Origin of the sequence: Enterobacter sp. 03-F-07-AD-ECC, from assembly GCF_047530935.1 — a bacterium.
Classification (GTDB): Bacteria; Pseudomonadota; Gammaproteobacteria; order Enterobacterales; family Enterobacteriaceae; genus Enterobacter; species Enterobacter cloacae.
In genome coordinates, this window is the sequence record NZ_JBLKBZ010000002.1 from 344,384 (window position 1) to 402,054 (window position 57,671).

Sequence of the window (57,671 nt, forward strand, 5' to 3'; positions counted from 1 at the left end):
TTAGCCGGTTTGTCGGGGCTTTGAACAACAAAATGATCGTGTTTCATGGCGGTCTCCTTAATTGATGACCTGGATTCTACGCCTTGCGGAGGGAATGACCATGCCACTTTACTGAAGAAGTCATTGAAAAAATTGCCATTGCAAAATGTCACTTTTGAGCTGCTGACTGCGTGCTTTATCAAGACATTCAAGGGCCTGCGCCGTTTCAGCGCGTAATCTTGCCAGCACCGCTTTTCGCCCGGTGAGCGACAGTTCATCACTGAGCGCAGCGTCCTCTCTTCGTGCCTCAATTTTACCGCGCAGGGCCGGAAGCGGCAGATCGACGGCGAGCAGCAAACGCGTCAATGCGGCAACGGACGTAGCAAAGGGCCGGTGTGCAAAGGCAAAGCCTGCCAGCTCCAGCCAGTCGTCACTATTAAGGGTAGCTTCCCACTCATCTGCCACCGGGATCTTTTCGCCATTCCACAATGATAAGACGCGCGCATCGCGATGCAGGCGCAGCCGGGCCTGTTCACACAGACGATGCCCCGCCTCACTTTGCGGCAATAATGCCATTGCGGTATAGCAGCCGCTGCTGGCTTCGCGGTGGCTGCCTATCCGTACCAGCTCAAAGCCGCACTGCTGCCAGAAATGCCACAGCGCGTTGGTAAAGCCAAAGCTCACCGAGAGATAATCCTCCCCGCAGGCCTCGCGGATGAGCGCCCGGCCGATCCCTTCCCGTTGCCGGTGAGGGTGAACAGCGATGCGCGTGATCCGTCGACCTTTCAGCGTTGCTGCCAGAGGCGTGCCGCCATGCGCGGCCAGAGACTGCGCGACAAGGTTGCCGCGAGGTCGACGAAAACCCGCCCATACTGCGCGACTTAGCACCGGGCTTAACCCGCCTTCGTCTACCAGCCACAGCGCGCCCGCAATGACCGGGTCCGTTTGCGCGACGGCAACGTGCTGACCGGGGGCGTCCATCATACGGCGCAGATCCAGCGGCGAGGTACGGTAATGGGCCGCACAAAGCAGCTCGTAGACACTCGCGGCGAGTGCAGGCGTGTGCTCCCATGCGTCGGGGGCCAGAGAGGTCAGTTGCACCTCTCCTTTCGGCTGCTGGTCGATGAGCGTGTCGTCAAACAGCAGTGCGCTGGCGACAACCCGCTCAAGCGGACATCCCGCAGCCCAGCGAACGGGGGTGGATAAGGTATAACGCTGCAGGGCGCTGAACTGCGCGCAGAATTTAAGCAAAAACCCTCTTCCGGTTCCTTCATACCCTTGTACCGTCGTGGTTAACAGTACCCGTGGAAAGCGCGCAACCAGCTTCTCCAGCACAGGGCCGGGTATGGCCGCCGCCTCATCGACAATCAGCCAGTCGGCATGGTGTGAGAAGGCCAGCAGCGCATCCGGTGCCATAAAGTGAAAATGTTCACCCGCAAACCGTGCGATGACCTCCGTTGCTCCCTTTGCCGGTGCGGTGACAACTGCTCTGCCCTCAATGCTGTTCAGCAGCATGCCGGCAAGCGCCGACTTTCCCCGCCCGCGCGGGGCGGTAACGGCCGCAACGCCTTTCGGCATTGCACGAAGTGCCTGCAGGATCTCCGCCTGCTCGCGCTGGGGTGCACCGTTAGCGGGTTGCCAGTCAGGGGCATCAGGAAATGGAGGAAGGGTTAACGGCTGGTTTTGCTGCCAGACGATTGCATCGGGGTCGCGGGTAATCGTCTGACAAAAGTGGCGAATGAAATTCGGCGTGGGTATGGGTTCCGCGCTGTCGCTCCAGCGCAGGGAATCACTGTCGGGCGTGTCTGCCCACACCGCAAGCGGGGGGGCCAACAGTACCAGCAGGCTCCCGGCACGCAGCGTTCCGCTCAGGGCGGCAAAGGCTGAGACATCAAACCCGACGCGGGCATCAAAAACAGCATGCCGGAACTCGCGCCCCAGCAGCCCGCTTATCTCCCGGGAAGGGTTTTCATCCAGCCACACCCAATCCCCGGAAAGCGTATCACGCAGCGCCCCGGCCTGCGCCAGGGACCACTGCGCATCACCGCTGAGCACCACCAGCCGACGCTGGCCGGTGCGCTCAAGCTGGCTAATCAGTTGGTCAAACGCCAGCATTACATGGCTTTACCGAAGGTATTGCACTGCGCCGGGTCACCGCTGTCAAAACCGCGTTTAAACCAGGTGTAACGTTGTTCTGACGTCCCGTGAGTGAAGCTGTCCGGCACAACCCGGCCCTGGCTCTGCTGCTGGAGACGGTCGTCACCAATGGCCTCTGCGGCATTTAACGCCTCTTCCAGGTCGCCAGATTCCAGCACGCCCTGCTTCTGCATGCTGTTACCCCAGACGCCCGCGAAGCAGTCCGCCTGCAGCTCCATACGCACGGAAAGGCGATTGACCTCTGCCTGCGAGGCGTTTTGCTGAAGCTGGCGAACCTTAGGCTCAATGCCCAGCAATTTTTGCACGTGATGCCCCACTTCATGCGCAATCACGTAGCCCTGAGCAAAATCACCGTCGGCACCGAGTTTGCGTTTCATGTCATCATAAAAAGAGAGATCGATATAGACGGTGCTGTCTGCCGGGCAGTAGAACGGCCCCATCACCGACTGTCCGGTGCCGCAGCCAGTGCGGGTCGCACCACGGTACATCACCAGCTTCGGCTGTTGGTAGCTGCGCCCCATTTTCTCAAACTGCTGGCTCCACGTGTCTTCAGTGGTCGCGAGAATAACGGAGGTAAATTTGGCCGCTTCATCTTCATTTGGGTTGATGGAGCGCTGAGATTGCTGCTGTTGCTGCAGCGGCTGACCGGTCATTAACCCGGTGAGATCGACCCCGTAGTAACCCGCAACCAGCACCACAATCAGCAGAATGATTCCGCCTTTTCCGCTGGGTAAACGGAAACCGGGGCCACCCATGGAAGGGCCGCCACCGCTATCACCACGTCTGTCTTCTACATTGTCACTTTCACGACGCCCTTGCCAGCGCATAACTACCTCGAACTATTCCATTAATAATAGCTATGATCGTAGGCGGTTAACGGCAAGATTACCATAGGAAACAAAGGTAAGACGCCAAAGGATATGAACATCCTTTGGCGATGAGGGAGTTAGTCGAGCTTAACGCCTAAACGGTGAGCCACTGCTTCGTACGCTTCAATCAGGCCACCCAGGCTCTGACGGAAACGGTCTTTATCCATTTTATCCAGCGTTTCTTTGTCCCAAAGACGGCTGCCGTCCGGTGAGAACTCGTCGCCGAGTACCACTTCGCCTTTGAACAGACCGAACTCCAGCTTGAAGTCGACGAGGATCAGGCCAGCATCATCAAACAGTTTTTTCAGCACGTCGTTGGCTTTGTAGGTCAGCTCTTTCATGCGCGCCAGGTTCTCTTTGTTCACCCAGCCGAAGGTTTCGCAGTAGGAGTCATTGACCATCGGATCGTGCATGGCGTCGTTTTTCAGGAACAGATCGAACAGCGGTGGATTCAGCTCGATGCCTTCCTCAATGCCCAGACGCTTCACCAGGGAGCCCGCGGCACGGTTACGAATGACGCACTCAACCGGAACCATATCCAGTTTTTTCACCAGACATTCCGTATCGGACAGCAACGCTTCCATCTGAGTCGGGATACCCGCTTCGGCCAGTTTGGTCATAATGAAGTGGTTGAACTTATTGTTCACCATGCCTTTACGATCGAACTGCTCAATGCGTGCGCCATCCCCTGCTGACGTATCATTGCGGAACTCGAGCACCAACAGATCCGGGTTTTCCGTGCTGTATACGGTCTTCGCTTTGCCACGATACAACTCAGCTTGCTTCTGCATCTTGATTACTCCTGGTGTGATGATTTGTGTTCAAAACTGGGCATATTATGCCACGCACACGTTTGCGTAGCACGAAAATAAAAAGGGCTGGATTCACCAGCCCTCGTATTTATTTGCTGAATGCAGCCTGGAAGACCGCGACCAGCGCATCGTTCTGCGACTGGGTCAGCGTGTGACCTTTCGGATCGATAAACTGCAGGCTACTGCGGTTATCAAGGTCGCCTACCTGAATCTTGTAGTCGCCGGAAGCGAGTTGTGGATCGCGTGCACCCAGCTCCTGCCATGCGCTGTCGGACAGCGGCTTATACGTTGCGGTTATGCTACCGGTTGAACGCGTGCTGTCGGTCACCTTCATGCCCACTTTCTCCAGCGTCGCTGGCAGGCGCTGCCAGGTCTGGTTGAATGGCGCACGAACAACCAGCATTGGCAGGCCGGTATCATCCGCGCCGCTCTGGACATCAAACGTCATGCCGTTGCGGTTCTGTGAGGCGTTAGCCGCGTCTGTGGCGTTCTTATCCAGACCCGCCGCAATCACGTTCAGCATTTCAGTGCTGTAACGCTGCATAGAGGCAGCATCCGCCACCGGTTTACCCGCCTGCTCCAGGTTCAACAGCTTAACGGTAACTGCCTGCTGATAGCCCTGCGGTTTAACGGAGACTTGATAACGACCACGGTACTGCTGGTCTTCATCCAGACGGTTCCACTCGATCCAGTCGGTGGTTAACGTCTGGCTGGCGTCATCGCGCTTGTCAATCGTGTAGTTCTTCGACTGAATGACGCTCACCACCTGTGGCCACAGCGTGCTGCCACGTGCGCTTTCCACCATCAGAGACGCGGTATCACCGGTAAACTGGGTACGCGCCCCGCTCACCAGCGCCAGAGGCTGTGCTGGCGGACGAATATCAAGCGCTTTGCCCACCGGGCCGCTGCCGTTGGTCACGGGGATATTATAATCGCCGTTCTGAATCGGCAGGATCATGCCAGCCGGTGCATGAAGTTCAGCAAGCGGGGTCGCATCCAGATAGGATTCATCACCGCTCACCTGGCGCTTGTAGCGCGAGTCTGAACTACAGGCAGCGAGCAGCATAACAAGCGAAACACTCGCAACCTTCGCCAGGCGCGACTTCTGTACTGAATAAGCCATCAAATCTCCCTAAACTTTACAGCAAACCGGCATGCTTCAGCGCTGCAGTGACGATTTCACGACCGTGGTCGGTAATCGGTGTCATTGGCAGACGCAGCGTATCGGTTGCTACAAGTCCCAACTCCTTACATGCCCATTTCACCGGGATCGGATTGGGTTCGACAAATAATTTATTGTGCAACGGCATCAGACGTTTATTAATGAGACGGGCTTCATCAAAGTGACCTGCCGCCGCCAGCTTGCACATTTCCGCCATATCGCGGGCCGCAACGTTCGACGTTACGGAGATCACGCCATGACCACCGAGCTGCATGAAGTCCAGCGCGGTCGCATCGTCACCGCTCAACAGGATAAAGTCGTCTGAAACCAGCTCTTTGATCTGATGAACGCGGCTTAAGTTCCCTGTCGCCTCTTTAATCCCGATAATATTTTTTACTTTCGAGAGACGACCAACGGTTTCCGGCAGCATATCGCAGCCAGTACGGGACGGCACATTATACAGAATTTGTGGCAAGTCAGTATGTTCAGCGATGGCTTTGAAATGCTGGAACAAACCTTCCTGAGTAGGACGGTTGTAGTAAGGGGTGACCGTCAGACAGCCAACAACGCCGCTGTCGTTAAAACGTTGGGTCAGGCTGATCGCTTCTGCGGTTGCATTCGCGCCCGTTCCCGCGATGACCGGAATACGTCCGTCAGCCAGTTCGAGGGTCAACATCACCACATCGCCGTGCTCTTCGTGGCTCAGCGTTGCAGATTCACCGGTAGTCCCTACCGAAACGATCGCCGAGGTTCCATTGGCGACATGGTAATCAATCAGCTTCTTCATGCTTGACCGGCAGACATTACCTTTTTCATCCATCGGTGTTACAAGCGCGACAATACTTCCCGTGAACATGAGCCATCCTCTGTGCGAACAAGAGCCTCAATGGTACGTTTGGAACTGTAATAAAAGCAAGCGACCTGAGGCCCTCAGGCGGTTGTATGCATGTTTTTTTTATGCTTTCCTTAGGAAGACTTAACCAAGCAAAGGAAGAACAGGTTTGACAACCTCATCACAACATTACCTGGTTATCACTGCGCTGGGTGCTGACAGGCCGGGTATCGTGAACACCATTACCCGCCACGTGAGCAGCTGCGGCTGTAATATCGAGGACAGCCGTCTGGCGATGCTGGGCGAAGAGTTCACGTTTATTATGCTGCTGTCCGGGACATGGAACGCCATCACGCTTATCGAATCTACCCTGCCGCTGAAAGGCGCGGAGCTGGATTTGCTGATCGTGATGAAACGCACCAATGCGCGTCCGCGTCCGGCCATGCCTGCCACCGTCTGGGTACAGGTTGAAGTTCCTGATTCCCCTCATCTGATCGAGCGTTTTACCGCGCTGTTTGACAGCCATCAGATGAACATTGCCGAGCTGGTTTCCCGCACACAACCGGCTGATGAGAGTGCCGTTCCTACCCTCTTTATTCAAATCACCGCCCACAGTCCTGCATCACAGGATGCGTCAAATATCGAGCAAGCGTTCAAAGCCCTCTGTACAGAATTACACGCGCAAGGCAGTATAAGCGTCGTAAATTATTCGCAGCATGAACAGGATGGAGTTGAGTAATGAACCCACTGAAAGCCGGTGACATCGCACCGAAATTTAGCTTACCGGATCAGGATGGTGAGCAAGTAAATTTGACCGACTTCCAGGGACAGCGTGTTCTGGTCTATTTCTACCCGAAAGCCATGACCCCGGGCTGCACTGTGCAGGCCTGCGGCTTACGCGACAACATGGACGAGTTGAAAAAAGCCGGCGTGGAAGTGCTGGGCATCAGCACCGATAAGCCAGAAAAGCTGTCACGATTTGCTGAAAAAGAGCTGCTGAACTTCACGCTGCTTTCCGACGAAGATCATCAGGTCTGTGAGCAGTTCGGCGTCTGGGGCGAGAAGACGTTTATGGGCAAAACCTATGACGGCATTCACCGCATCAGCTTCCTGATTGACGCTGACGGTAAAGTGGAACATGTCTTTGACGACTTCAAAACCAGCAACCACCACGACGTGGTGCTGAACTGGCTGAAACAAAGTGCCTGAAAGTGAGTGTCGGGTGGCGGCTTCGCCTTACCCGACCTACAAGATAAATGCAAAACGGCAACCTGGTTGCCGTTTTTAGTGTTTTCCCCCTCTCCCCGTGGGAGAAGGGCATCAGGCCGCACAAAAACTACTTCTCCTCCACCGCTGGCACATCCGGCCATGCATGGACGACGGCTTTAATCAGCGTCGCCAGCGGAATGGCAAAGAACACGCCCCAGAATCCCCACAGCCCGCCAAAAATCACCACCGATAAGATAATCACCAGCGGATGCAGATTTACCGCCTCTGAGAACAGCACTGGCACCAGCAGGTTGCCATCCAGGGCCTGAATAATCAGGTACACCGCGAAGCAACTCCAGAACTCGGTGCCCAGGCCAAACTGGAACAGCGCGACCCCAACAACCGGAATGGTGACCACAAAAGCGCCAATATACGGAATAAGGACCGACAGCCCCACCAGCACCGCCAGCAGCAGCGAGTAGTTAAGCCCGAAGATCAGGAAGCCAATCCAGGTCGCGACCCCAACCACAATCATCTCCAGCACCTTGCCGCGAATGTAGTTGGTGATCTGCTGGTTCATCTCTTCCCACACCTGCCCGGCCAGCCCGCGATTACGCGGCAGAATACGCCGCACGGCGTTGAGCATCTGATCTTTGTCCTTCACCAGGAAGAACACCATCAACGGTACCAGCACCAGGTAGACGGCGAGCGTAAGGAGCCCAACCAGCGACGCCAGGGAGTATTTCACCACCGAATCGCCCATGGTCATGATGCGGGCGCGCATGTTTTCGGCCATCGCATCGATGATCCCCGCGTCCATCAGCGCCGGATAACGACGCGGCAGCGTGGCGGCAAAATCAGAAAGCTTATTTAACATGCCGGGCATATCGCGGATCAGGTTGATCCCCTGCTGCCAGGCGACGGGCATGACCACAAACGCCATCAACAACAGAATGCCAACAAACAGCACCAGCACGATGCTGGTCGCCCAGCGTCGGGAGCAACCGATATTTTCCAGCCGCGCGGTTGGCCACTCCAGCAGATAGGCCAGCACAATAGCCACCAGCAGTGGCGCCAGAAGGCCGCTGAAGAAGAACAGAATACCAAACCCGGCAACCAGAATAACCAGCAAAGCAATGGCTTCCGGGTCGCTAAACCGGCGCCGGTACCACTGCATTAACATTTCGAGCATACAACCCTTCCCTGAATCGAATGACGGGAGTCAGAAGGTGAATTGTATCTAACTGTCACAAAAAAGACTTTCGCTTTTTGTATCGCTGTCACAATCCGCAAAAGCCTGATGAATGGGATTTTCTTCATGCCACAACACGGCTACACTCGCAGGGCAGTGGAGATGAACGATATGCGGGTTCATCGGTCAAATTAGCACATCCAAAATACAGGACAGTGGTTATGTTCAGGCAGTTGAAAAAAACAGTGGTTGCGACACTGATTGCCGCCGTAACGGTCGGTCAGGTGTTGCCAGCTTTTGCTGATTCGTCCGATTCATTGCCGGACATGGGCACCACAGCAGGAAGCACGCTCTCCATTGGTCAGGAGATGCAGATGGGTGATTACTATGTTCGCCAGCTGCGCGGCAGTGCTCCGCTGATCAATGACCCATTGCTGGTGCAGTACATTAATGGTCTGGGGATGCGCCTGGTCGTGCACGCCAACTCGGTAAAAACCCCCTTCCACTTCTATTTAATTAATAACGACGAAATCAACGCCTTCGCCTTCTTTGGCGGTAACGTGGTGCTGCATTCGGCGTTATTCCGTTATTCCGATAACGAAAGCCAGCTGGCGTCGGTCATGGCGCACGAAATTTCCCACGTGACCCAGCGCCATCTGGCCCGTGCGATGGAAGACCAGAAACGCAACGCGCCCCTGACCTGGGTGGGTGCGCTGGGCTCTATTTTGCTGGCTATGGCCAGCCCGCAGGCCGGGATGGCCGCATTAACCGGCACGCTGGCAGGCACGCGCCAGGGGATGATCAGTTTCACCCAGCAAAACGAACAGGAAGCGGACCGCATTGGCATCCAGGTGTTGCAGCGCTCGGGCTTTGACCCTCAGGCCATGCCCAGCTTCCTGGAAAAACTGCTCGATCAGGCACGCTACTCGTCACGTCCACCCGAAATTCTGCTCACCCACCCGTTACCGGAAAGCCGTCTGTCCGATGCGCGTAACCGTGCCAATCAGATGCGTCCGGTGGTGGTGCAATCCTCACAGGATTTCTACATGGCGAAAGTGAGAACGCTGGGCATGTACAATTCCGGGCGCAACCAGCTCACCAGCGACCTGCTGGATGCCCTGGCAAAAGGCAACGTGCGCGAGAAGAACGCGGCGCAATACGGCCGTGCCCTGCAGGCGATGGAAGCCAGCAAATACGACGAAGCGCGAAAAACGCTGCAACCGCTGCTGGCCGCCGACCCGAATAACCCGTGGTATCTCGACCTCTCCACGGATATCGATCTGGGGCAGAAGAGACCTGCCGATGCGATTAATCGCCTGAAAGGTGCCAAAGAGGTGCGGACCAACCCGGTGCTGCAGCTTAACCTGGCGAACGCTTATCTGCAGGGCGGCCAGCCGGGTGAAGCGGCCACCATTCTGAACCGCTACACCTTCGACAATAAAGACGATCAAAACGGCTGGGATCTGCTCGCTCAGGCAGAAGCCCAGCTGGGCAACCGCGATCAGGAACTGGCGGCACGCGCCGAAGGATTTGCCCTGGTGGGGCGTCTGGATCAGGCCATTTCGATGCTCAGCAGCGCCAGTTCACAGGTCAAACTTGGCAGCCTGCAACAGGCCCGTTACGATGCGCGTATCGATCAGCTGCGCGCGCTACAGCAGCGCTTCAAGCCGTACGAAAAGATGTAAAAAGGAAGAAAATATGACTGACGCGGTAAAAATCTACCATAACCCTCGCTGCTCCAAGAGCCGCGACACCCTCAGCCTGCTGAAATCCAACGGCGTAGAGCCTGAGGTGGTGCTGTATCTGGAGACACCACCAGACGCGCAGACGATCCGCCAGCTCCTGCATATGCTGGGCATAGGCAGTGCACGTGAGTTGATGCGCCAGAAAGAGGATCTCTATAAGTCACTTAACCTGGACGACACGCGTCTCACTGAAGCTGAGCTCGTGCAGGCGATGGTTGACAACCCGAAGCTCATTGAACGCCCAATTGTGGTGGCAAACGGCAAGGCGCGCATCGGGCGTCCGCCGGAAGATGTGCTCGACATTCTTTAAGCCTCGCGCCGCAGCCCTTCCAGAAAGGCCTGCGGCGTACTTTCCCCCAGTTTTTTCTGCGCTTTACCCCGGTTGTAAAACTCGCACAAGGTCATCAATAGCACACCTGCCGGTTCAACATTCACCCGCGGAATAATATCGCGTAAGGGCACCATCACCTGAAGTGCACTGCAGGTACGTTGATGTGCCTTCACCGCAATGTCGTTAACAGCCAGCGTCGCCTCAAAACCAAAAGTCTCAATAGATTGTATAGCAGCCGGACACGCCGCCAGCACCTCCTGCGTCCAGGTATTCAGTCGTTGAGGCGACAGCCCCGCATAAAGCCGGGCATAGCACCAGCCGCTCACCGGCTCTCGCGCCCAAAGCAGATGCTGCTCCCCGCCGTCGTCCATATGCAGCGACAAAGGCAAATGGTGCAGTTCCAGTGCATGGGGCGTAATACCCGCTTTCAGCGCCTTTTTCCCCTGCAAGGGGATCCCTTTTTGCTTTGCAGCGGCCGGTTTGAGATAGCGGTTCAGGGTGGCGCGGGAAACGGCAATGCCCAGGACGTCGTTAACCATAAGCAGCAGGTCATCCAACGGCGCGCCCAGGATGTCACGCAGGGCATTCACCAGCGCAACCTGCTCTTGTCTCATCGCTTTGTGTATCACTTTAGGCGTCGTATGGTTATCCGACACCTGGTCGCGATTGCGCCAGCGTCTGACGGTGGTGACCGAAATACCCAGCTCGACGGCCAGCTCTCTGTCGCTCTTCTCAGACTGTTGAAGATAACGGCGGATGCGCGGCGTCGTGGTCGCATTGGCGTGCAGTTTGATTTCCATCGCAACAAACTCCATAACTAATCTTATGAGATTTATAATACACCAGCGATTGCTTTGTGACCGATTTCACCTTTCGCTCGCCGCGCTTCACTGATAATCCCCAGAGATAACATAAACAACACCTCTCAATCTTGTACGGAGTTCACAATGAACAATGTTCTGGGATTTCTTGAAGCAAAACTGATGCCGCTGGCGGCCAAAACGGCCCAGCAGCGTCATCTTGGTGCCATTCGCGGTGCCTACGTTTCATTCATGCCGTTTATCATCGTCGGCTCCATCCTGCTGGTGATCTCCTCCTTTCCCAATCAAACCTATCAGCAGTTTATGTCTCAGGCGTTTGGGGAAAGCTGGAGCGCGATTATCGAAATCCCGTTCAACGCGGTGTTCTCGACCATGTCGCTGTTTATCAGCTTCCTGGTCGCCTATCGCCTGGCTGAACACTATGGCGAAGACCGTATCTCCTGCGGCATTCTGGCGCTGGTCGCCTTTCTGATCCTGACCCCTTTTATCAAAGTGGCGGAACAGGGTGGCATCACCGTCATGCCGGTAGAGTGGATTGGCAGTAAAGGGTTATTCGTGGCGATGATTGGCTCTCTGCTTTGGACGGAGCTGTTCTGCTGGCTGAAGCGCAAAAAACTGGTTATCAGAATGCCGGATGGCGTGCCGCCTGCGGTGCAGGAGTCGTTCGCGGCGCTGATCCCTGCCCTCTTGGTGATGATCCTGGTGCTGATGATCCGCATCGGCTTTGAAAACACCCATTACAACACCATCCATCAGTTTATTTACGAGGTAGTAGCAACCCCGGTTCGCCACTACGGCACTTCCTATTTTGGCGCGCTGATGACGGTCTTCAGCATCACCATTCTGTGGTCAGTGGGCATTAACTCCGGTTCGATGATCAACGGCATTATTCGCCCGCTGTGGATGGAGAACCAGACCGATAACATCGCCGCCATTCAGGCCGGCGCTACCCCACCGCACATTATCACCGAACAGTTTTTTGACATGATCTGGATGGGCGGCGCAGGGGCCACGCTGTCGCTGGTGATTGCGATGCTGATTTTCGCCCGCAGTAAAAACATGCGCGAAGTGGCACGCCTGGGCGCGGGGGCCTCGGTGTTTAACATCAACGAACCGATTCTGTTCGGCCTGCCGGTGATCATGAACCCGATCATGCTCATTCCGTTCAATCTGGTGCCGCTGGTGCTGGTCACCGTGCAGTACGTGGCAATGAAAATTGGTGCGGTCGCCGTCACCACCGGGGTGTTTATCCCCTGGACGCTGCCGCCTGTTATCAGCGGTTTTATCGTCACCGGGCATCTCAGCGGCAGCATCATGCAGCTTATCAACCTGCTGATTGGCGCCATGCTGTATCTGCCATTCATGCGTATCGTGGATAAACAGTACCGCGCCGCGGAGATTGCCACCGTGACGCAAACCGACACCACCCTTGCAAAACAGGAGTAAAGCATGTGGGGAATTATCGCCACCTGGCGAATGGCGCTTGAAGGCGTCACCGAGTCGGCCTCTGCGCTGGCAGCAGGGAAACCGGTGGCTGCCGCGGTCGTGGATGCCGTTGCCGCCGTCGAGGACTTCCCGTTCTATAAATCGGTCGGCTACGGCGGGCTACCAACCGAAAATGGCGAGGTGGAACTGGACGCCGCCTACATGGACGGCGACACGCTGGCGTTTGGCGCCGTGGGAAATCTGGTGGATATCGCCAACCCGGTACGCGTGGCGCAGGCGTTAAGCCGCCAGCGCTATAACAGCCTGCTGGTCGGCAAGGGCGCACGCGAGTGGGCATTGAGCCAGGGTTTTGCCGACAAAACGATGCTCACCGACCGGGCCATGCAGCACTACCGCAAGCGCTGCCGGGAGACGCTGGATAAAGGCTTAAGCCCCTACGATGGCCATGACACGGTCGGGATTATCGGTCTCGACAAACAGGGATCCATGAGCGTGGCGACCTCCACCAGCGGCCTGTTTATGAAAAAGCGCGGCCGACTTGGCGATTCGCCGATCATCGGCTCCGGCTTCTACTGCGACAGTGAAACCGGCGCCGCCACCGCCACGGGCGTGGGCGAAGATCTGATGAAAGGCTGCACCAGCTACGAAATTGTTCGCCGCATGGCGCAGGGGATGTCTCCGCAGCAGGCGGCAGATTCCGTGGTGTTCGAGCTGGAAGACAGGCTGATGTCGCGCTTTGGCCGCGCGGGGGATCTCTCCGTGGTATGCATGAATAACAAAGGTGAATTTGGCGCCGCCACCAACATTAAAACGTTCTCCTTTGTGGTGGCGACGGCACGCCAGCCGCTGACCGTGTTTCGCGCCGAACGGCTGCGGGAAAAAACGCACTATCAGGCGGTGGATGATGAATGGATGCAGGCCTATGCCGCACGGATCCGCGCACCGATTGAGGAGTAATGATGATGACGTATCAGCTGATCACCGCCCTTTCTGACGTAAAGCCACACGGCCACTTCATCGCCCGCAGCTCGTCTACGCTGTTACCGGACACGCCACTGATTGCGGAAATGCGCGGGCAAGATGCCGTTGCCGACACCCGTTTTGGCTGTGCGCCTTTTGCGCGCATCACGCTGGTGCCAGATGCTCTCTGGCAGGATAGCCTTACCGAAGGATTGCTTACGGCACTCCGTCCGCTGCTGGACACGCCCGTCAGTACCGACGTGGTCCTGGATGTCACCCACATTGACGACGTTGTGCTGCAACAGGTCCTGCGTTTTCTTTTTAATCAGTCACACAGGCTTAGCGATCTGCAGCTGAAGAAAGCGGACGATGTCACTTTGCGCGTTGAGCACGTTACCGCCCTCTGCCTGCCAGAACAGCAGGCGCGGCTGGACGTTATCTTCCGCCAGCAGCTCGCCATTAGCCGTGAAATGGTCGCCGCACGCCGTCTGGCCGATATCCCCTCCGACCGCTGCACGCCGCAGTTTATGGTGCAGGAGGCGCAGACGCTGTGCGCGGCCTTCCCTGCCCTGCGCTGTGAAGTGCTGGATGAAAAGCAGATCGTTGAGCAGGGTCTGGGGCTGCTTCACGCCGTTGGCAAAGGCGCCTCCTGCCCGCCACGACTGCTGGCTATTCACTATGATGGTGTTTCTGACGGCCCGGTGCGCTGCTATGTAGGTAAAGGCATTACCTTCGATACCGGCGGCCTGTGGCTCAAGGATGGCGCGGGCATGTACACCATGAAATATGACATGTGCGGGGCAGCGAACGTGCTGGGCCTGATGCTGACCGTTGCAGAGCTGGCGCTCCCCGTGCGCCTCATGGGCGTGCTGGCGCTGGCAGAAAACGCCATCGGCCCGGACGCCATGCAGCCTGGCACGGTAGCCAGAGCCTGCAACGGCACCACGGTTGAAATCAACAATACCGATGCCGAAGGCCGACTGGTGCTGGCAGACGCTATCGCCTGGGCCAGCCAGCGCCATCCGCAGGCGCGCTACATTATCGATATGGCAACGCTGACGGGTGCGGTGGTCAAAGCGCTGGGATATGAGCTGAGCGGGTTGATGACCCAGGACGAGCCACTGCGCCAGGCGCTGACGCAGGCAGGAAAACAGAGCGGAGATGAAGTGTGGTCCCTGCCGCTGGATGCGCGGCTGAAAAAGCAGACCGACAGCGCCATCGCCGATCTGTGCAATACGCCGCCCAACAATGCGGCGATCAGTGCCTCGGCGGCGTGGCTGCTGCATCACTTCTGCCCGCCGACAATCCCGTGGGCGCATCTGGATATTAGCGGTACGGCGCTGTGGCGTGAGGGTGGCAGAAGCGTGGCCTCAGGGAGGCCGATTCCGCTGCTGGTGGAGCACCTGATGGGAGATCTCTAGCCGGGTGGCGGCTGCGCCTTACCCGGCCTATTCGATCCCGTAAGCCCGGTAAGCGCAGCGCCACCGGGCAAAAAAACTCAAAGCTTCAGAATATCTTTCACAAACGGAATGGTGAGCTTGCGCTGGGCGGTAATGGAGGCGCGATCGAGCTGATCGAGCGTATCAAACAGCGTGCGCATTTCCCTGTCCAGACGCTTGAGCAGGAAGCGCCCTACGTCTTCCGGCAGTTCAAATCCGCGCAGTCTGGCGCGCAGCTGAAGCGCCTGGAGTTTGTCTTCATCTGACAGCGGTTGCAGTTTGTAGATTTGCCCCCAGTCGAGTCGGGAGGCCAGATCCGGCAGCCCCAGATTCAGCTGGCGCGGCGGACGATCGCCGGTGATCAGCAGCCGGGTTTTACCCGACTCCAGGATACGGTTATAGAGGTTAAAGATCGCCATTTCCCACGGCTCATCCCCCGCCACGCATTCGATATTATCGATGCAGACCAGGGAGAGATGTTCCATTCCCTCCAGCACGTCAGGCACAAACCAGGTACGTTTATCCAGCGGTACATAGCCTACCGCATCCCCCCGCGCTGAAAGCTCAGCACAGGCGGCATGCAACAGATGACTGCGTCCCGCGCCTTCGCGTGACCAGATATAGATGTATCCGCTGTGATCCTGGCGCAGCACGTTCTGCAGTGCAGCCAGTAAAGAGGGGTTATCACCCGGCCAGAAACTCGCGAAAGTTTCGTCGTCAGGGAGATAGAGTGGCAGAGAGAGCTGTGCCGGTCCGTTCAGAAGTACCTCAACCAGATCTTACATAAAATCGGAACGGAGTTTAGCACGGAACCTGCCAGGAGAGAACCGGGCGGATCGTCCACCCGGTTTTACGATCAGTGTGACGCTTTTTCGCTTTCGTCAGCGTCCAGCACCACCTCTTCAGGGCGGATCACGGAAATCAGCTTGAAAATCAGACTCAGGCCCACACCAACGATGGTCGCCAGCGCCATGCCTTTCAGCTCGGCCGCGCCGATGTGTACCTTCGCGCCGCTCACGCCGATGATCAGGATAACGGAAGTCAGGATCAGGTTCTGCGCTTTGCTGTAGTCCACTTTGGACTCAATCAGCACGCGAATACCGGATGCGCCAATTACGCCGTACAGCAGCAGAGACACGCCGCCCATCACCGGAACCGGGATGATCTGGATCGCTGCCGCCAGTTTACCCACGCAGGAGAGCAGGATTGCGATGATTGCCGCACCGCCGATAACCCAGGTACTGTAAACGCGAGTGATCGCCATGACGCCAATATTCTCACCGTAGGTGGTGTTTGGCGTGGAACCAAAGAAACCGGAGATGATCGTCGAGAAGCCGTTTGCAAACATCGAACGGTGCAGACCCGGGTCGCGGATCAGGTCACGTTTAACGATGTTCGCCGTCACCACAAGGTGGCCAACGTGTTCAGCAATAACCACCAGCGCGGCAGGCAGAATAGTGAAGATAGCAAACCATTCAAAGCGTGGCGTATAGAAGGTTGGCAGGGCAAACCAGTGCGCCTGAGCAATTGGCGTGGTATCGACAACACCCATCACGAAGGAGAGTGCATAACCCGCCAGCACGCCGATCAGGATCGGGATAATCGCCATAAAACCGCGGAACAGCACGGAGCCAAATACCGTCACGCCCAGCGTCACCAGTGAGATGATGATGGTTTTAGAGTCCGGCGACTGCCCATCAGCAGGCAGCAGGCCAGCCATATTCGCCGCCACGCCTGCCAGCTCCAGACCGATAACGGCAACGATGGCCCCCATCGCCGCCGGTGGGAACATCACGTCCAGCCAGCCGGTACCGGCCTTCTTCACAATGAAAGAGACAAGGCAGAACAGCACGCCGCACATGATAAAGCCGCCCAGCGCCACTTCATACCCCAGGGGCAGCAGCAGCAACACCGGCGAGATAAAGGCAAAGCTCGACCCCAGATACGCCGGGATTTTGCCTTTACAGATAAAGAGGTACAGCAGCGTCCCGATACCATTGAACAACAGCACGGTAGCCGGGTTAATGTGAAACAGGATTGGCACCAGCACGGTTGCGCCAAACATAGCGAACAGGTGCTGCAAACTAAGCGGGATAGTCTGTAAAAGCGGCGGTCTTTCACTCACCCCGATAGCACGGCGCGTCATAGTGTTTTCCTCTGAGATGGTTAGTTATGTGTGTTTTATTCAAAAAAAAGCCGACTTTCAAAGTCGGCTTATTTATCGTTATTCGATTATTTCGTACCAAAGATCTTATCGCCGGCATCGCCCAGCCCCGGGATGATGTACCCGTGCTCGTTGAGCCCCTGGTCGACAGACGCGGTGTACAGCTCCACATCCGGGTGTGCTTTTTCCAGCGCCGCGATCCCTTCCGGTGCCGCAACCAGCACCAGCACTTTGATGCTGCTGCAGCCTGCTTTTTTCAGCAGGTCGATGGTGGCAATCATTGAGCCGCCGGTCGCCAGCATCGGGTCAACCACCAGCGCCATACGCTCGTCGATGTTAGACACCAGCTTCTGGAAGTACGGAACCGGCTCCAGGGTTTCTTCATTACGGTAGATCCCCACCACGCTGATACGCGCGCTCGGTACGTGCTCCAGCACGCCTTCCATCATGCCAAGACCAGCACGCAGGATTGGCACCACGGTAATTTTCTTACCTTTGATCTGCTCAACCTGCACCGGGCCGTTCCAGCCTTCGATGGTCACTTTTTCCGTTTCGAGGTCAGAGGTCGCTTCGTAGGTCAGCAGGCTGCCGACTTCAGATGCCAGTTCGCGAAAACGCTTCGTGCTGATGTCATGCTCACGCATCAGGCCCAACTTGTGTTTAACGAGTGGGTGTTTCACTTCCACAATCTTCATTCTCTTTCTCCTCTGAGGTGGCGTCCGCAAAAAAATCGCGGGATTATACCGCTTTTTTCGGATTAGGCCATACCCATCTTGCTTGACGTATATCAAGCAAAGTGATTTAGAGACAAAAAAACCGGAGGCGAGACTCCGGCTTGGGTGCGGGATTCTGCCCGGTGGCGCTGCGCTTACGCGGGCCTACGTGTAGTGTAGGTCGGGTAAGCGTAAGCGCCACCCGACAATTACAGGTTATCGCCGTTGCTCGCAATCACCTGCTTATACCAGTCAAACGACTTTTTCTTGCTGCGGTTCAGCGTGCCGTTCCCTTCGTTGTCTTTATCAACAAAGATAAACCCGTAGCGTTTCTTCATCTCGCCGGTGCCGGCAGAAACGAGATCGATACAGCCCCACGGGGTGTAGCCCATCAGATCCACGCCATCTTCCACCACCGCTTTTTTCATCTCGCGGATGTGCGCCGAGAGATAATCAATGCGGTACTGGTCGTTCACCGTGCCGTCGCTCTCCTGCACGTCAATCGCGCCGAAGCCGTTCTCAACGATGAACAGCGGCAGCTGGTAGTGATCCCAGAACCAGTTCAGGGAGTAGCGCAGGCCAACCGGGTCAATCTGCCAACCCCAGTCAGATTTCTGCACGTACGGGTTGGAGACCAGGCTCTTGCTTTCATCGTAATCCAGTTCCGGGTTATCCGCCGTCGCTTTGGTGGCGAAGGACATGTAATAGCTAAAGCCGATGTAATCCACGCAGCCCTGCGTCAGCGCCGCTTTGTCTTCTTCGGTAATGTCCAGCGTGAAACCACGACGCGCAAAGTAGTTAAGCAGATGCTGCGGATACTTGCCGCGCACGTGAACGTCGGTGAACCAGTAGCGACGATGCATTGCGTTCATCGCCATCATGATATCGTCAGGCGCACAGGTCAGCGGATAAATGGGGCACATGGCAATCATGCAGCCGATCTGCAGGGAAGGATTAATCTCGCGCCCGGCTTTTACCGCCAGCGCGCTGGCCACCAGCTCATAGTGCGCGGCCTGGAACATCACCGGCTCACGGTCTTCGCCCGGCGCATACTTCAGTCCGGAGTTGGTAAACGGCGCAAAATCTTCGTGGAAGTTAGCCTGGTTGTTGATCTCGTTAAAGGTCATCCAGTACTTCACCTTATGCTGATAGCGCTGGAAGACCGCTTTTGCGAAGCGGACAAAGAAGTCGATCAGCTTACGGTTGCGCCAGCCGCCGTACTCGGTGACCAGATGATACGGCATCTCAAAATGCGACAGGGTGATAACCGGTTCGATGCCGTATTTGAGGCACTCATCGAACAGGTCATCGTAGAATTGAAGGCCCGCTTCGTTCGGCTCCAGCTCATCCCCTTTCGGGAAAATACGCGTCCAGGCAATGGAGGTACGGAAGCATTTGAACCCCATCTCCGCAAAGAGTTTGATGTCTTCTTTATAGCGATGGTAAAAATCGATGGCTTCGTGGTTCGGGTAATTTTTTCCTGGCAGCACGCCGTCGGTGATTTCACGCGGCACGCCGTGGGCGCCAGCGGTCATAACATCGGCGACGCTTACGCCTTTACCGCCCTCTTTCCAGCCACCTTCCAGCTGGTGCGCGGCCACCGCGCCGCCCCACAGAAAACCTTCTTTAAATCCTGACATACTCTTTCCCTCATTCGATGTTGCTGATTGCTGACGGATACTGCTGTCTGAAGTGGTAAACCGCGCCGACAAGACCGGCCCGGTTGCCGTGGCTGACGACATCGGCGATATCTGCGATGCCAAACCACGCAAGATGGGTGCGAAGCAGATCCATAAACCCGGGCCGCTCCGCGATACCGCCGCCAATGAAGATGGTCTGCGGGTCGAACACATTCGCCAGGTTGTAGAGCCCTGTCGCAATGCCGTTAAGAAAATCATCCACCAGGCGGCGGCATACGGTGTCGCCTGCGTCATAGCCATCAAAAATGGCCTCGCCGGTGACGCTCTCAAGCGTCAGACCGTGAAAGTCGGCATAGCGCTTGCGAAGCGTGCGTAACGTACAGTTTTCATTCATGGAGTGGCGGGCAACACGTCTTGAGTCTGCCCTTTCCGTGAGCATGTAGCCGAACTCTCCGGCGCGAAAACGCGCCCCGTGAACCAGCCTGCCGTTGCAGAAAATCGCCCCGCCGATCCCGGTGCCGATGGTCAGTACCAGAAAGTTATCGATATCCTTCGCCTTGCCCTGCCAGCGCTCCGCCAGCAGCACGCAGTTAGCGTCATTCTCGACGGTGACCGGTAAACCCGTATGCGCCTCAAGCCAGCCTTTCATTGCGAACTGGTCGAAGCGCCGAATGGCCCCGCCCATCTCAATAAAGCCGGTATGCGGATTAACATACCCCGGCGCGCTGATGGCGATCCCCTTAAGCCCGGGATGGGCCGTTACCCAGTTCAGCATCTGCGCAAGAATGGCGTCACCGTCGCTGTTCCTGATGGCGACCTTATCCGTTTGCAGTAGCTCTCCCTGCGCTGTCGCAATGCCCATTTTTAACGCGGTGCCACCGATATCAAATGCGGCGATGTTCATGGCCTTCATTCCTCCTAAATGAAACTGAAACCGGTTTCATTTCATGATGTTCATTCCCTAAACCGCATGCAAGCAGATCGCCGAAACCGGTTTCATTTTCGTGAACGGAGTCAAGTTTGCGCGCCGCCGGGGGCGGAGCAGAAAAAAAGATCCTCGCGCCGAGAATAGGCTCGCAAACGTTTGCCTGGACTGTTAGAATTGCGCCGATTTTTCTTACTAGCTATGCAATCGCGTGGGGACTTGAGCCGTGACCAACAAAACTTCTCTCAGCTACAAAGATGCCGGTGTTGATATTGACGCAGGTAATGCGCTGGTTGACCGAATCAAAGGTGTGGTGAAAAAAACCCGCCGCCCGGAAGTGATGGGTGGTCTGGGTGGCTTCGGCGCACTGTGCGCGCTGCCGCAAAAATATCGTGAACCTGTTCTGGTCTCGGGTACTGACGGTGTAGGCACAAAACTGCGCCTGGCGATGGATTTAAAACGTCACGACACGATCGGTATCGATCTGGTCGCGATGTGTGTAAACGACCTGGTGGTACAAGGCGCTGAGCCGCTGTTCTTCCTCGACTACTACGCGACAGGCAAACTGGATGTGGATACCGCAGCCAGCGTGATCAACGGTATTGCCGAAGGCTGTCTGCAGTCTGGCTGCGCGCTGGTTGGCGGTGAAACCGCAGAAATGCCTGGCATGTATCACGGCGAAGATTATGACGTCGCAGGCTTCTGCGTGGGTGTGGTAGAAAAATCAGAAATTATCGATGGCAGTAAAGTGGCTGATGGTGATGTGCTGATTGCGCTGGCCTCCAGCGGCCCGCACTCTAACGGCTACTCGCTGGTGCGTAAAATCCTCGAAGTAAGCGGTTGCGACCCACAAACCACCGAACTTGAAGGTAAACCTCTGGCTGACCATCTGCTGGCACCGACCCGCATCTACGTGAAAAACGTGCTGGAGCTGATTGAGAACGTTGACGTTCACGCCATTGCCCACCTGACCGGTGGCGGCTTCTGGGAAAACATTCCGCGCGTACTGCCGGACAACACTCAGGCGGTAATCGACGAATCGTCCTGGCAGTGGCCAGCGGTCTTTAACTGGCTGCAAACCGCGGGCAACGTGAGTTCTCACGAAATGTACCGCACCTTTAACTGTGGCGTAGGTATGGTGATCGCCCTGCCAGCGAGCGAAGCGGATAAAGCCGTTAAGCTGCTGACGGACAAAGGTGAAAACGCGTGGAAAATCGGTATTATCAAAGCTTCCGATTCCGAACAGCGTGTGGTCATTGAATGAAAAACATCGTGGTGCTCATTTCCGGCAACGGAAGCAATTTGCAGGCCATCATTGACGCCTGCAAACAGAAGAAAATCAATGGCACCATTCGGGCAGTATTCAGCAACAAGGCCGACGCGTTCGGCCTTGAGCGCGCCCGGGAAGCAAACATTCCCGCGCACGCGCTGGAGGCCAGTCAGTTCGCCGGCCGTGAAGCCTTTGACCGCGAGCTGGTTCAGGAGATTGATGCCTACGCGCCGGACGTTGTGGTGCTGGCGGGGTATATGCGCATCCTGAGCCCGGCGTTTGTCGGGCACTACGCCGGGCGTCTGCTGAATATCCACCCTTCGCTTCTGCCGAAATATCCCGGCCTGCACACCCATCGTCAGGTGCTGGAAAACGGCGATGAAGAGCACGGGACCTCGGTGCATTTCGTGACCGATGAGCTGGACGGCGGACCGGTGATCCTGCAGGCGAAAGTCCCGGTCTTTGACGGCGACACCGAAGACGACATCACCGAACGGGTGCAGAGCCAGGAACATGCCATTTATCCACTGGTGGTCAGCTGGTTTGTCGACGGGCGTCTGGCGATGCGCGACGGGGCTGCCTGGCTGGATGGCGTGAAACTGCCCCCGCAGGGTTACGCGGCCGAAGAGTAGTCTGTTCTGTCGGGTGGCGCAGCAGCGCTTACCCGACAAACAAAGCGCATTACCCGATATTCCCTTCTCCAACCTTCTAAAATCTCCAACAAAAAAATAACTGTCATACTTTTCTGGCACTGTTGGACATATCGTGGAAATGCTCGCCATAATAAGGACGAGACGGATTTACCACGTCCTGTGATTGAACTGGAGTGTGAGCTGTAATGGGTCAGGAAAAGTTATATATCGAGAAAGAGCTAAGCTGGTTAGCATTCAACGAACGCGTACTCCAGGAAGCGGCGGACAAAAGCAACCCGCTTATTGAGCGCATGCGTTTTTTGGGCATTTATTCCAACAACCTTGATGAGTTCTACAAGGTTCGCTTTGCCGAGCTGAAACGGCGGATCATCATCAGCGAAGAGCAGGGCTTAAACTCTCACTCTCGCCATCTGTTAGGCAAAATTCAGTCCCGCGTGTTGAAAGCCGATCAGGAATTTGACGGCCTCTATAACGAGTTGCTGCTGGAGATGGCACGCAATCAAATCTTCCTGATTAACGAACGTCAGCTCTCCGTTAACCAACAAAACTGGCTGCGCCACTACTTTAAACAGTATCTGCGCCAGCACATCACCCCTATTCTGATCAACCGCGAAACCGATCTGGTGCAGTTCCTGAAAGATGACTACACCTACCTGGCGGTGGAAATTATTCGCGGTGAATCCATCCGTTACGCGCTGCTGGAGATCCCGTCCGACAAGGTGCCACGCTTTGTGAACCTGCCGCCGGAAACCCCGCGCAGACGCAAACCGATGATCCTGCTGGATAACATCCTGCGCTACTGTCTGGACGATATCTTCAAAGGCTTCTTCGATTACGACGCGTTAAACGCCTACTCGATGAAGATGACCCGTGACGCCGAATATGACCTGGTGCACGAGATGGAAGCCAGCCTGATGGAGCTGATGTCCTCCAGCCTCAAGCAGCGTCTGACGGCCGAACCGGTGCGCTTTGTCTATCAGCGTGATATGCCAGACGCGATGGTGGAAATGCTGCGCGACAAGCTGACTATCTCGCGCTATGACTCCATCGTGCCGGGCGGTCGTTACCATAACTTTAAAGACTTTATTGGCTTCCCGAACGTCGGCAAAGCCAATCTGGTGAATAAACCACTGCCGCGTCTGCGTCATCTCTGGTTCGATAAGTTCCGTAACGGTTTCGACGCCATCCGCGAACGCGATGTCCTGCTCTACTATCCGTATCACACGTTTGAACACGTGCTGGAGCTGCTGCGTCAGGCCTCCTTTGACCCGAGCGTGCTGGCAATCAAAATCAATATTTACCGCGTGGCGAAAGACTCCCGCATCATCGACGCGATGATCCACGCCGCGCACAACGGCAAAAAAGTAACCGTGGTGGTTGAGCTGCAGGCACGTTTCGACGAAGAGGCCAATATCCACTGGGCGCGCCGTCTGACGGAAGCGGGTGTACACGTTATCTTCTCCGCCCCGGGGCTGAAAATTCACGCCAAGCTGTTCCTTATTTCCCGTAAAGAGGGTGATGACGTGGTGCGCTATGCCCACATCGGTACCGGGAACTTTAACGAGAAAACCGCACGAATTTATACCGACTACTCGCTGCTGACCGCCGACGCGCGCATCACCAACGAGGTGCGCCGGGTGTTCAACTTTATTGAGAACCCGTACCGCCCGGTGAGCTTCGATTATCTGCTGGTGTCACCGCAGAACTCGCGCCGCCTGCTGTACGATATGATCGACAAAGAAATTGCCAACGCCCAGAAAGGCTTGTCGTCCGGCATCACGCTGAAGCTCAACAATCTGGTCGACAAAGGTCTCGTGGACAGACTCTATGCGGCGTCCAGCTCCGGCGTTCCGGTTAACCTGCTGATCCGCGGCATGTGCTCCCTCATCCCGGAACTGGAAGGTATCAGCGATAATATTCGCGTCATCAGCATTGTCGACCGCTACCTGGAGCACGATCGGGTCTATATTTTCGATAATGCGGGAGATAAACAGGTCTATCTCTCTTCGGCAGACTGGATGACGCGCAATATTGATTATCGCATTGAAGTCGCAGCGCCGCTGCTGGATCCGCGCCTGAAACAGCGTATTCTCGACATTATCGAGATTCTGTTTAGTGACACGGTGAAAGCGCGCTATATCGACAAAGAACTCAGTAACCGCTATGTACCGCGCGGCAACCGCCGCAAAGTGCGGTCGCAACTGGCGATTTACGACTATATCAAATCACTCGAGCAACCCGATTAACCTATGCCGATAAATGATAAGACCCCACGACCACAGGAATTCGCCGCGGTCGACCTTGGTTCTAACAGTTTCCACATGGTCATCGCCCGTGAGGTGGATGGCGCGCTGCAGATCATCGGTCGTCTGAAGCAGCGCGTACACCTGGCAGATGGTCTTGATGAACGCAGCATGCTCAGCGAAGAGGCGATGGAGCGCGGCCTGAACTGCCTGTCGCTGTTTGCCGAACGCCTGCAGGGCTTCTCACCCTCCAGCGTCTGCATTGTGGGAACGCATACCCTGCGCCAGGCGCTGAATGCCCCTGAATTCCTCAAGCGTGCGGAAAAAGTGATCCCCTACCCCATTGAGATCATCTCCGGTAACGAAGAGGCGCGTCTGATTTTTATGGGCGTTGAGCACACGCAGCCGGAAAAAGGCCGCAAGCTGGTGATTGATATCGGCGGCGGCTCCACAGAGCTGGTCATTGGTGAAGACTTTGAACCGCGTCTGGTGGAAAGCCGCCGTATGGGCTGCGTCAGTTTTGCGCAGATGTATTTCCCGGGCGGTGCGATCTCGCGGGAAAACTTCCAGCGGGCGCGCATGGCCGCCGTTCAGAAGCTGGAAAATCTGGCCTGGCAGTACCGTATCCAGGGCTGGAACGTCGCGCTGGGGGCCTCGGGCACCATCAAAGCGGCCCATGAAGTGCTGCTGGCGATGGGTGAAAAAGACGGTTTTATCACCCCCGAACGCCTGACGTTGCTGACCGAAGAGGTGCTGAAACATAAAAGTTTCGACGCGTTAAGCCTGCCGGGTCTTTCCGACGAGCGTAAAGCGGTGTTTGTACCGGGGCTGGCTATCCTGTGCGGCGTATTCGATGCGCTGGCCATTAAGGAGCTGCGTCTCTCTGACGGCGCGCTGCGTGAAGGCGTGCTGTATGAGATGGAAGGCCGCTTCCGCCATCAGGATATTCGCAGCCGCACCGCGCAAAGCCTGGCAAACCAGTACAACATCGACCGCGAACAGGCGAAGCGGGTGCTGGAAACGACCGTACAGATGTACGATCAGTGGCAGGAGCAGAATCCAAAGCTTGCCCATCCGCAGCTTGCCGCCCTGCTGAAATGGGCCGCGATGCTGCACGAAGTGGGCCTGAACATCAACCACAGCGGCATGCACCGTCATTCCGCCTACATTCTGCAAAACAGCGATTTGCCGGGCTTCAACCAGGAGCAGCAAACCATGATGGCGACGCTGGTGCGCTATCATCGCAAAGCCATTAAGCTCGACGATCTGCCGCGCTTCACGCTGTTCAAGAAAAAGCAGTTCCTGCCGCTGATTCAGCTGCTGCGTCTGGGCGTGCTGCTAAATAACCAGCGTCAGGCCACTACCACGCCGCCCACGCTGAAACTCAAAACGGATGACCATCACTGGACGCTGAGCTTCCCGCACGACTGGTTTAGCCAGAATGCGCTGGTTCTGCTGGATCTGGAAAAAGAGCAGCAGTACTGGGAAGCGGTCACCGGCTGGCTGCTCAAAATCGAAGAAGAGAGCGCCGACGTCGCGGCGTAACGGCTCAGGCGTCCGCTACGGACGCCTCTGCCTCCAGCAGTGAATCAAGTGCCACCGGCCGACCTATCAGATAGCCCTGCACATAGTCGATACCGAGCGCGTGAACCGCGCTACGTATCTCTTCGGTCTCCACATATTCCGCAACCACCAGCATCTTTTTCATTCGCGCTAAATGGCAAATAGAGGCCACAATCTGGTAATCCAGGCTGTTGCTGACGATATTGCGAATAAAGCTGCCGTCAATCTTGAGGATGTCTGCGTCCACGCTTTTCAGCCGCGCATAGCTTGCATAGCCGGTACCAAAATCATCTATCGCAATGCGTACGCCCATTTTTTGTAGCTGCCGGAGGGTATGCATCGCCTGCTCCGCGCTGCCGAAGGTACTGCACTCGGTCACCTCGAAGATCAACTGCCACGCCTCCACGGCGTATTTATTCAGAAGACGGCTCACCTCCAGCGGGAACTGAACCCGACAAACGGTTGAGGGCGCAAGATTAATGGCAAAGCGCTGGCCGGGCAGCCTGTCACGGTGTTCGGCCAGGAAACACAGCGTGCGCTCCAGCACCCACAAATCGACCCGCGACGACAGGCCAAACTCCTGAGCGACGGGCAGGAACCGATCGGGAGTAAGTAACGCGCCATCCGCATCCGGCATCCGCAGCAGCACTTCATGATAGCGATCGCCACGCAGGCCGCGAACGGGCTGCGCCAGCAGGGTGAATTCGTTGTTGTCGAGCGCCTTTTGCAGGCGGCTCATCATCGCGATTTTATCCTTCAGGCTGCGCTGCAGATGGACAGCACCACGCTGCTGAAGGTTTTCCGGGTGGTTGGTTGAGAGCGACAGATCGGCAATGACTCCGAGCTCCCCCAGCACCAGATAGAGATGGTTCACGGGTGAGCGTACATAGCAGTAACTCATGCCCACCTGCGGCTGTAGCGGCATGCCATCCCAGATAAAACGGAACTGTTTGATATGCTCATCCAGGGTCTCGATTCGCTGCTGGTGCGATTCCGCGTTGAGTCGCACCGCCAGATCATACCCGGTAAGGTGATACACCCGCTCATTGGGCTGGAGTGTGCCATTAACCCACTGTGCCAGCTGCTGTTTGTACAAAATTCGCAGCAATACGCCATAATTTCGGCCCAGCACTTCCAGTTCAGGAATACGCAGTAAACAGAGCGCCGACCACGGGTTCCGGGCCAGATCGCGTAACAACGCCCGCAGGTTAGGCATATGGACAACCGGGTCGAGGAGCGCCAGCCTGCGGGAGCGCTTATTCACGGCACGCTGGCGGGTCGACAGCATCGACATATAGACCACCACAAACGAGAAGACCAGGTAGCTGGAAGAGGTGATCGCCAGTTGAATGTCGTAACCCTGATTCACAGGGATATAACGGTAAAAATAGTGAATAGAGACCAGCAGGACCGGCGTCCAGATGAGGGATGTCAGCCTGTAACCAAAGCGCATCGCGCCCCAGAGCATCACCGGCATCAGGAGCGACAGCGTGTAGTTAGTGGTGAAGATAGAGCTGTTCTCATTCATTGGTATCAGCAGCAACAGCAGCAGCCCGCCCAGTATGATCAACCAGACCAAAAACTCGATGAGCGTCACCTTTTTATCGATCTGCGCGCGGCTCTGAGAAATCAATGTCCTGAAATAACGCGGATGGCGAATCAGCCGGATTATCAGGTAACTCAGTGGTACTCCCGTTAAGCCGCTGACCAGCAGCGCCTGATAGTTGATCAGCGTGTGAATATTAAGCGGGTTCAGCCCCGCCAGGCTCTGGCGACTCTCATACACGCCCAGATAAACCGCAAACTGAAACAGCACCAGAAACAGCGTTGCCGGACATAACACCTGCCAGAAAATGCGCTGCGCCATCAGCCGTATATCGCCGTAAGCCGTCATATTGCGTCTGGGGGCAAAGACGCGATAACCGCCCCAACTCAGCACTAAGGGAATAATAAAATGGAAGATCCCGGCAACGGTTTCAAACAGCCCAACTTGCGGGTAATAGCGAATAAACAGCGACAGCACTATTCCGGGAATAGCCCCAACGCCGAAAAACAGCATTAAGGTGAGCAGGAAAAAGAGCGGCAGATAATAGAGTGCCACAATGCCGTCGCCCAGTTGCGTCAGGGTATTGGCCGCGCTCAGCACAGGCAGCAACACCACCGGTAAAATAAGCGGCAGCGCCCACCAGCGGTCTTTATTCTGTTTCAGGAAAGCAATAGTGTTCATAGATGCCCGATTAAACCCCTTTCTCCTGAGGGAAAATGAAGACAGGCATCCGACCTGACGTACGTGCTGCCCGCTAAAACCCGGGGCAAACAGTATGGAGGAGGGATTTTAAATACCACTGCGGGGAATCCGTTGACTTAAATCAAACTATTTAATTCAAAATTTCCTTTCTTCTGTTTTTTTCCGGTTAATTTTCTTCGTGTTATCAATATCGTAAATGCAATTATTATTTTTAATAACATCGGTTAATGTATATGTTGACGGTTATTTACACATCGCAGAATTGACCCACCCTTCACGCTGTGCCTTAATATCCCCGTCGCCCAAAAGGGTATGTCCAGGAAAAACACAGTGAGTCAGGCCACACGTATGCGAAAACGACATCGATTTAACACTCGAATGACCCGCATCATATTGCTAATCAGCTTCCTGTTTTTCTTTGGCCGCTTCGTTTATTCCTCCATTGGTGCCTGGTATCACCATCAGGACAAACTCCAGTCGCAGCAAACCAGCCTGAACGTCGATACTGCCGATCGCTAATCCACCGGTGGGTTTTGTATTATCCGAATAATGGCCGCGATCCCTTTGCTGAGGATCTTATCCTGACGCATCACAACAGCCAGCTGCCGTTGCAATACGGGTTCAAGCGACATGACGCTTAGCCCTTCGCGGTCAGCGGCATGTTCAACCGCCATTCGCGGTACAATGCTATAACCCAACCCCGCGCGAACCATCCGTTTAATGGCCTCAATGCTGCCAAGCTGCATCACCGGCGCAATCGCTAACCCACATGCCGCAAACCAGCCATCTATCAGCGCGCGGGTGCCACTGCCGGATTCAAAGGCAATCAGCGGCTGAAGGTGCAACGCCTCAGGGGTTAAACGCGAAAATCGCTCCTGCTGCATAAGCGAGGCAATAAAAACAAACTCTTCGTCCATCACCGTCACGACGTCCAGACTTTTACCACTGACAGGCAGGGTCACCAGCCCCAGATCGAGACGGTTTTCTTCTATCGCCCTGACAATGTCGAGGGTGTTGCCCGTGGTTACCCCCACTTTCAGGAGTGGGTAGTCGCTGCGTAACTGCTGCAACAATGGCGGTAAAAGATGGATACAGGCCGTTGCGCCAGTGCCAAGCGTCACGGTGCCGCTCACGTCGTGGCTGAACTCACTCACGGAACGAACCGCTTCATCTACCGCCTGCTGAATACGCTCTTCGTGGAGCAGCAGAGCCTGTCCGGCAGGTGTAGCCTTGATACCACGCCCGGTTCGTTCTACCAGCCGCGTTTGCAGAAACTGTTCCAGCTGACGTATTTGCAGACTAACGGCGGGCTGGGAAATACCGAGCAGATCCGCTGCAGCCGAAAAGCTGCCGCGCTGGATCACCAGACGGAAGGTCGCAAGATGTCCCAGATTGAGCGTCGTCATGCAAAGTTTCTCTTATACGGGTCATAAAGATACGGCACTGCCAGCACAATACCGCGCCCGTTATGCTCAGGACAACTGAATAACGGAATGAAAACTCATGGAAACACCTGCACTTCCCCGCCGCCTCGCTCTCACCGCCGGATGTAATCAACTTATCAACTGGGGGATCTCTTTTTATATGCCCGGCACTTTTGCCCTCGCCATTATCGCCGACAGGGGATGGACATCGCCCCAGCTCTATCTCGGCCTGACGCTGGCGATGCTGGTGATGGCCGCCGTCTCCCCTTTTGTCGCCCGTCTGCTGGCACGCTTTGGCGGGCAAAACGTGGTGATGAGTGGAACGCTGCTGATCGCCGTAAGCTGCGCGGGGATGGCATACACCCAGACCCTTCTCGGCTGGTACAGCGCCTGGCTGGTGACCGGTATCGGGATGCGCCTGTCGCTCTACGATGCGCTATTCGCCGCGCTGGTAAACCTGTATGGACAGCAGGCGCGAAAAACGATCTCACGCATTACGCTGGCTGGTGGGCTGGCGTCTGCTGTTTTTTGGCCGCTGGGAGACACGCTGCTGAAGGTGATGAGCTGGCAGCATGCGCTGCAAATTTACGCTCTTTTTGGACTGCTGAGCGCGGTATGCATTCGAACCCTCCCCCAACAGCGTCTGGCGATTACCCGCAGCGTAAATGCCCCCATCCCGGCCGGTGAACGGCGTAACGGCTGGCTTTACGCAACGTTTATCGCCCTCATTACGTTTGTCTCTAACGGCACATCCACCCACCTGCCGGAGTTTATCGCCAGCGTCGGCCTGCCGATCGCCCTCGGCATGCTGTGGGGAGTCGGCCAGACGGGGGCGCGCGCAATCGAGGTCATGGCGGGAGCCCGCTCAACCCCACTCTCCCTTACACGCTTTACCGCCCTCGCGATGCCGCTCTGCTTTCTTCTTGGGCTAAGCAGTACCCTGTATGCCTGGTGTGCTGCCGGATTTGTGCTGGGCTATGGCGCCATCAACGGGCTGGTGACAATCGTCAAAGCCACGCTACCGCTGGCGCTGTTCAGCGCTGAAAGCTATGCCCGGCGCACTGGTTTGCTTCTGATCCCTGCACAACTGATGGCAGCAGCGTCGCCGTTTGCATACGCATGGCTTAACAAAACGCTGGGGATCGCGGGCGCTATGTGGGTGTCTACCGGGTTAACGCTGGTAATTGCCGGGCTGGCGATCGCCATTGTACGCCGTTCGGGCACGCAGAATGTATCACACTGTATCGAGAACGCCCCGCAGACAAGCCGGTACAAAAAGCCGCCCGCAGCAAACATCTCTGATACATAAAAATGGTCTTCTGTGTTCGTTATCACTATGAACCGATAAGGAGACACAGATGATTCGCCGATATTTATTGCTCCCGGCCCTGGCCGTGGCATCGGTCAGCTCCTGGGGGGCACCACTGGATAATCTCAGCGCCGCCGACGTCAACGGTCCGGCTGCCGTTGCCCCGCTTGAGCAGCCCCAGCCACCCGCCAGGCTGATTGTCGATCCGCCGCTGGCAGGCCCGCTGAGTAAGGGGGCTGTCTTTATTCAGTACCGTGTTGAAAACCTGCGCATTGAACCTGTCTTTGGGCCCGACGCGCTGAAAGTCACTCCGCGCATCGGCCATATTCACGTTGTGGTGGATGACGCACCCTGGCACTGGGCGGACACCAGCGGTGAGCCGGTGATTCTGGTGGGACTGCCCGCCGGAAAACACAAGGTGACCATTATTCTGGCCGACCCGACGCATAAGCCTCTCGACCATAAAACCCTTGAATTCACCGTGCCGCCGCATGCGCCGGTCCACCATTTCTGAGGAGCCTGAAGATGAAAACACTATCGATACTGACGGCGGGTCTGCTGGCGATGTCGGCCAGCGCCTTTGCGCAGAGTGAAACCAGCGTGGTGCTGGTGCATGGCGCCTTTGCCGACGGTAGCAGCTGGAACAAGGTGATTTCCCTTTTGCAGAAACGCCACACCGAAGTCATAGCCGTCCAGCTGCCGCTGACCTCACTAAAAGATGACGTAGCAGCCACCCGGCGCGCCATCGCTCGTGCACACGGGGACGTGGTACTGGTAGGTCACTCCTGGGGCGGCACCGTGATTAGCGAGGCCGGCAACGATGCGCGGGTGAAATCGCTGGTGTATGTGGCGGCGTTCGCGCCGGACGCCGGTCAGTCAACGGCAGAGCTGGCGAATAGCTACCCGGCGCCACCGGGGAGCGCGGGTATCGCGAAAACCGCGGACGGCTTTTTATACCTGCCGCCTGCGTCGGTCAGTAAGGATTTCGCACCGGATGTGAAACCGGGTGAACAACAGATCATCGCCGCCACACAGGGGCCAATAAAGGGCGATGCGTTTGGCGAAAAAGTCACTCGCGCGGCGTGGCACGCGAAGCCGAGCTGGTATGTGGTAAGCAAGAACGACCGGATGATCAATCCTGAGCTTGAACGCGCGATGGCGAAGGCCATCCACGCGAACACCACCGAGGTCGCGGCAAGCCACGTGTCGATGGTGAGCCAGCCGGAAGCCATTGCCCGCACGATTGAGCAGGCGAGGCAGATGCACTGAAGACAATTCGGCCAGCGGCGCTGTGCTTGCGCGAGCCTACGGTTTCGTAGGTCGGGTCAGCACAGCGCCACCCGACAAGAAAGGCCGCTTCAGCCCCCATTCTCTGCGGGATAATCCCGGTTAATCCACGCGTGGTCCTCTTCCCACGTGAACATCCATTTGCGCACCGGCCCGGCCATCACGTTGAGGTAGTAGCTGTCATACCCCGCCATGGTTGCCACCGGGTGGTAGCCCTTCGGCACCATCACCACGTCACGGTTGTAGACCGCCATGCATTCATCCAGCGTTCTGTCGTCAGTGTAGACCCGCTGCATGCAGAACCCCTGCTCCGGGTTGAGGCGATGGTAATAGGTCTCCTCCAGATACGTCTCCTGGGGCGGATTATCCGTGTCGTGCTTATGGCTCGGGTACGAGCTGGTGCAGCCTTCGTTGGTCCAGACCTCCACCACCAGCAGGCTGTCAGCCGGTTTGTCTTCCGGCAGAATGTTGTGCACATAGCGCTGGTTATGGCCTTTGCCGCGCGCTTCAGCGTCGATATCCTGCGGTGCAATCAGCCGCGTCGGCCAGCTACCTTTACCCGGAGCGGCACAAACCGCCAGTTCCAGCTTCGTGAGCGCCTTCACCTGAACCGTCTCCTGCGGGGTAACGTACACCGCCCACGGCTTGATGCGCTCGAACGGGCTCATCCGCTCGCCAATATCGTTAAACTGCGCGGAAGGCGTGCTGATGGAGGCGCGCCCGGCCACCAGCACCAGACAGCGCTCTTCGCTGACGGCGGGTAGCGTCAACTGCTGCCCCTCCTGCAACTCATAGGCCTCAAAGCCAACATATCCCCACCCGGCGCGTTCCGGCGTGACGGACAGGGTCCGCCCTTCAGCGTTCGGCTGTTGCCAGCGTGATAGCAGACGTGACATGTCACCTCCTCAGATAAGCCCGGCGTCGCGCGCCAGACGGCTCAGGTTGTTATACCCCAGACGGGCATAGGTCAGCGGATGGGCAATCGCCGGATCCTGCTCCGCCTCCACCACCAGCCAGCCGTGATAATTCTGCGCTTTCAGCAGTTGCATGATCGGCGGATAATCCACGCAACCGTCGCCCGGCACGGTAAACACGCCGCTCAGCACCGCATCGAGGAAGCTGGTTTTGCGGTTTTTGACATCCGCCAGCACGTCGGCACGCACGTCTTTGCAGTGAACGTGATTGATGCGCGACGCCCAGCGCTGCGCCACCGTCAGCGGATCGGCCCCGGCAAAGGTCAGGTGACCGGTGTCCAGCAGCAACCCGACCTCTTCGCCGGTATGGGTCATCAGGTTGTCCACGTCGTCGGCGGACTCAATCACCGTCCCCATATGGTGGTGATAGGCAATCTGCACCCCCTGCTGCTGAGTGTAGCGGGCAAATTCCGTGAGCTTCTCGCCATACTCTTTCCAGCGTGCCTGCGGGAAGCGCGGGCGCAGATGCACCGGCGTCTGCTGCTCGCCGTGAATGCAGCCGCTCACCTCCGCAAATACCAGCACCTTTGCCCCCAGCTCACGCAGCAGCGTCAGGTGGGACTGCACGGCGGCAATCTCCTCTTCCACGCTGCGCTCCAGCAGTCGGCCGGAGTACCAGCCAGAGACCAGCTGCAGATCGTGGCGCTGCAAAATAGGGCCAAGCAGGCGCGCTTCACGCGGGAATTTGTTGCCCAGTTCGAAACCGGCAAAACCGGCCTCTTTCCCCTCGCTCAGACAGGTCTCCAGCGGCGTTTCGGCACCAAGGGAAGGCAGATCGTCGTTAGTCCACGTCAGGGGGTTAATGCCTAATTGCACACTCATTGTCGTCTCCATTATGCGTGTCCGCGCTCGCGCCACCAGGCGATAAGCTGCAGGTAATTGTCCCGGATGCGCGCCACCAGTTGCGCATCGTCGATATCGTGTTTCAGCCATGCGCGGGAAGCTTCGCCAAACAGCGTGCGCCCCACGGCAAATCCTTTCACCAGTTCGTGCCCTGCCGCGGCGTTAAACCCGGCACGCAGCTGCTCGGCAGGCGCATCCAGCCCGAGGATCACCACCCCACGACAGTGCGGATCCCGACGCTGGATAATCTCGCTCAGTGCCGTCCAGCCATCGGACGTCAGCGGCGGCAATTTCCACCAGTCCGGGTAAATACCCAGGTTGTAGAAGCGGGAGATGGCACGCAGATAAAGTTCATCGCTGCGCGGCATGCTGGCGGGCAATATCACCTCCAGCAGCAGCTCATGCCCGGACTGGCAGCAGGCGTGGTAGACCTCGGCAATTTTCTGCTCCTGCTCCAGGCGCAGGCCGTGGGCATCTTCCGGGTGGAAAAAGACCAGGCACTTCACCACATGCTCCTGCGGCCAGCTGATAAGCTGGGTGCCGATGTTGCCGTGCTCCATCTCCAGCGGACGGGACCCCGGCAGCTCAATGGGCCGCCCGATCCACCACCCTTCACCGGTAATGGCGTTGAGCGCGTCCTGACCAAACGTACCGTCGCACAGCAGGCCCGCTTTGCCTGCCAGCCCAGCACGGCTCGCCGCCTCGCGGCTGGCCTGCAGGATCAGCTGCTTGAGCGCCGGAATACGTTTGAGCGACGCCCCGCACTGCAGTGCCATATCTTCAAGCTGACTGCGGTGATCGAACGCCATTACGCACAATTCCGGCCATTCGCGGCGACGGGTGGTGACCCGGTGCAGATGGTTCAGACGCGGGTCGAGATCCGGGCGTGGAACGAGCGCGGCGCGCGAGAGATAGTCATCCAGCTCAATTTTGCTCGGCATCGCCGGGGCGCAGCCGTGGCGCGAGACCACCAGCGCGCCGCAGGCGTTGGCATAGCGGCACGCCTGCTCCCAGCCCTCATCGTTCAGGTAGCCGCGCAGCAGGCCAGACATAAAGGCATCGCCCGCGCCGAGGACGTTCAGCACCTCCACGCGCACGCCGGTCACCGTCAGGCCGTCATCCAGACGGGCCGGAATGGCACCGGTATAGACCGAACAGCCAAGCGCGCCGCGTTTGCAGACCAGCGTGGCCTTACTCACGGCACGCACTTGCGCCAGCGCCAGCAGGGTGTCCGTGCTGCCGCCCGCAATGTGGAACTCCTCCTCGGTGCCGACAATAACGTCGAAGAGGTGGAGCACTTCCTGAAGTTCACGGGTGACCTGATCGGCCGCGATAAAGCGCGTTTCGCCGTCGCCTAAGGAGGTCAGCCCCCACAGCACCGGGCGGTAATCAATGTCCAGCACCGTGCGCACGCCGTGACGACGGGCATAGCCCAGCGCCGTCAGCACCGCCTCGCGGGTCTGCGGATGAGAAAGGTGAGTCCCGGTGATGGCAAGACACCGTGCGGAGGCGATGTAGTTTTCGTCCACATCGCTGGCCGTAATGGCCATATCCGCGCAGTTATCGCGATAAAAAATCAGAGGAAAGGTGTCCCGGTCTTTAATGCCGAGTAGCACCAGCGCCGTGAGGCGTGTTTTATCGGTGATCAGATGGCTGGTATCACAGCCCACCTGATTTAGCTCTTCGCGCAGGAATCGGCCCATATGCTCGTCGCCCACGCGCGCCAGCATCGACGAACGCAACCCCTGCCGCGCCGTGCCGTACGCCACGTTGCCAGACGAGCCACCGAGATATTTGGCAAAGCTCGACACATCCTCCAGCCGCGCACCAATCTGCTGACTGTAGAGGTCTACCGCCACGCGGCCCATGCATATCACATCAAACTGCTTTTCCACGTTGATACCTCTTCAGACAATGTCATTCACGTTCAGCCAGCGGCCTTGCTGGTGTGAGAGTGCGATGGCGTCCAGCACGCGCGAGACTTTCCAGCCCTCTTCAAAGTCCGGCCACATCGGTGCGTCGGCGGCAATGCCATCCACCAGGTCACGCACTTCCACCGTTTTTTGATCGTTAAAGCCAATACCGTGGCCTGCGCCCATACAGAACGCGCCGTAGTCCGGGTGTGCCGGGCCAACCAGCAGCGTGCGGAATCCCTGACGGTTGACCGGATCGTCATGCAGATAGAGCTTCAGCTCGGCCATGCGCTCCTGAGTGAAGCTGATGGCGCCTTTCGTTCCGGTGATCACATATGACAACCCCATCTTGCGGCCGCAGGCGACGCGGGAGGTTTCAATCACACCCTGCGCCCCGCCCGCGAAACGTACCATCGCGTGGGCCTGATCCTCGTTTTCGACGGCAATCATCTCCGACGACCCGGCCTTCGCCGGACGTTCCGGGACCACAATCTTCAGGTCGCCGCAAACCTGCTCAATCTCCCCCACCAGGTACTGCGCCATATTGACGATATGCGCCGCCAGATCGCCCAGCGCCCCCAGCCCGGCAGTCTCTTTGAAGCAGTGCCAGTGAATGGGCGAAAGCGGGTCGGCCATATAGTCTTCGTTGTGGGTGCCGTAGAAGTGGATCACCTCGCCTATTTCGCCGCGGGCGATAATCTCTTTCGCCAGCTGCGCCGTCGGGTTTTTCATGTAGTTGAAGCCCACCAGGGTTTTCACCCCTGCCCGCTTCGCGGCCTCGACCATCTCACGCGCGTCGTGGGCGTTCAGCGCCAGCGGTTTTTCCGAGTAAACATGCTTGCCGTGACGGATCGCTTCCAGCGCCATCTCTTTATGCAGATGGTTGGGCGAGCAAATATCCACCACATCAATGGCCGGGTCGGCCACCAGCGCCCGCCAGTCTCCCGTTGAACGGTTAAAGCCAAACGCCTGCGCGCGCTCTGCCGCCAGCGTCGGGTTTACCTCGGCCACCATCTCACGCACCAGCTTGCCGAGCAGGTTGAACACCGTCGGGGCCTGGGCATAGGCGATGGCATGCGCCTTGCCGATATACCCGGTGCCAATTAATCCAATACGAACCTCTTTCATCGTGATCCTCACAGTGCGCCGCGACGGCTCTTGGCGTAGGTGTCGAACGCCACCGCCAGAACGATAATTAACCCGGTGATAATCTGCTGGTAGTAAGCCGAGACGTTCATCAGCACCAGGCCGTTAATCAGAATGCCCATAATGATGGAGCCGATAATGGTGCCGCCGATGCGTCCGTAGCCGCCCATCAGCGAGGTGCCGCCAATCACCACCGAGGCAATGACGCGCAACTCAAAGGAGATCCCGGCCACCGCCTCGGCGCTCCCCAGACGCGCGCTGAGAATAAAGCCCGCCAGCCCCGCCAGACAGCCAATCAGCACATAGACGCTGACCAGCACGCGCTTCACGTTCACACCCGCCAGACGCGCCGCCTCCGGGTTGCCGCCGATGGCGTAAACGAAGCGTCCCCAGCGGGTTTTGTGCAGCGCCAGATAACCGCCAACGGCGACGATGGCGAAGATCCAGATCGGAATGGAGATACCGAGCAGCTCGCCCCGTCCCCACCAGCGGTAGCCCTGATCGAAACCGGCGATTGGCGCGCCGTCGTTAATCACCAGGGTCAGGCCGCGCCAGATGGTCATCCCCCCGAGGGTGACGATGAACGGCGGCAGGCGCAGGCGGGTGACGCCCAGGCCATGCAGAAAACCAATCGCCGTGCCCATCGCCAGACAAATCCCCAGCCCAATCAGCCAGCTCATGCCGCCCCAGGCGTTCGGGTCGACGGTGGTAAAGTTGTCGCCTTTAATCACGTACGCCGCGGTCATGGCGCACACCGCCAGAATGGAGCCGACGGAGAGGTCGATCCCGGCGGTCAGGATGACGAAGGTCATCCCCACGGCCATGATCCCGTAGATGGAGACTTCGGTCAGGATGTTGAAAATGTTGCGTTCCGAGAAAAAATTGCTGTTCTGCGACTGGAAGAAGATCAGCAGCAGGATCATGAAAATCAGCACCCCAAAGCGCTCGAAGAAGGCGATGGGATCGATGCGTCCGGCGCGTTTGACCGGGGCCTGCGTTTTAGAAATCATCTGCGTCATGAGAAACTCCGTTATGCCGCGTTCAGGGCGTTGTGGTTGATGGCCATCATCGTCATCAGCCGCTCTTCGTTGGCATCATCGCCGTGGATCTCGCCGGTGACCCGGCCTTCGCTCAGGGTGATGATCCGGTCGGACACCGCCATCACTTCAGGCAGATCGGAGGAGATCACAATCACCGCCACGCCCTTTTTCGCCATGTCAAACAGCACCTGGTGCACTTCTGATTTGGTCCCCACGTCGATGCCACGCGTTGGCTCATCGACAATCAGCACCCGCGGGTTGAGCGCCATGCAGCGCGCGAGGATCACTTTTTGCTGGTTACCGCCGGAGAGCTTGCGCACCTCCTGCGCACTGTTGACCATCTTGATCTGCAGCGCCTGGCGGTAGGACTCAATCAGATCGTCCTCTTTGCGGGTATTGACGAACCAGCGCCAGTGCAGCAGTGACGAAAGGCAGGAGAGCGACAGGTTGTCGCGAATCGACAGCCCCAGCACCGCCCCCTCTTTTTTGCGATCTTCCGGCACCAGCGCCACGCCCTGATCGAGGGCATACAGCGGGTCGCGCGGCTGGTACGGCACGCCGTCAAGCTCAAAGCTGCCAGAGGTAAACGCGTCTGCGCCAAACAGGCAGCGGGCCACTTCGGTGCGTCCTGCCCCCACCAGTCCGGCGATGCCCAGCACCTCACCCGCGTGGACATGGAAGCTGATGTCATGCAGGGCAATACCGTGCGGATCCAGCGGCGGCTTTTCGCGGCTCAGCCCCTTCACGGCCAGGCGGATGGGTTTATCCTCATGGTGGGTTTCGCTGGCGGGACGGCGGTTAAACGCCACGTCGCGCCCGACCATCAGGCGGATCAGCTGCTCTACGTTCGTTTCTGCCACCGCGCCGGTGCCGGTGAAACGACCATCCTGGAAAACGGTGAAACGGTCGCAGAGCTGAAAAACTTCATGCAGGCGGTGCGTCACATAGATAATGCTCACCCCGCGGTTTTTAAGCTCCCGCACCACACGGTGCAGGCTTTCTACTTCGCTGTCGCTCAGCGCGGCGGAAGGTTCATCCATGATGATCAGCCTGGCGTTGAGGGTCAGCGCTCTCGCGATCTCGACCATCTGCTGCTGGGCCACGCTCAGGCGAGCAACGGGTGTGGTCGGCGCGACGTTCAGCTGCAGGTAATCGAGAATGACCTGCGCCTCCTGGTTTACCGCTTTTTCATCGACGATCAGGTTCCGCTTGCGCGGCTCGCGCCCAAGGAACATGTTTTCCGCGACGGTCATATTGGGCAGCAGGTTAAATTCCTGATAGATGGTGATAATGCCCTTGTTCTGTCGTTCCACCGGGGAGTCATCTACCGGCAGCGTTTCGCCGTTGAACCAGATCTCCCCGCGCGTTTGCGGCTGCGCGCCCGCAAGCGCCTTCAGCAGCGTGGATTTTCCCGCCCCGTTTTCCCCCAGCAGTGCGTGGATTTCTCCTGGCCCGACGGTCAACTGGGCATTGCTCAGCGCCCAGACGCCGGAAAAGCTTTTCGCCAGCTCGGTCACTTTCAGTAAGGGTTGCGACATCAGTCTGCTCCTCCTCATGATGAGCCGCCAAAGGCGGCTCGGGACATATTAGTTACCGGCCTCACCGATACGCTCAGCCTGCTGCAGGTTCTCTTTGGTGATAAGCGTTGGCGGGTAGTCCGCGCCAGTGATGGCTTTCTTCTCACGCACGTTGGCCACCAGCTGGCTCATTGCCGTTTGCACCGCAAAGCCCGGGCGCTGATCCGCAGTCACCGCCAGCCAGCCGTCACGCACGCGAGCCAGCGCTTCAGGAACCGCATCAAAGCCGGTCACCAGGATTTCACCGGGCTTCACGCCCTGGCTCTGCAGAGCTTCAATCGCCCCCAGCGCCATATCATCGTTGGCGGAGAGGATCACCTGCGGGCGTTTCGGCAGTGACGGCAGAACGCTTTCTACAATGCGCATCCCTTCAGAACGCATCCAGTTGCCGGTCTGATCGGCGACGATCTTGTATTTATCGCCCCCCGCTTTCAGGCTGTCGCGGATCCCTTTGGTGCGTTCGATGTTGGAAGAGGAACCCGGCTGACCGGTGAGCAGAATGATCTCTGCCCCGTCGGGGAATTTGCTTTTCACGAAGTCGCCAATCGCCTGGCCGCCTTTGTAGTTGTTGGCGCCAAAGTGCGGCACTTTCTTCTGACTGTCGACGGAGCGGTCAAGGGTGACCACCGGCAGCTTCGCATCCTGAATTTCATCCACCGCGCTGGAGACCGCGTTCACGTCGTTCGGGGAGACGATGAACCCCTGCGCCCCGCGGGTGATGGCGTTTTCCAGGTCAGCCACCTGTTTTGGTGAACTGCCCTGCCCGTCCAGCACCTGCAACTTGACGTCCATCTCTTTTGCGGCTTTCACCGCCGTGCGCTGCATGTGAACTTCAAACGGCATGGCCAGATTTGGCGTACTGAAAACAATTTGCTCGTTTTCGGCGAGGGCAGCCCCGGACGTCATGGCGATGAGGGCGGCTAAGATCAGCTTTTTCATTATTATGTCTCTCTGTGTAGGGTGGTTGTGTTTAGAGGACGATCTCGCGCTGGCTACGCAGCGACTCCAGCGCTTTATCCGCGAGGTACAGCGCACGTTCACCATCATCGCCGCTGCAGTCAGGCACCGCTTCGCCGCGCAATACCGCAACAAAGTGTTCCCATTCCGCGGCGTAAGCGGATTTGTAGCGCTGCAGGAAGAAGTGTTCCGGCAGCGCGCTGGTGCAGCCCTGTTTGCCATAGTGCTGCACCTGATTTTCAAGAATATTGCCCGCGCAGAGCAGCCCTTCAGAGCCGTGCAGCTCCAGGCGCTGGTCGTAGCCGTAAGAGGAGCGGCGGCTGTTGACGATGGTCGCCATTGCGCCGGAGGCATATTTCAGAACGATAAATGCGGTGTCGATGTCCCCCGCCTCGCCAATCGCCGGATCCACCAGGTTACTGCCCTGGGCATACACTGACACCGGCTCTTCACCCATGATGAAGCGCGCCATATCAAAGTCGTGAATGGTCATATCGCGGAACATGCCGCCAGAGACGCGGACATACTCCGCCGGTGGTGGAGACGGATCGCGGGAGATGATCAGCAGCGATTCCGGTTTGCCGATACGCCCGGCCTGCGCGTCGGTTTTCACGCGGCGGAACTGCGGGTCAAAGCGACGATTAAAGCCGATGAACAGCGGCACGCCGTACTCTTTGACCACTTTCAGGCAGTCACGCACGCGGGCGAGGTCGAGGTGTACCGGTTTTTCACAGAAGATGGCTTTGCCATGACGGGCGGCCATTTCAATCAGGTCCGCATGGGTATCGGTCGCCGAGGCGATCAGCACGGCATGAACGTCAGGGTCGGTCATCGCCTCAATCAGGCTCTGCTGGCGGGCCTGATACTGCGTGGCGAGACGGGTGGCAAATTCCTGATTCGGGTCAACCACGGACCAGAGTGTGGTCGCGCTGTGGCTGGCGATGTTAGCTGCATGTACCTGGCCAATTCGGCCAGCGCCCAGTAAAGCAATGTTAAACATAACGGCTCCCGGTGTTGGTGAATGCTGTGAACTAACGACCCTTTAAATAAAACATTTATTTCATTTTTATAAATAGTGAAAATTATGTTTTTGAGTGTGAGTTAACACTTTTGAGATGAATGAGATAAATTTTGTTATCAATCTCACAACATGGGAGGGAGGACATCTTCCCCTCACCCCGGCCCTCTCCCACAGGGAGAGGGAGGGAAAACCGCACCGAACTATCCCCTCTCCCAGTGGGAGAGGGTTAGGGTGAGGGGAAAAAGAAAAATGAAATGAAAATTTCGTTACGGCGGGAAATCTTAATACTGACGTGCTTTTTTCACCTGCGCCTGCGTCTGCGCCGCGGCTTCGCGCACGGCAGGAGACGCTGCTACCTGCGCATCGCCGGTTCGCCACCAGGAGGCGTAATCGTGGGTCATGGTCTTCGGCAGCACTTTGATGTCCAGCAGCGTCGGGCCTGGATGGGCGCGGGACGCCTCCAGCGCCGCCAGCAGGCTTTGCTCATCATGTACCCGCCACGCGCGACAGCCGTAGCTTTCCGCGTTTTGCGCGAAATCGACCTTCACCAGCGGCCCGTCAAGCTGCCCGGTCTGCGGGTTACGGTGGCGATTTTCCGTGCCAAAGCTTCCCATTCCATGTCCCATCTGCAGGTTATTAATGCAGCCAAAGCTGGCGTTATCAAACAGCAGAACGGTGATTTTAATGCCCTCCTGCACCGCGGTTTGCAGCTCGGAGTGCAGCATCATGTAAGAGCCATCCCCCACCATGGCGTAAACCGGTTGCCCGGGTCGGGCAAGCTTCGCGCCAAGCGCCGCCGCAATCTCGTAACCCATGCAGGAGTAACCGTACTCCAGATGATAGGTATCAGGCGTTTTGACCTGCCAGAGGCGCTGTAAATCTCCCGGCAGCGAACCGGCTGCGCCCACCACGATGGCGTTATCTTCAACATGATGATTAATCAGCCCCAGTACCCGCGTCTGGGTCAGGCGGGTGTTGAGCGTCTCGCCATATTCCGTCAGTTGGGCATCAAGATGGCCCGCCACTTCCGGTGCCTCGTCCGGGCGCCACTGGCGCTCCCAGAGACGGCGGCACTCATCGTGCCAGGCGGCTTTAGCCTGCGCAATCTCCTCTCCCCAGCCGCTGCGATACTCCCTGAGCGAGTGGGTTAAGGCCTGCAGTCCGGTCCGGGCATCGGCAATCAGCGCGGTGGCGTCAAGCTTCAGGGCGTCAAACTCGGCCACGTTCAGCAGCAGAAACTCGACGTCCGGGTGGGAAAAGAGCGCCTTGGAGCCGGTGGTAAAATCGGTAAGACGTGTCCCCACGCCAATCACTAAATCGGCCTGCGGCGCAAGCTGGTTGGCGGCCATTCCGCCCGTCACGCCCACCCCACCCATATTAAGTGGGTGGTCACTTACCAGCGCCCCTTTTCCGGCCTGGGTTTCGGCAAACGGCAGATGCAGCGTTTCGACAAATTCGCGCAGCACCTCATGCGCGCCGGAGTAGCGTACGCCGCCGCCGCACACCACCAGCGGACGGCGTTTGCGCGCAATCAACGCCTTTGCCTGCGCCAGACGCTGCGGATCTGGCGGTCGACGCTCGATGTGATGCACGCGACGCGCGAAGAAGCTCAGCGGGTAATCCCAGGCTTCGCCCTGCACGTCCTGCGGCAGGCAAAGGGTTACCGCACCGGTATCTGCGGGGTCAGTGAGCGTTCGCATCGCATTTAACATGGCGCTCATTAACTGCTCCGGGCGATTGATGCGGTCCCAGTAGCGGGAGACCGGGCGGAAGCAGTCGTTGGTGCTGATGCTCAGATCGTGATACTGCTCTATCTGCTGCAACACCGGGTCCGGCTGGCGGCTGGCGTAGATATCCCCCGGCAGCAGCAGCAGCGGAATACGGTTCGCCGTGGCGGTCGCCGCCGCGGTGATCATATTGGCGGCTCCCGGCCCGACGGAGGAGGTCACGGCGAAAATGCGCTGACGGCGATGCTGTTTGGCGAATCCCGTCGCCATGTGGGCGATGCCCTGCTCATTACAGCCCTGCATTACCTGCAGATGGCCCGGATCCTGTTCCAGCGCCTGGCCGATGCCCAGCACGTTGCCATGACCAAAAATGGTCGCCACGCCCTCCACGAAGGGCGTTTCAATGCCATCAATGCTGACGTACTGTTGATTAAGGAACCGGACCAGCGCCTGGGCCATGGTCATACGTTCGGTTTGCATAAAACCTCCTGTCAGCCCAGCGTCGGCATGGAGAACGCAGCGCCTGTCTCCTGCTGCATTTCCGGCCAGCGTGCGGTGACGGTTTTCATTCGGGTGTAGAAACGCACGCCATCGTTACCGTGCACGTTGAGTGCGCCAAAAATCGAGCGCTTCCAGCCGCCGAAACTGTGGAACGCCATAGGCACCGGGATCGGCACGTTAACCCCCACCATGCCCGCCTGCACCTCTTCGCAGAAGCGGCGCGCGCAGCCGCCGTCGCGGGTGAAAATGGCTGAACCATTACCATATTCATGGCGGTTAATCAGATCCACCGCGCTGGCGTAATCTGCTACGCGCACCACAGAAAGCACCGGGCCGAAAATTTCTTCCTTATAGATCGTCATCTCCGGGGTGACGTTATCGAACAGCGTCGGCCCGACAAAGTAGCCCTTCTCGTGACCCTGCACGCTAAAGCCGCGGCCGTCCACGCGCAGATTCGCCCCCTGCGCTTCCCCGCTGTCGATGTAGCCCAGCACCTTGCTGCGGTGCGCAGAGGAGATAAGCGGCCCCATTTCGTTTTCTGGCGTCTGGTCCAGCCCTGGCCCAACGCGCAGCGCGGCAATCTGTTTTTCCAGACGGGCGCAGAGGTCATCGGCGGTTTTATCGCCCACCGCCAGTACCACAGAAAGCGCCATACAGCGTTCCCCCGCCGCGCCGTAGGCCGCGCCCATAATGGCGTTGGTTGCCATCTCCATGTCGGCATCCGGCATTAAAATGCAGTGGTTTTTCGCCCCACCCAGCGCCTGACAGCGTTTGCCGTGGGCGGACGCGGTCTGGTAGATATATTCCGCAATCGGCGTAGAGCCAACAAAGCTCACGGCCTGCACGCGCGGGTCGGTCAATAGCACATCAACGGATTCTTTATCCCCCTGCACCACGTTAAACACGCCGTCCGGCAGGCCGGCCTCTTTCAGCAGTTTTGCCAGCGCGAGCGCCAGAGAGGGATCTTTTTCTGATGGTTTCAGCACGAAGGTATTGCCGGTCGCCAGCGCAATCGGGAACATCCACATCGGCACCATCGCCGGGAAGTTAAACGGCGTGATCCCGGCGCAGACGCCGAGCGGCTGCATCAGCGAGTGGCTGTCCACACCGGTGCCCACGTTGGCAGAGTGTTCACCCTTTTGCAGATGCGGAATGCCACAGGCGAACTCCACCACTTCCAGGCCACGGGTCAGTTCACCTACCGCGTCGGAGAAGACCTTGCCGTGCTCTTCGCTGATAAGACGGGCCAGACGTTCCATATTCTCTTCCAGCAGCGCTTTGAAGCGGAACATCACACGCGCGCGCTTAAGCGGAGAATGACGCGCCCACGCCGGAAACGCCTGCTGCGCGGCGGCAATCGCCTGCTCCGTTTCCTGTGCCGTACTCATCACCACCTGACGGATCTGCTCGCCGGTGGCCGGGTTGAAGATCGCCTGAACGCGCTGGCCTGAACCGGTGACACATTCGCCGTGAATAAAATTCGCTACCGTCTCCATCCTTAACCTCTCGCTGTTGATACGTGACTGTTACCTGAACACTGTGTACTGAACACTATATATGAAACAAATATTCCATTTTAAGTTGAAATAAAATAAATGATGATTATTGTGATCAAGGATGGATTTTTATGTTAACAGCTAACAACACTGACGCAGCGTGCGCTATTAAGGATTTTCAGGCGATGAAATGAGTGAAGTTTCTGTTTCATTTTTGCTGCCAGATGGATGGCCAACATTTAAAAGACGCGGTTTTGCGTTTAGAATCATAAGACTGTATTTGGGGGATAACATGACGACAGCAACCAGCCTGAACGAACTGCAGCAGCAAATCCGCGATCGCTACGATAGCCTGAGCAAGAGGCTGCAGCAGGTCTCCCGCTATGTACTGGATAATACGAACAGTGTGGCGTTTGATACGGTTGCGGTCATTGCCGAGCGTGCCGATGTGCCGCCCTCGACGCTGATCCGTTTTGCCAATGCCTTTGACTTTACCGGCTTCAACGAGATGAAACAGCTGTTTCGTATGAACCTGGTGGAGGAGACCGCCAGCTACAGCGATCGCGCGCGGCTGTTCCGCGAAATGGAGAGCGAAGCCGTGCCGGAAACGCCGCTCGATATCCTGCAGGAGTTCGCCCGCTCGAACGCGCAGGCGCTGCAGCAGCTGGCCGCCCGCGCCGAACCGGAGATGCTGGAGCGCGCCGTACAGCTTCTGGCCGACGCGGACACCATCTACATCGCCGGACTGCGCCGCTCCTTTAGCGTCGCTGCTTATCTCACCTATGCTTTAAGCCACCTGGAGTGCCGCCCAATTCTGCTCGACGGCATGGGCGGCATGCTGCGTGAGCAGATCAGCCGCATTAAGGCGCGCGACATTGTCGTGTCGATCAGCTTCTCCCCATACGCGGAAGAGACGGTGATGGTCAGCGAAACCGCCGCCAGCGTCGGCGCGCGGCAGATTGTGATTACGGACAGCCAGATTAGCCCGCTGGCGACGTTTAGCGATCTCTGCTTTGTGGTGAAAGAGGCGCAGGTGGATGCGTTTCGATCTCAATCGGCAACGCTGTGCCTGGTGCAGTCGCTGGTGGTGGCGCTGGCGTATAGGTTGGGTGAAGGGAAGTAAGGAAATAAAAAACCCCCTGCGCAGGCAGAGGGTTTTGGTGTTAACTCAGAGGGGGATTATTCCCACTCGATTATAAACGCAACAAAAATATCAATATAAATCAAAAACATAAATATAAAACAATTGCAAAGACCATGAACAATACCATACTCAAAATGGCTCAAGGGGATTGCACCACTCGATTTTAACTAATTATCCTTTTTTCTTAACAACGTAACGCAAGGGTCTACTCTGCTTCTCCAAAACGCCCTCATCAATCAGACGTTGTAACCATGCCTTTGCCTGTAAGTTCGACACATTCAACGCAACCGCTACTTCGGCGTCATTCATCGGAGTGCTCAAAAGTTGCTGGATCGCTGCGCGTACAGCTGTGAAGAGCACCTCGGCCGGCGTTGCTTCAGCATGCTCAAATTTTTTAATGTCCTTTGTGGATGCTAAAGACTCTTTTGTTAATGGGGATAATTCTTCCGATGCCTCAGCTGTTGGCTGTTCTTCAAGAAGAATGTCAGCAGGTTCTGACAGCTCAATCTCGGTCTGCGAATCCGTTCTGCATGAGACTTGCTCTGCTGTTTTGACGTCAGCCAACAACGTGCCCTCTTTCGACGACAGAGAAAGATCTAACTGTGGAGAGGCTGCAGGCATTGGCATCGCTATACTGAATACGTCTTTGAAGGATTCAACGCTTTGCGGGTTGGGCCAAGGAAGTGCGCCTTTTTTTTGTAATCCGGTTAAACCTTCGGAAGCTTCGCCCGTCGATCGAATAAAAACAGGGACGAACCTTAGTGTCTCCAATTGTTCAATGGCACCAGCCCATGTCCCCCCTTTATTAAGGTCGGAATTCACCACCAACGATGTATCCGCCAATGCATAAATCAACTTATTGCGCTGCATAGCATGCCCAATGTTGAAACCAGCGTTTGGATCGTAGGCAGAAACTAGTGTGAGGTTACCGTCACGTAAACGATTTCTTTCTTCACGATTCATTACGGCCTTTTCAAGGTGTTCAGCAAGCACACCAATACTCTTTCCGCCTGACTCCAATGCACCACGCATGGCAGCTTGATCAATGCCTCTTGCCCCCCCAGACACAATGGCCCGTCCAGCACAGGCGGCTAACCGTCCAATGGACATGGTATAGTCAATTAATGGCTCACTCACATTGCGCGATCCAACAACTGCTAGCCCACCTGCGTCAAGTAGCCTAATATCGCCACAGCCATAAAGTATTGCTGGAGCGTCTTCACGCATCCGAGCTTTAAGGCGGCGTGGATATCCAGGATCTGCACGACTTACAACCCAAATAGCTCTCGCTTGCCAGCGTTCCAGCACCTGACTTAATAGAAAACCACGAGCCAATAGACGTTGCATACGACTCTGATCAATCACTGTTTGACAAGCGCGTAAAATCTCATCAGCGTCTGGGGTTAAAAGGTCTGCTGGTTGACGGTGAATCTCACGCAAATGACGAGCAAGACGCTTGTATTCTCCCGGAGTTAAAAGCTCAGCTGACGGCATCCCACGTCCTGCAATCAGTGGTGCCGTCAGTAGCAGAATCGCTTGAGTATTAGGTGAAATCTTTTGCATCAGTCCTCGTGCCCAGTTTGTGAAAGAGCTATTGGCCAAACCTCACCGCTCCCAGCCTTTCTGAGGAGCCATGCTGCCACTGTTAGCGTCCATCGAGAATTAACAATGTCATCAACAAGTAACACTGGTCCACTAGGAATAGGCTCATTGGCTAATGCAAGAGAGCCATCAAGGTTACGTGCCTGCTGAGATGAGTTCGCCATAGTCTTTTGCTCTGGCCTATCTTCAGTTTTTACAAGCACTTGATGAAAAGGTAGCCCTACGGCAGCGGCAAGTCTTTTAGCAAAATTCGGAACAATATCTGGATGCTTCAAAGATGGGATAGCTGTGACCCATTCAGGGGCTGGTGTGGGCCCCCATTGATGAAACATCTCAGCACATGCCTGAACCAATTGTTCAGAAAAATATCCATCTTTATAGCGATTTTCTCTTACAATACGTCCCCAACCAGCATCCCCCCATACACAAAGTGCTTTACCCGAATTAGCTCGATATGCAGGAGCGATGACTCCTCTAACGTCATACTTAGGCATTCCGCCATCAGGCCACTTCTTGCGGGGTTCAATAGGCAAGCTAGTGCGACAAAGAAATTCTATGGCTGCTTTGACCAGTGCTTCATTAACGGTTGAGGGCAGTGGGGGTAAGGTAGGTGCTGTAACACTAGATGGATCGCCATCTAGAGCTCCAATTAGGAATCCCATATGATCACCGTACTGTAGGCTCGCGTAATGCTGCATCTGTTGATGCTCTTCCTGACGGAGCGCTGTGAGGCGTTCAGCCCGCTCCCAGAACGATTCGCTCAGCGTTGCAACGGTGAGCTGCCATTTACTGCCATGTTTTGCAATGGGGGCCGGTGACTCAAGAGAAAGAAGTGCAATCGTCTTATCTACACGCCCTTTACTGAGATTGATACGGTTCAACAACTCGGGAACTGATAACCCCTCGGGCTCGTCTTCAAGCGCTTCCAATACGTCTCTAACCTCATGCCGTGTCGGGAAGGCGCTACGGATAAACCAGTCAGTGATATCTGACTCTTCCTGACCACTTAGGAGGATACCATAAGCGGACTCCATTGCTCGCCCTGCACGCCCCACTTGCTGATAGTAGGCGACAACCGAGCCCGGCATCTGGAAGTGAATAACAAACGCCAAATCTGGTTTGTCATAACCCATACCTAATGCAGTTGTTGCAACCAGAGCTTTGACTTCATTGTTGAGCAACGCCTCTTCCAACTGCTCGCGCTGAGCACCGGTTTCACCTGTATAGGCTTCAACATTGTAGCCTTGAGCTTTCAACCATTGCGCCACTTGATTAGCATCACGTACAGTCAACGTATAAATGATGCCATTACCTTTTAGCGTACCTAGCTGTTCTGCCAGCCAAGCTAGACGCTCGGCCTGACTTGGTAAGCGGATAGTTTGCAGGGAGAGGGAGGTCCTGTTTAAGTCTCCACGTGAAACATGGAGATTCGGACCTAGGACAGAAGCAAGATCTTCCATCACTCGGTTGTTCGCCGTAGCAGTGGTGGCGAGCAACCGCAGGTTTGGCGGGAGAGTTTTGACGATTCTCTCAAGCAGGCGATAGTGTGGCCGAAAGTCGTGGCCCCAGTCTGAAATGCAATGTGCTTCATCAATGACCAGCATCGAAATTTGTGCTGCGATACTGGACAGAACCTGTGTTCTGAAGCGCTCATTCGCCAAACGCTCAGGTGAGATCAGTAGTATATCGATTTTACCCTTGGCCAATTCACCTTCAATTACAGCCCATTCATCCATATTATCAGAGTTTATTGTCGCGGCACGAACACCCATCCGCTGTGCAGCAGCTATCTGGTTTCGCATGAGAGCCAACAGCGGAGAAATCAATAACGCAGGGCCATTTCCATTTTCTCGCAATATTTTAGTCGCGATAAAGTAGACAAAGCTCTTACCCCAACCAGTCTTTTGCACGACCAGCAAACGACCCTTGCCTTCGACAATATGACGTATGGCATCTTCTTGGCCATCACGAAAACTTGCATCCCCGCGTCCGGAGCCGATTTGAAGAAGTTGTAACGCGCGTTTTGGATCAAAGACCATTAAAAACCCCCAGCCTACCAATGGCATCAATATATTTTTTACTGCGCAACTTCTGTTGCTAGTATGTTTGGTAAATTTTTGGCGTATAGGGCGAAACTATAACCCAAGTCTCAGGCTTTGATTCTGCCAAAAATTTATTCGTCCTTAATTACCAAGCCCTCATTTTGAAGATTCGACCTTTCTCTCCCTCATCGTGTAACGTAATCACAATCTCATCAGACGAGAATACTGGCTGATCACCAGCACGCACAGGCAAGTCCGAATCTATAAGAGTAATGATTGGCTGTAGCCCCAACTCCGCATAACGACGAATGATAGCCAAAAGGTTTTCTTTCTTACGATCATCCAAAGACTCAAACACACCATCATGATAAACAAAACGAGGATATTTTTCGTCCAAGTGAGCACGCAATACAGCCAAATCGAAGGCAATACAAAGCAGTTTGCGGTATGTATGCCCAAGATCGGCACTAGTAGCATTACCTGACTCGTCAAGTATTTCTGCCTTAAACTCTAGATGTCCTAGTTGATTGGGCGATACGCTCAGCAGAGCTTTGCGATCAATGACCTCTTCAACTATTTCGTTAAAGAACACTCTTATTGCAGAAAATAAGCTGTCCTGATCAGAGTTTTGCTTCTCGACATTAGCTTCAATCTGGGCCTGTAGATTTCCACGCTCTTCTGTCAAAGCCCTAATTTCTTTTCGAAGTTCCTGCAAACGATGTAAGAAGCCTCGCTGACGCTCTAACGACGTAATATCAGCACGCAATATCACCATCTCGTCCGAGACTTGTTTATATTTACCAAAAATGTCAGTTTCACTTAGAAATGAAAGCATCTCCGAGCGTTTTTTTCCTAGGAAATTCAATTCTGCATTGATGCGTTTTAGCTCAGCTTCGACTTCTTCCCGCTCTTCCTGCAGATAGCCACGACGCTCATCTGTAATAGCCCGATTGAAGTCGATTAGCTGTTGGAAATCCTTTTTAATCTGTCCTTTAAACAGGACTCCAGCCTCCTCAAATAGACGCTGCGCCTCATCGGGATTAAAGAGAATCTGATCTTCTTCCAACGAGGATATTATTTTCTTTTTGGTCTGATTGTATGAGTAACGTTCAGCATTTAAAGACGCAATTTTTACGTCGATGTCATCGACCAACTGCTTAGTACTATCCTTATCCTGAGTACGGAAATCAAAGGCATCAAGCAATGTCTGCTTTTTCTCAGCCTCTTTCTGCTTAAGTAACAGAATGCCCTCGATCTTGCTGATATCCTCAATAGAGCCACCCAATTCATTTTTGATAGTCTGTGCAATGGCTTGTTTCTTGGAGAGTTGCTCTTCTTTTTCATAATGTTCAACGATGAGTTGAGCGTCAAAACCAAGGACGTGAGCCAAGAAAGGCTTCCAATCTGAATGTGCTGCCGCAAATTTGCGTAGATGGAATACATCTCGGAAATCGTCCTGCGAGCGTAGTAGATATCCTAAGCCTTTGCGATATGCCCAAGGTTTGATTGCTCGCCAATCCAATACCCCATCCAACAACTCACGTGCACGCTCGAAAGGCATGTTCACATGATCCCACTCAGTCAGTGCTAACCCCGACAAGTCTTGATGGCCTGCTTGATGACGCTTAAAACTAATTTTAGTGGCTTCTTTAACACTACGCCGAATCGTTACGAACGATGCATCTTCCAACTCAATCTCAAGGAAGAATATAAATTCTTTGAACAAATCGGAGTGCTTGAAAAGAAAGAACTTAGGGTCACGTTTGGCTAAGAAACCAAAGTCGAGCAAGCGCCCTAGCGTAGTCTTGCCGAGATTATGCGTGTCCTTACTTCTGTTCTCCGGCAAGCGGATTTCAGCCATAACGACATTCATGCCTTGGACAAACTCCACGGGATCGAACAAGTCAGGCTTGTTAGAATAGAGTCTAGATAACTTCATTTGGCCCCACATATTCTAGAGCATCGGTTTTGGGGCGATACTCAATCAATCCCATGAGATAAAGAAAATTAAGAGCAGGTAAGAACAGCACCTCTCCACCGATAACGCTTTTTTTCGCAAATTTACGTAGAGCGTCATAATCATCAATACGCCGAGTTTTCAAGCGAGCCAATAGTAACAGTGAGACATTGATGACTGTTCGATCAGGATGAGAGTGCTTCGTTGGCCGTAGCATCGTCTACCTCCCCAATATCACAATTCCAGTACATGTAAAACAGTACAGCACGCGTCAAGCGCTTGTGAGCGTGCTGCCGCAAGATAGGATCACGGCTGAACAACATGTCAACCAGATATTCCATTACCTCATCAAAAGTTTGATAGTCCTTACGCTTTGCAATGATCTTGAGTTGGAACTCATCGACTACCGACTCGTACATACGTAATAATTCGAGGTTTTCCGGAGCAGCCAAGAAAGCCCGAATTTGAGCCGTTTCCTTCAAGTATCTCTTCCGCTGTGCCCTGGCATACTCAACACTCATATTGTTGAGTGTATTTTTTTGCTCGTATGTCACTCGCGCAGTCGGCGGATCATCAAGCATTTCGACCAAGCTCTCTTTATTTTGAGCCAGAGCCTGTACAACATCAGACAAGTCATCGGGACTAACAATCAGCGGCGAATCAACTGGATCAAGGTCTGCTTCCCTCGCTACATCAGGGAAACGCTTAAGCCAGATCTCCAGTTGTTCTAGCCCACAAAGATAAAGTGATGAACTGGAAATGTTACATTGAGACGAGAGGTAATCACGTATCTCCGTTTCAGCATTACCAGATAGGCGACGATTAGCGAATAGCATGTAATGATCTAACTGCTTGGCATCACGAAGTTTTTTTATACGAGGAATTTCTTTACCCAGCACGGTGTTCGCAGACGTAACACTGAAGAAGTCAGATTCGGAGAAATTTCGGTTATACCCATTGGTGTGCTTTGCCTGAACTATGGTTGTACCTACCCATGGCGCGTTCTTACTTGGGTGCAGTTCAGCTGTTCCCATAAACTTGGCATCGCGCCCACCATCAGGGCCCTTTGCAAATCCCTGTACGGCGGCTCCAAGCAACCGCTGGCACAGAAGAACGATCAAGGTCTCGAACTGACCATCGCTTAGATCTTCGTATGCAAATTTCATTTAATCCCCATCAATAACAACGACTTATTGTACATCATTGCTAAATTGTCGTTTGCGAAACCCCATAGTTGCGTATCAAGCTTGTGGATTCATTTATCCAATCAAAACAATGAAAACTTGACGCAAATATTAACATCCACAGCTAGCATAGACGAGCAAAAAGCGCAGTATCTAGGAGTATCTGGTAACTCACCGTTTTGTGAATAGATTTTGGAGAACCAAGCTGAGGAGAAGAATTCGCGAGTTGGTCGGATATCATGGCACTTGAGGGACTGCTGGTATGATAAATTATGAGATAGCAATGTTTTTAATTACTTATGCTCTTGCTCTCGGTGAACTTGCATCTCCTGCAGGTTACTCCAAAAGTCTTCATCAGTCCCAAATATGGCAGCAAGAATGCGAGCATCTTCATTTGTAAGACGACGCAAGCCGCAGAGAATATCGTCAATATACTGCTTGCAGCTACCCATAGCTTCCGCCAGTTCATCATTAGACATGTTCAGCGGTTTCAAAAATTCTTCTGTCAGAATTTCTCCCACTGTCACAGGCCCGGCGGTATCTGCTTTTGTGTAGTATGCAAGAATCTCTGAACGCCCCTGCTCATACGTCAGCTCGCCTGAAATAATACGTGCCTTAACGGACTCGTACAGTGGCGTACCACTGGGGTCCATTCCTTCAAATCTCAGGGAAGCCTCTGCTTTGCGGAAGCCCTCGATGCGTAACCGTGTATAGGGAGTCCTAGACATGTTTTTCCTTTGAGTTGCAGGAGTGAGGTTCGCTCAGTGAAAGCGTCAGCTCACGCAACCTCGTTAACTGACGCGCGTGATTCAAGATTTATTATTACCCGATAAGCTATCACCGGCAAAATCATCATGTTCGCGGTTATCCCGACGAGTAGCTGTTTGTTTACTTATCTGAGTCGCCAACTCCCCTCCAATAGTTTGTTGGGCACGAGAAGAACTGCTACTTCGCTTCATTCTCTGGTACTCAGCAGCTCCGTTAGCCATGCTGCTTCCCATATGGCTTGCCATGCGGCCAGCACGCGAGAATGAAGCAAACCCCTGACTTCCTCCACTGGCGCTACCTGAACTGCTCCCTGCAGACGAACCACTGTAACCGCCTGAGGTTTGGCCTCCAGAAGTATCTACAGAACCGGTATCTTCCCCGCCGCCAAATCCTCCACCGGAACCGCCTCCGCCGCCTGAACCAGATTCTTCGGCCATGGCAGCTTGCGCAGACTCGAATGCTGCCTTTAATGCTGAGGCTCCGCCGCTGACTTGAGCTGATACCCCCATTGCCATTGCTCCAGCACCGCTGATGGCAGTAGCGGCTGCGCCGGTAATCATACCCGCCCCAAATCCACCAATCCCTTGTAAAGAAGCCCCTCCTACAACACCTGATAACAACAGTGGTAGCTTATTAGTTAATACTAACAGGATAATTGACGCTAGAAGCAAAACTATAAGACTATTAAGATCAGGAACATCATCTTTAATAAGCGAAAAATATTGATCTATAAATGATTGTCCAATCCCAATAATTAATGTCGTCGTGAATAATTGAATGCCAATCGATAAAACAGTTCGTAAGTAATTAATTGCTATATCAGAGGTCCATTTCGAACCACCAAACCCAAGCAATATAACTCCTGCATAACATAACACCCATGCAGAAACCAACATGATTAGCATATTTATCGCTATAAGGGACATCACTACCAAAACGATTATCGCGACTGTTATCATAATGGTGGATATCATTGGCGACCAAATTGATGCAGCTGAACTGACCTTTGTTAATATCGCAAACGCCATATCAACTATGCTTGAGGGAGAAATACCAGTACTTATTCCTAACGCGTTTGCTGCAAGTTGTCTCATTGAATTAATTATGGATTGCGATATGGATGGGCCGTTGATTAAAAGATAATAAAAAAAACCAATGACGGCAAAAAAGCGAACTATTTCAGCAAGTACGCCTGTCAACCCTTCCCCTTGCATAGCCATCATACCAAATGTCCAAACCATACTTATTAATACCAGCCCCCAGAAGAGCCAATTTGCATAGTCAGCAATTACTGCTGTCCATGTACTGGCTACTTGTTGAAACTTATCTAATAAAGTATCAAGTAGCCCGCTACTATCTAATTGACCAGCATAGGCATTTATAGAAAAGAAAAGTATGATACCTAAAAAGGTGAGCTTACTTACTATTTTCATGATTACCATTCTCGTTTAGGGCTTGGTTTATTATTACTCCGTAGAGCACATTTATCGTATTTATGTTCATCAAATTTATTATCTGGCATCGATAAACAATCTTTATCATTTTTATCGCAAGAACATATGGCCAATAAACTGATCAGAATAAATACAATCAAAAGATTATCTTTCATTCTGCGTTTCCTCACCAAATTCGCTTCGGGCTTGGTGTATTCTCTCCAGCTAACGCTTTTTCATCAGCGGCTATCTGTTGTGATTCTTTATCTGCCTGAGCCTGTGCCAGTGTCGCTGCAGCGTTTTGTTGGGCTACCAGAAGTGAGCGGATTTGCAGTAACTGATTTGTCTGTGCACTGGCAAGCTGGTTTGCCGCCTGAATAGCTTCCATTTGCCCTTGTGCGCCGCTTGCCTGAGTTTGTAATTCGGCAAGATTATCAGCATCGCTCTGCAGGGTGTTCTGCTGCTCGTCAATTACCTTAAATACTGCGTCATTGGCCTTTTTACGCGCCCCTGAGCTGTTCTGTTCAGCTTCACGCAGTGCACTAATTTCAGACGCGGTACATTCAACATTGCTGTTAAAGCAAGGCGATGTCCTGTAGTAGTTAACATCCTGATAGCGTTTCAGGTACGCATCGAGACTCCCGGCCTGATTCTTGTAGTAATTAAGGGTATCCTGCACCTGCAACAATTTATTAATTGTTGAATTTGCCTGGTCCCAGATATAGGCCGCAGGAGCTACGGTGTTCTGCAGCATGTTTTCATACTGCTGCAGCTGCGTCTGGTACTGCTGGATTTATTTAGTCACAGCCTGAACGTTGTTAACTGCGCTGATTGTGGTCTGAACCACATTAGTGCCATCAATAAAGGGAATTCCGGCCTTCACCGGTAATGCCATGACGGACGCCACGAAAGGAACTATTAAAGCTTTTTTAGCGGCTAAAATCCCTCTTTGTGATGAAACCACTCGGAACTTTAAATTCATTTTCTCACCTCTTTTTCAACAGATTAGTAATATTTAACACTCTGTCTATTAATAGACGCAGGTATATAAAAAACCACACATTTATTTATTCAAGATTTTATCCATAATATTCCTTAGTTCTTGCCGAGTTGATTCTATTTTCGCAAGCAAGGTTCTTATCAGTGTGGGTGAAAAATCAACTGTTCGAGGATCATTTGCGAGCCATAATTTAAGTAATCCGCCAAGTCTTCCAAGATCAGCGTTTACTCGGCTAAGTTCATTAACCTGTTTTATATCTACGATAGAATCAATCTGATAACCCATTGCAACTCTACGAACAAAACAGGCAACACTTAATCCAGATGCTTCTGCATTTTCTTGGATGAGAATTTTTTCTTCGGGTAAACAATAAACTTTTATTGGCGTACTATTTTTTCTAGTCTGAGTAACTTTCATATAGCTCTCCATACAGGCGGTAGCCTGGCAGCCTCGCAGAGCAGGACGCCCTTGAGCCGCGATGCGGCGAATAGGGAGTGGTAAAGTTGGAACACCATAGCGGTGGGCCTACTTTACATGTCCTGCCCTGCAGTTGCCGTTGTATATCTGTGCACGACAATGTGTATTTCAGTGTACAGGATGTGTTTTCTTAGTGTATTAATATAGGATTACTCGAGTAAAGTTCTGCAGCAAATGTGTTTTTTGCAAGGAAACTATATTTCTCCCTTTCGAAAATGACCTTTAGCATTTATAAATAGGCGTCCACCAACTGTATTTATGTTTCGATATATTGTAAGAAATCTTTTATTTTCTCATGCAATTTTTTACTTACCTTGTCAGAGCATGTGCATTGCAGATTTTAGCGGCTAAAATCTGCCTACCTATGCCTAAACCTCATATGTCATAAAATCTACCTCAAGTGTCAATATACCAAACGTGTAAGTAATCTCTTCTTCTGGCGTACAACCATCGGCCTTTGGCCGATTCTAGATTTG

Annotated in this window: 50 protein-coding genes and 1 pseudogene (1 of these 51 cut by a window edge); 16 read left to right on the plus strand and 35 right to left on the minus strand. The window is 55.2% G+C overall.

All coding sequences use genetic code 11. From position 1 onward, the window contains the following. From ypfH to dapA, 6 genes are all read right to left on the minus strand, one after another. Positions 1-47: the 5' portion of an esterase gene (gene ypfH, locus ACMWKA_RS04455; protein ID WP_013098223.1), read on the minus strand. 649 nt of this gene lie to the left of the window's left edge; only the first 47 of its 696 coding nucleotides appear in the window; its start codon is at positions 45-47; its stop codon lies off the left edge, out of view. Positions 48-120: 73 nt separating this feature from the next. Next, positions 121-2,094 (minus strand): tRNA(Met) cytidine acetyltransferase TmcA, encoded by a 1,974-nt coding sequence (locus ACMWKA_RS04460; RefSeq protein WP_414760019.1) that lies wholly within the window; start codon positions 2,092-2,094, stop codon positions 121-123. Continuing rightward, complete coding sequence (locus ACMWKA_RS04465; RefSeq protein ID WP_029882266.1) at positions 2,094-2,963, minus strand: neutral zinc metallopeptidase; 870 nt, start codon at positions 2,961-2,963, stop codon at positions 2,094-2,096. Before ACMWKA_RS04465 ends, ACMWKA_RS04460 begins: the two co-directional genes overlap by 1 nt. A gap of 119 nt (positions 2,964-3,082) precedes the next feature. Beyond that, positions 3,083-3,796 carry a phosphoribosylaminoimidazolesuccinocarboxamide synthase gene (gene purC, locus ACMWKA_RS04470; RefSeq protein WP_008501631.1) on the minus strand — a complete coding sequence of 238 codons (714 nt, stop codon included), beginning with the start codon at positions 3,794-3,796 and terminating at the stop codon, positions 3,083-3,085. Between the two features lie 109 nt (positions 3,797-3,905). Further along, a complete protein-coding gene (gene bamC, locus ACMWKA_RS04475) occupies positions 3,906-4,940 on the minus strand; it encodes an outer membrane protein assembly factor BamC (RefSeq protein WP_013098226.1) in 1,035 nt (344 codons plus the stop codon). 16 nt (positions 4,941-4,956) lie between these two features. Beyond that, entirely contained in the window at positions 4,957-5,835 is an 879-nt protein-coding gene (dapA, locus tag ACMWKA_RS04480) for a 4-hydroxy-tetrahydrodipicolinate synthase (RefSeq protein WP_013098227.1), read from the minus strand. Between the two features lie 145 nt (positions 5,836-5,980). On the opposite strand from dapA, the gene ACMWKA_RS04485 reads away from it, so the two are divergent. After that, on the plus strand, positions 5,981-6,550 hold the full coding sequence (locus tag ACMWKA_RS04485) for a glycine cleavage system transcriptional repressor (protein WP_013098228.1): 570 nt from the start codon (positions 5,981-5,983) through the stop codon (positions 6,548-6,550). Beyond that, complete coding sequence (bcp, locus tag ACMWKA_RS04490; RefSeq protein ID WP_013098229.1) at positions 6,550-7,020, plus strand: thioredoxin-dependent thiol peroxidase; 471 nt, start codon at positions 6,550-6,552, stop codon at positions 7,018-7,020. Before ACMWKA_RS04485 ends, bcp begins: the two co-directional genes overlap by 1 nt. 127 nt (positions 7,021-7,147) lie before the next feature. Here the strand turns inward: bcp and ACMWKA_RS04495 are convergent, their stop codons facing one another. Next, positions 7,148-8,212: an AI-2E family transporter gene (locus tag ACMWKA_RS04495; RefSeq protein ID WP_013098230.1), complete on the minus strand. Its 1,065-nt coding sequence runs from the start codon at positions 8,210-8,212 to the stop codon at positions 7,148-7,150. 221 nt (positions 8,213-8,433) lie between these two features. Here ACMWKA_RS04495 and bepA point away from each other — a divergent pair, with 221 nt between their 5' ends. Both bepA and arsC read left to right on the plus strand, forming a co-directional pair. Beyond that, positions 8,434-9,897, plus strand: coding sequence for a beta-barrel assembly-enhancing protease (bepA, locus tag ACMWKA_RS04500; protein WP_414760020.1), 1,464 nt, complete (start codon positions 8,434-8,436; stop codon positions 9,895-9,897). A gap of 13 nt (positions 9,898-9,910) precedes the next feature. Beyond that, positions 9,911-10,267, plus strand: coding sequence for an arsenate reductase (glutaredoxin) (gene arsC / locus ACMWKA_RS04505; protein ID WP_040022957.1), 357 nt, complete (start codon positions 9,911-9,913; stop codon positions 10,265-10,267). On the opposite strand, the gene ACMWKA_RS04510 is transcribed toward arsC, so the two are convergent. After that, a complete protein-coding gene (locus ACMWKA_RS04510) occupies positions 10,264-11,088 on the minus strand; it encodes a homeodomain-like domain protein (RefSeq protein ID WP_040022967.1) in 825 nt (274 codons plus the stop codon). The two genes, arsC and ACMWKA_RS04510, sit on opposite strands and share 4 nt — an antisense overlap. A gap of 147 nt (positions 11,089-11,235) precedes the next feature. Here ACMWKA_RS04510 and celB point away from each other — a divergent pair, with 147 nt between their 5' ends. From celB to ACMWKA_RS04525, 3 genes are read left to right on the plus strand one after another with little or no spacing between them, the layout of a single operon-like run. After that, a complete protein-coding gene (gene celB, locus ACMWKA_RS04515; RefSeq protein WP_023620393.1) occupies positions 11,236-12,555 on the plus strand; it encodes a PTS cellobiose transporter subunit IIC in 1,320 nt (439 codons plus the stop codon). 3 nt (positions 12,556-12,558) lie between these two features. Next, complete coding sequence (locus ACMWKA_RS04520) at positions 12,559-13,512, plus strand: N(4)-(beta-N-acetylglucosaminyl)-L-asparaginase (protein ID WP_038420339.1); 954 nt, start codon at positions 12,559-12,561, stop codon at positions 13,510-13,512. 2 nt (positions 13,513-13,514) lie between these two features. Next, entirely contained in the window at positions 13,515-14,936 is a 1,422-nt protein-coding gene (locus tag ACMWKA_RS04525; protein ID WP_414760021.1) for a leucyl aminopeptidase family protein, read from the plus strand. Positions 14,937-15,013: 77 nt separating this feature from the next. Here the strand turns inward: ACMWKA_RS04525 and ACMWKA_RS04530 are convergent, their stop codons facing one another. The 5 genes from ACMWKA_RS04530 to bglK form a co-directional block, all read right to left on the minus strand. Continuing rightward, positions 15,014-15,715, minus strand: coding sequence for a DnaA inactivator Hda (locus tag ACMWKA_RS04530; protein ID WP_211944493.1), 702 nt, complete (start codon positions 15,713-15,715; stop codon positions 15,014-15,016). A 95-nt stretch (positions 15,716-15,810) separates the two neighbouring features. Beyond that, positions 15,811-17,100, minus strand: a complete 1,290-nt coding sequence (gene uraA / locus ACMWKA_RS04535; RefSeq protein WP_013098238.1) for a uracil permease — start codon at positions 17,098-17,100, stop codon at positions 15,811-15,813. An 86-nt stretch (positions 17,101-17,186) separates the two neighbouring features. Next, positions 17,187-17,813 carry a uracil phosphoribosyltransferase gene (gene upp, locus ACMWKA_RS04540; RefSeq protein ID WP_003860560.1) on the minus strand — a complete coding sequence of 209 codons (627 nt, stop codon included), beginning with the start codon at positions 17,811-17,813 and terminating at the stop codon, positions 17,187-17,189. Positions 17,814-18,040: 227 nt separating this feature from the next. Continuing rightward, complete coding sequence (locus ACMWKA_RS04545; RefSeq protein WP_013098239.1) at positions 18,041-19,471, minus strand: 6-phospho-beta-glucosidase; 1,431 nt, start codon at positions 19,469-19,471, stop codon at positions 18,041-18,043. Positions 19,472-19,481: 10 nt separating this feature from the next. After that, positions 19,482-20,375 carry a beta-glucoside kinase BglK gene (gene bglK / locus ACMWKA_RS04550; protein WP_129328118.1) on the minus strand — a complete coding sequence of 298 codons (894 nt, stop codon included), beginning with the start codon at positions 20,373-20,375 and terminating at the stop codon, positions 19,482-19,484. Positions 20,376-20,622: 247 nt separating this feature from the next. Here bglK and purM point away from each other — a divergent pair, with 247 nt between their 5' ends. The 4 genes from purM to ppx all read left to right on the plus strand — a co-directional run bounded on the left by purM (position 20,623) and on the right by ppx (position 26,107). After that, positions 20,623-21,660 carry a phosphoribosylformylglycinamidine cyclo-ligase gene (gene purM, locus ACMWKA_RS04555; protein ID WP_013098241.1) on the plus strand — a complete coding sequence of 346 codons (1,038 nt, stop codon included), beginning with the start codon at positions 20,623-20,625 and terminating at the stop codon, positions 21,658-21,660. After that, the gene (gene purN, locus ACMWKA_RS04560) at positions 21,657-22,298 is read left to right on the plus strand and encodes a phosphoribosylglycinamide formyltransferase (RefSeq protein ID WP_020689985.1); all 642 of its coding nucleotides are present in this window, start codon (positions 21,657-21,659) and stop codon (positions 22,296-22,298) included. Before purM ends, purN begins: the two co-directional genes overlap by 4 nt. A gap of 206 nt (positions 22,299-22,504) precedes the next feature. Next, entirely contained in the window at positions 22,505-24,565 is a 2,061-nt protein-coding gene (ppk1, locus tag ACMWKA_RS04565) for a polyphosphate kinase 1 (RefSeq protein ID WP_013098243.1), read from the plus strand. Positions 24,566-24,568: 3 nt separating this feature from the next. Beyond that, positions 24,569-26,107 (plus strand): exopolyphosphatase, encoded by a 1,539-nt coding sequence (ppx, locus tag ACMWKA_RS04570; RefSeq protein ID WP_014832869.1) that lies wholly within the window; start codon positions 24,569-24,571, stop codon positions 26,105-26,107. Between the two features lie 4 nt (positions 26,108-26,111). On the opposite strand, the gene ACMWKA_RS04575 is transcribed toward ppx, so the two are convergent. After that, entirely contained in the window at positions 26,112-28,352 is a 2,241-nt protein-coding gene (locus tag ACMWKA_RS04575) for an EAL domain-containing protein (protein WP_414760022.1), read from the minus strand. Positions 28,353-28,721: 369 nt separating this feature from the next. On the opposite strand from ACMWKA_RS04575, the gene ACMWKA_RS04580 reads away from it, so the two are divergent. Next, complete coding sequence (locus ACMWKA_RS04580) at positions 28,722-28,892, plus strand: YfgG family protein (RefSeq protein ID WP_028027964.1); 171 nt, start codon at positions 28,722-28,724, stop codon at positions 28,890-28,892. Here the strand turns inward: ACMWKA_RS04580 and ACMWKA_RS04585 are convergent. Continuing rightward, positions 28,889-29,779: a LysR family transcriptional regulator gene (locus tag ACMWKA_RS04585; protein WP_095427655.1), complete on the minus strand. Its 891-nt coding sequence runs from the start codon at positions 29,777-29,779 to the stop codon at positions 28,889-28,891. The genes ACMWKA_RS04580 and ACMWKA_RS04585 overlap by 4 nt on opposite strands. Positions 29,780-29,876: 97 nt before the next feature. On the opposite strand from ACMWKA_RS04585, the gene ACMWKA_RS04590 reads away from it, so the two are divergent. Genes ACMWKA_RS04590 through ACMWKA_RS04600 form a run of 3 tightly spaced genes read left to right on the plus strand, consistent with a single transcriptional unit; the run spans position 29,877 to position 32,375 of the window. Then, the gene (locus ACMWKA_RS04590) at positions 29,877-31,106 is read left to right on the plus strand and encodes an MFS transporter (RefSeq protein WP_128311637.1); all 1,230 of its coding nucleotides are present in this window, start codon (positions 29,877-29,879) and stop codon (positions 31,104-31,106) included. 49 nt (positions 31,107-31,155) lie between these two features. After that, positions 31,156-31,620, plus strand: a complete 465-nt coding sequence (locus tag ACMWKA_RS04595) for a DUF6130 family protein (RefSeq protein WP_014832874.1) — start codon at positions 31,156-31,158, stop codon at positions 31,618-31,620. An 11-nt stretch (positions 31,621-31,631) separates the two neighbouring features. Beyond that, a complete protein-coding gene (locus ACMWKA_RS04600) occupies positions 31,632-32,375 on the plus strand; it encodes an alpha/beta fold hydrolase (protein ID WP_013098249.1) in 744 nt (247 codons plus the stop codon). 89 nt (positions 32,376-32,464) lie between these two features. On the opposite strand, the gene iolB is transcribed toward ACMWKA_RS04600, so the two are convergent. The 10 genes from iolB to ACMWKA_RS04650 form a co-directional block, all read right to left on the minus strand. Continuing rightward, on the minus strand, positions 32,465-33,289 hold the full coding sequence (iolB, locus tag ACMWKA_RS04605; RefSeq protein ID WP_414760023.1) for a 5-deoxy-glucuronate isomerase: 825 nt from the start codon (positions 33,287-33,289) through the stop codon (positions 32,465-32,467). Positions 33,290-33,298: 9 nt separating this feature from the next. After that, complete coding sequence (gene iolE / locus ACMWKA_RS04610; RefSeq protein ID WP_044789531.1) at positions 33,299-34,189, minus strand: myo-inosose-2 dehydratase; 891 nt, start codon at positions 34,187-34,189, stop codon at positions 33,299-33,301. A gap of 11 nt (positions 34,190-34,200) precedes the next feature. Further along, on the minus strand, positions 34,201-36,105 hold the full coding sequence (locus tag ACMWKA_RS04615) for a bifunctional 5-dehydro-2-deoxygluconokinase/5-dehydro-2-deoxyphosphogluconate aldolase (RefSeq protein ID WP_414760024.1): 1,905 nt from the start codon (positions 36,103-36,105) through the stop codon (positions 34,201-34,203). A 12-nt stretch (positions 36,106-36,117) separates the two neighbouring features. Continuing rightward, positions 36,118-37,251 (minus strand): Gfo/Idh/MocA family protein, encoded by a 1,134-nt coding sequence (locus ACMWKA_RS04620; protein ID WP_414760025.1) that lies wholly within the window; start codon positions 37,249-37,251, stop codon positions 36,118-36,120. Positions 37,252-37,259: 8 nt separating this feature from the next. Beyond that, complete coding sequence (locus ACMWKA_RS04625; RefSeq protein WP_013098254.1) at positions 37,260-38,288, minus strand: ABC transporter permease; 1,029 nt, start codon at positions 38,286-38,288, stop codon at positions 37,260-37,262. Between the two features lie 11 nt (positions 38,289-38,299). Further along, positions 38,300-39,847: a sugar ABC transporter ATP-binding protein gene (locus tag ACMWKA_RS04630; RefSeq protein ID WP_029882255.1), complete on the minus strand. Its 1,548-nt coding sequence runs from the start codon at positions 39,845-39,847 to the stop codon at positions 38,300-38,302. Between the two features lie 48 nt (positions 39,848-39,895). Next, on the minus strand, positions 39,896-40,825 hold the full coding sequence (locus ACMWKA_RS04635) for a substrate-binding domain-containing protein (RefSeq protein ID WP_414760026.1): 930 nt from the start codon (positions 40,823-40,825) through the stop codon (positions 39,896-39,898). 31 nt (positions 40,826-40,856) lie between these two features. After that, positions 40,857-41,843 (minus strand): inositol 2-dehydrogenase, encoded by a 987-nt coding sequence (gene iolG / locus ACMWKA_RS04640; protein ID WP_029882253.1) that lies wholly within the window; start codon positions 41,841-41,843, stop codon positions 40,857-40,859. A gap of 302 nt (positions 41,844-42,145) precedes the next feature. Next, on the minus strand, positions 42,146-44,071 hold the full coding sequence (iolD, locus tag ACMWKA_RS04645) for a 3D-(3,5/4)-trihydroxycyclohexane-1,2-dione acylhydrolase (decyclizing) (RefSeq protein ID WP_414760027.1): 1,926 nt from the start codon (positions 44,069-44,071) through the stop codon (positions 42,146-42,148). Positions 44,072-44,082: 11 nt separating this feature from the next. Further along, positions 44,083-45,588, minus strand: coding sequence for a CoA-acylating methylmalonate-semialdehyde dehydrogenase (locus ACMWKA_RS04650; protein WP_029882251.1), 1,506 nt, complete (start codon positions 45,586-45,588; stop codon positions 44,083-44,085). Positions 45,589-45,880: 292 nt separating this feature from the next. On the opposite strand from ACMWKA_RS04650, the gene ACMWKA_RS04655 reads away from it, so the two are divergent. Further along, complete coding sequence (locus ACMWKA_RS04655) at positions 45,881-46,711, plus strand: MurR/RpiR family transcriptional regulator (RefSeq protein ID WP_008502123.1); 831 nt, start codon at positions 45,881-45,883, stop codon at positions 46,709-46,711. 192 nt (positions 46,712-46,903) lie between these two features. Here the strand turns inward: ACMWKA_RS04655 and ACMWKA_RS04660 are convergent, their stop codons facing one another. The 10 genes and pseudogenes from ACMWKA_RS04660 to traJ all read right to left on the minus strand — a co-directional run bounded on the left by ACMWKA_RS04660 (position 46,904) and on the right by traJ (position 57,135). Continuing rightward, complete coding sequence (locus ACMWKA_RS04660; protein WP_414760028.1) at positions 46,904-48,295, minus strand: DNA-processing protein DprA; 1,392 nt, start codon at positions 48,293-48,295, stop codon at positions 46,904-46,906. Then, positions 48,295-50,373 (minus strand): RecQ family ATP-dependent DNA helicase, encoded by a 2,079-nt coding sequence (locus ACMWKA_RS04665; RefSeq protein WP_032652986.1) that lies wholly within the window; start codon positions 50,371-50,373, stop codon positions 48,295-48,297. Before ACMWKA_RS04665 ends, ACMWKA_RS04660 begins: the two co-directional genes overlap by 1 nt. Before the next feature lie 148 nt (positions 50,374-50,521). After that, on the minus strand, positions 50,522-52,237 hold the full coding sequence (locus tag ACMWKA_RS04670; RefSeq protein WP_224084844.1) for a DUF2326 domain-containing protein: 1,716 nt from the start codon (positions 52,235-52,237) through the stop codon (positions 50,522-50,524). A gap of 64 nt (positions 52,238-52,301) precedes the next feature. Then, the gene (locus tag ACMWKA_RS04675) at positions 52,302-52,550 is read right to left on the minus strand and encodes an ABC-three component system middle component 8 (RefSeq protein ID WP_049596846.1); all 249 of its coding nucleotides are present in this window, start codon (positions 52,548-52,550) and stop codon (positions 52,302-52,304) included. Next, positions 52,519-53,499: an ABC-three component system protein gene (locus ACMWKA_RS04680; protein ID WP_032652988.1), complete on the minus strand. Its 981-nt coding sequence runs from the start codon at positions 53,497-53,499 to the stop codon at positions 52,519-52,521. The genes ACMWKA_RS04675 and ACMWKA_RS04680 overlap by 32 nt, the downstream gene beginning before the upstream one ends. Positions 53,500-53,810: 311 nt before the next feature. Next, a complete protein-coding gene (locus ACMWKA_RS04685; protein ID WP_414760029.1) occupies positions 53,811-54,245 on the minus strand; it encodes a HigA family addiction module antitoxin in 435 nt (144 codons plus the stop codon). An 81-nt stretch (positions 54,246-54,326) separates the two neighbouring features. Next, on the minus strand, positions 54,327-55,718 hold the full coding sequence (gene trbL, locus ACMWKA_RS04690; RefSeq protein WP_414760030.1) for a P-type conjugative transfer protein TrbL: 1,392 nt from the start codon (positions 55,716-55,718) through the stop codon (positions 54,327-54,329). A 2-nt stretch (positions 55,719-55,720) separates the two neighbouring features. Further along, positions 55,721-55,894, minus strand: coding sequence for a hypothetical protein (locus ACMWKA_RS04695; RefSeq protein ID WP_001588174.1), 174 nt, complete (start codon positions 55,892-55,894; stop codon positions 55,721-55,723). An 11-nt stretch (positions 55,895-55,905) separates the two neighbouring features. Then, positions 55,906-56,700: pseudogene (gene trbJ, locus ACMWKA_RS04700) on the minus strand (P-type conjugative transfer protein TrbJ). 81 nt (positions 56,701-56,781) lie between these two features. Further along, the gene (gene traJ / locus ACMWKA_RS04705; protein WP_080168564.1) at positions 56,782-57,135 is read right to left on the minus strand and encodes a conjugal transfer transcriptional regulator TraJ; all 354 of its coding nucleotides are present in this window, start codon (positions 57,133-57,135) and stop codon (positions 56,782-56,784) included. Positions 57,136-57,671: the final 536 nt, after the last annotated feature.

Excerpts from the sequence above, each read along its gene's own strand:
- ACMWKA_RS04460 (WP_414760019.1), bottom strand. The coding sequence starts at position 2,094 with ATGCTGGCGTTTGACCAACTGATTAGCCAGCTTGAGCGCACCGGCCAG.
- ACMWKA_RS04465 (WP_029882266.1), bottom strand. The coding sequence starts at position 2,963 with ATGCGCTGGCAAGGGCGTCGTGAAAGTGACAATGTAGAAGACAGACGT.
- purC (WP_008501631.1), bottom strand. The coding sequence starts at position 3,796 with ATGCAGAAGCAAGCTGAGTTGTATCGTGGCAAAGCGAAGACCGTATAC.
- bamC (WP_013098226.1), bottom strand. The coding sequence starts at position 4,940 with ATGGCTTATTCAGTACAGAAGTCGCGCCTGGCGAAGGTTGCGAGTGTT.
- dapA (WP_013098227.1), bottom strand. The coding sequence starts at position 5,835 with ATGTTCACGGGAAGTATTGTCGCGCTTGTAACACCGATGGATGAAAAA.
- bcp (WP_013098229.1), top strand. The coding sequence starts at position 6,550 with ATGAACCCACTGAAAGCCGGTGACATCGCACCGAAATTTAGCTTACCG.
- ACMWKA_RS04495 (WP_013098230.1), bottom strand. The coding sequence starts at position 8,212 with ATGCTCGAAATGTTAATGCAGTGGTACCGGCGCCGGTTTAGCGACCCG.
- bepA (WP_414760020.1), top strand. The coding sequence starts at position 8,434 with ATGTTCAGGCAGTTGAAAAAAACAGTGGTTGCGACACTGATTGCCGCC.
- arsC (WP_040022957.1), top strand. The coding sequence starts at position 9,911 with ATGACTGACGCGGTAAAAATCTACCATAACCCTCGCTGCTCCAAGAGC.
- ACMWKA_RS04510 (WP_040022967.1), bottom strand. The coding sequence starts at position 11,088 with ATGGAAATCAAACTGCACGCCAATGCGACCACGACGCCGCGCATCCGC.
- celB (WP_023620393.1), top strand. The coding sequence starts at position 11,236 with ATGAACAATGTTCTGGGATTTCTTGAAGCAAAACTGATGCCGCTGGCG.
- ACMWKA_RS04520 (WP_038420339.1), top strand. The coding sequence starts at position 12,559 with ATGTGGGGAATTATCGCCACCTGGCGAATGGCGCTTGAAGGCGTCACC.
- ACMWKA_RS04525 (WP_414760021.1), top strand. The coding sequence starts at position 13,515 with ATGATGACGTATCAGCTGATCACCGCCCTTTCTGACGTAAAGCCACAC.
- uraA (WP_013098238.1), bottom strand. The coding sequence starts at position 17,100 with ATGACGCGCCGTGCTATCGGGGTGAGTGAAAGACCGCCGCTTTTACAG.
- upp (WP_003860560.1), bottom strand. The coding sequence starts at position 17,813 with ATGAAGATTGTGGAAGTGAAACACCCACTCGTTAAACACAAGTTGGGC.
- ACMWKA_RS04545 (WP_013098239.1), bottom strand. The coding sequence starts at position 19,471 with ATGTCAGGATTTAAAGAAGGTTTTCTGTGGGGCGGCGCGGTGGCCGCG.
- bglK (WP_129328118.1), bottom strand. The coding sequence starts at position 20,375 with ATGAACATCGCCGCATTTGATATCGGTGGCACCGCGTTAAAAATGGGC.
- purN (WP_020689985.1), top strand. The coding sequence starts at position 21,657 with ATGAAAAACATCGTGGTGCTCATTTCCGGCAACGGAAGCAATTTGCAG.
- ppk1 (WP_013098243.1), top strand. The coding sequence starts at position 22,505 with ATGGGTCAGGAAAAGTTATATATCGAGAAAGAGCTAAGCTGGTTAGCA.
- ppx (WP_014832869.1), top strand. The coding sequence starts at position 24,569 with ATGCCGATAAATGATAAGACCCCACGACCACAGGAATTCGCCGCGGTC.
- ACMWKA_RS04575 (WP_414760022.1), bottom strand. The coding sequence starts at position 28,352 with ATGAACACTATTGCTTTCCTGAAACAGAATAAAGACCGCTGGTGGGCG.
- ACMWKA_RS04580 (WP_028027964.1), top strand. The coding sequence starts at position 28,722 with ATGCGAAAACGACATCGATTTAACACTCGAATGACCCGCATCATATTG.
- ACMWKA_RS04585 (WP_095427655.1), bottom strand. The coding sequence starts at position 29,779 with ATGACGACGCTCAATCTGGGACATCTTGCGACCTTCCGTCTGGTGATC.
- ACMWKA_RS04590 (WP_128311637.1), top strand. The coding sequence starts at position 29,877 with ATGGAAACACCTGCACTTCCCCGCCGCCTCGCTCTCACCGCCGGATGT.
- ACMWKA_RS04595 (WP_014832874.1), top strand. The coding sequence starts at position 31,156 with ATGATTCGCCGATATTTATTGCTCCCGGCCCTGGCCGTGGCATCGGTC.
- ACMWKA_RS04600 (WP_013098249.1), top strand. The coding sequence starts at position 31,632 with ATGAAAACACTATCGATACTGACGGCGGGTCTGCTGGCGATGTCGGCC.
- iolB (WP_414760023.1), bottom strand. The coding sequence starts at position 33,289 with ATGTCACGTCTGCTATCACGCTGGCAACAGCCGAACGCTGAAGGGCGG.
- iolE (WP_044789531.1), bottom strand. The coding sequence starts at position 34,189 with ATGAGTGTGCAATTAGGCATTAACCCCCTGACGTGGACTAACGACGAT.
- ACMWKA_RS04620 (WP_414760025.1), bottom strand. The coding sequence starts at position 37,251 with ATGAAAGAGGTTCGTATTGGATTAATTGGCACCGGGTATATCGGCAAG.
- ACMWKA_RS04625 (WP_013098254.1), bottom strand. The coding sequence starts at position 38,288 with ATGACGCAGATGATTTCTAAAACGCAGGCCCCGGTCAAACGCGCCGGA.
- ACMWKA_RS04630 (WP_029882255.1), bottom strand. The coding sequence starts at position 39,847 with ATGTCGCAACCCTTACTGAAAGTGACCGAGCTGGCGAAAAGCTTTTCC.
- ACMWKA_RS04635 (WP_414760026.1), bottom strand. The coding sequence starts at position 40,825 with ATGAAAAAGCTGATCTTAGCCGCCCTCATCGCCATGACGTCCGGGGCT.
- iolG (WP_029882253.1), bottom strand. The coding sequence starts at position 41,843 with ATGTTTAACATTGCTTTACTGGGCGCTGGCCGAATTGGCCAGGTACAT.
- iolD (WP_414760027.1), bottom strand. The coding sequence starts at position 44,071 with ATGCAAACCGAACGTATGACCATGGCCCAGGCGCTGGTCCGGTTCCTT.
- ACMWKA_RS04650 (WP_029882251.1), bottom strand. The coding sequence starts at position 45,588 with ATGGAGACGGTAGCGAATTTTATTCACGGCGAATGTGTCACCGGTTCA.
- ACMWKA_RS04655 (WP_008502123.1), top strand. The coding sequence starts at position 45,881 with ATGACGACAGCAACCAGCCTGAACGAACTGCAGCAGCAAATCCGCGAT.
- ACMWKA_RS04660 (WP_414760028.1), bottom strand. The coding sequence starts at position 48,295 with ATGCAAAAGATTTCACCTAATACTCAAGCGATTCTGCTACTGACGGCA.
- ACMWKA_RS04665 (WP_032652986.1), bottom strand. The coding sequence starts at position 50,373 with ATGGTCTTTGATCCAAAACGCGCGTTACAACTTCTTCAAATCGGCTCC.
- ACMWKA_RS04670 (WP_224084844.1), bottom strand. The coding sequence starts at position 52,237 with ATGGCTGAAATCCGCTTGCCGGAGAACAGAAGTAAGGACACGCATAAT.
- ACMWKA_RS04675 (WP_049596846.1), bottom strand. The coding sequence starts at position 52,550 with ATGCTACGGCCAACGAAGCACTCTCATCCTGATCGAACAGTCATCAAT.
- ACMWKA_RS04680 (WP_032652988.1), bottom strand. The coding sequence starts at position 53,499 with ATGAAATTTGCATACGAAGATCTAAGCGATGGTCAGTTCGAGACCTTG.
- ACMWKA_RS04685 (WP_414760029.1), bottom strand. The coding sequence starts at position 54,245 with ATGTCTAGGACTCCCTATACACGGTTACGCATCGAGGGCTTCCGCAAA.
- trbL (WP_414760030.1), bottom strand. The coding sequence starts at position 55,718 with ATGAAAATAGTAAGTAAGCTCACCTTTTTAGGTATCATACTTTTCTTT.
- ACMWKA_RS04695 (WP_001588174.1), bottom strand. The coding sequence starts at position 55,894 with ATGAAAGATAATCTTTTGATTGTATTTATTCTGATCAGTTTATTGGCC.
- traJ (WP_080168564.1), bottom strand. The coding sequence starts at position 57,135 with ATGAAAGTTACTCAGACTAGAAAAAATAGTACGCCAATAAAAGTTTAT.